This is a genomic window from Acetobacter senegalensis (assembly GCF_001499615.1).
Classification (GTDB): Bacteria; Pseudomonadota; Alphaproteobacteria; order Acetobacterales; family Acetobacteraceae; genus Acetobacter; species Acetobacter senegalensis.
In genome coordinates this window covers 1,147,835-1,203,990 of record NZ_LN606600.1, presented here as the reverse complement: position 1 = coordinate 1,203,990, position 56,156 = coordinate 1,147,835, and the positions used below count along the sequence as shown (strand labels likewise).

General features: G+C 56.8%; 52 protein-coding genes, 1 tRNA gene, 1 other RNA gene and 1 pseudogene (2 of these 55 running past the window's edge). 25 read left to right on the top strand and 30 right to left on the bottom strand.

Translation table 11 applies throughout. The annotated features are described in order from the left end of the window. Positions 1 to 187, top strand: partial view of a DNA-3-methyladenine glycosylase I gene (locus ASN_RS05335; protein ID WP_330937320.1) — the 3' end only. It extends 536 nt beyond the left edge of the window; the window shows 187 of its 723 coding nt (coding positions 537-723); the start codon falls outside the window, past its left edge; it ends in the stop codon at positions 185 to 187. Positions 188 to 259: 72 nt separating this feature from the next. On the opposite strand, the pseudogene ASN_RS05330 reads toward ASN_RS05335, so the two are convergent. From ASN_RS05330 to ASN_RS05275, 11 genes and pseudogenes are all read right to left on the bottom strand, one after another. Further along, positions 260 to 667, bottom strand: a pseudogene (locus ASN_RS05330) (cupin domain-containing protein); the annotation flags it as partial. Between the two features lie 27 nt (positions 668 to 694). Further along, positions 695 to 2,305 carry an IS66 family transposase gene (gene tnpC, locus ASN_RS05325; protein WP_058986868.1) on the bottom strand — a complete coding sequence of 537 codons (1,611 nt, stop codon included), beginning with the start codon at positions 2,303 to 2,305 and terminating at the stop codon, positions 695 to 697. A 63-nt stretch (positions 2,306 to 2,368) separates the two neighbouring features. Continuing rightward, positions 2,369 to 2,716 carry an IS66 family insertion sequence element accessory protein TnpB gene (gene tnpB, locus ASN_RS05320; protein ID WP_010510701.1) on the bottom strand — a complete coding sequence of 116 codons (348 nt, stop codon included), beginning with the start codon at positions 2,714 to 2,716 and terminating at the stop codon, positions 2,369 to 2,371. Beyond that, on the bottom strand, positions 2,713 to 3,072 hold the full coding sequence (gene tnpA / locus ASN_RS19185; RefSeq protein ID WP_058986867.1) for an IS66-like element accessory protein TnpA: 360 nt from the start codon (positions 3,070 to 3,072) through the stop codon (positions 2,713 to 2,715). Before tnpA ends, tnpB begins: the two co-directional genes overlap by 4 nt. A gap of 93 nt (positions 3,073 to 3,165) precedes the next feature. Continuing rightward, a complete protein-coding gene (locus ASN_RS05310) occupies positions 3,166 to 3,435 on the bottom strand; it encodes a hypothetical protein (protein ID WP_058987424.1) in 270 nt (89 codons plus the stop codon). A 426-nt stretch (positions 3,436 to 3,861) separates the two neighbouring features. Then, complete coding sequence (locus ASN_RS05300; RefSeq protein WP_058987422.1) at positions 3,862 to 5,034, bottom strand: hypothetical protein; 1,173 nt, start codon at positions 5,032 to 5,034, stop codon at positions 3,862 to 3,864. Positions 5,035 to 5,108: 74 nt separating this feature from the next. Continuing rightward, positions 5,109 to 5,849, bottom strand: a complete 741-nt coding sequence (locus tag ASN_RS05295) for a pyridoxine 5'-phosphate synthase (RefSeq protein WP_058987421.1) — start codon at positions 5,847 to 5,849, stop codon at positions 5,109 to 5,111. Continuing rightward, positions 5,846 to 6,817 (bottom strand): 4-hydroxythreonine-4-phosphate dehydrogenase PdxA, encoded by a 972-nt coding sequence (gene pdxA, locus ASN_RS05290; protein WP_058987420.1) that lies wholly within the window; start codon positions 6,815 to 6,817, stop codon positions 5,846 to 5,848. Before pdxA ends, ASN_RS05295 begins: the two co-directional genes overlap by 4 nt. A 12-nt stretch (positions 6,818 to 6,829) precedes the next feature. After that, entirely contained in the window at positions 6,830 to 8,227 is a 1,398-nt protein-coding gene (locus tag ASN_RS05285) for a dipeptidase (RefSeq protein WP_058987419.1), read from the bottom strand. A 106-nt stretch (positions 8,228 to 8,333) separates the two neighbouring features. Continuing rightward, on the bottom strand, positions 8,334 to 8,996 hold the full coding sequence (locus ASN_RS05280; protein WP_058987418.1) for a hypothetical protein: 663 nt from the start codon (positions 8,994 to 8,996) through the stop codon (positions 8,334 to 8,336). Positions 8,997 to 9,053: 57 nt separating this feature from the next. After that, the gene (locus tag ASN_RS05275) at positions 9,054 to 9,560 is read right to left on the bottom strand and encodes a protein-export chaperone SecB (protein WP_058987417.1); all 507 of its coding nucleotides are present in this window, start codon (positions 9,558 to 9,560) and stop codon (positions 9,054 to 9,056) included. A gap of 206 nt (positions 9,561 to 9,766) precedes the next feature. Between ASN_RS05275 and ASN_RS05270 the strand changes: the two genes are divergently transcribed. The 6 genes from ASN_RS05270 (at position 9,767) to ASN_RS05245 (ending at position 15,890) form a co-directional block, all read left to right on the top strand. Next, a complete protein-coding gene (locus tag ASN_RS05270; RefSeq protein WP_058987416.1) occupies positions 9,767 to 10,114 on the top strand; it encodes a lipopolysaccharide assembly protein LapA domain-containing protein in 348 nt (115 codons plus the stop codon). Next, a complete protein-coding gene (gene pyrF, locus ASN_RS05265; protein WP_058987415.1) occupies positions 10,114 to 10,818 on the top strand; it encodes an orotidine-5'-phosphate decarboxylase in 705 nt (234 codons plus the stop codon). Before ASN_RS05270 ends, pyrF begins: the two co-directional genes overlap by 1 nt. Then, the gene (locus ASN_RS05260) at positions 10,818 to 11,480 is read left to right on the top strand and encodes a phosphoribosylanthranilate isomerase (RefSeq protein ID WP_058987414.1); all 663 of its coding nucleotides are present in this window, start codon (positions 10,818 to 10,820) and stop codon (positions 11,478 to 11,480) included. The genes pyrF and ASN_RS05260 overlap by 1 nt, the downstream gene beginning before the upstream one ends. Before the next feature lie 65 nt (positions 11,481 to 11,545). Further along, positions 11,546 to 11,636: transfer RNA gene (locus tag ASN_RS05255), tRNA-Ser, on the top strand. Between the two features lie 373 nt (positions 11,637 to 12,009). Beyond that, complete coding sequence (locus ASN_RS05250; protein WP_058987413.1) at positions 12,010 to 13,938, top strand: hypothetical protein; 1,929 nt, start codon at positions 12,010 to 12,012, stop codon at positions 13,936 to 13,938. Positions 13,939 to 13,964: 26 nt separating this feature from the next. Further along, entirely contained in the window at positions 13,965 to 15,890 is a 1,926-nt protein-coding gene (locus ASN_RS05245; RefSeq protein WP_082666587.1) for a toll/interleukin-1 receptor domain-containing protein, read from the top strand. Between the two features lie 106 nt (positions 15,891 to 15,996). Here the strand turns inward: ASN_RS05245 and thiC are convergent, their stop codons facing one another. Next, complete coding sequence (gene thiC, locus ASN_RS05240; protein WP_050942330.1) at positions 15,997 to 17,862, bottom strand: phosphomethylpyrimidine synthase ThiC; 1,866 nt, start codon at positions 17,860 to 17,862, stop codon at positions 15,997 to 15,999. 403 nt (positions 17,863 to 18,265) lie between these two features. Here thiC and ASN_RS05235 point away from each other — a divergent pair, with 403 nt between their 5' ends. Continuing rightward, the gene (locus tag ASN_RS05235) at positions 18,266 to 19,753 is read left to right on the top strand and encodes a sugar porter family MFS transporter (RefSeq protein ID WP_058989140.1); all 1,488 of its coding nucleotides are present in this window, start codon (positions 18,266 to 18,268) and stop codon (positions 19,751 to 19,753) included. Positions 19,754 to 19,849: 96 nt separating this feature from the next. Here the strand turns inward: ASN_RS05235 and ASN_RS05230 are convergent, their stop codons facing one another. The 4 genes from ASN_RS05230 to aroQ all read right to left on the bottom strand — a co-directional run bounded on the left by ASN_RS05230 (position 19,850) and on the right by aroQ (position 23,042). Then, complete coding sequence (locus tag ASN_RS05230; RefSeq protein WP_058987411.1) at positions 19,850 to 20,629, bottom strand: acetoin reductase; 780 nt, start codon at positions 20,627 to 20,629, stop codon at positions 19,850 to 19,852. 156 nt (positions 20,630 to 20,785) lie between these two features. Continuing rightward, on the bottom strand, positions 20,786 to 22,129 hold the full coding sequence (gene accC / locus ASN_RS05225) for an acetyl-CoA carboxylase biotin carboxylase subunit (protein WP_006558886.1): 1,344 nt from the start codon (positions 22,127 to 22,129) through the stop codon (positions 20,786 to 20,788). Further along, entirely contained in the window at positions 22,129 to 22,590 is a 462-nt protein-coding gene (gene accB, locus ASN_RS05220; RefSeq protein WP_039904583.1) for an acetyl-CoA carboxylase biotin carboxyl carrier protein, read from the bottom strand. The genes accC and accB overlap by 1 nt, the downstream gene beginning before the upstream one ends. Beyond that, positions 22,587 to 23,042, bottom strand: coding sequence for a type II 3-dehydroquinate dehydratase (gene aroQ / locus ASN_RS05215; protein WP_006558884.1), 456 nt, complete (start codon positions 23,040 to 23,042; stop codon positions 22,587 to 22,589). The genes accB and aroQ overlap by 4 nt, the downstream gene beginning before the upstream one ends. 301 nt (positions 23,043 to 23,343) lie before the next feature. Here aroQ and ASN_RS05210 point away from each other — a divergent pair, with 301 nt between their 5' ends. Then, the gene (locus ASN_RS05210; RefSeq protein WP_006558882.1) at positions 23,344 to 23,943 is read left to right on the top strand and encodes a septal ring lytic transglycosylase RlpA family protein; all 600 of its coding nucleotides are present in this window, start codon (positions 23,344 to 23,346) and stop codon (positions 23,941 to 23,943) included. Here the strand turns inward: ASN_RS05210 and ASN_RS05205 are convergent. Further along, entirely contained in the window at positions 23,938 to 24,117 is a 180-nt protein-coding gene (locus ASN_RS05205; protein ID WP_058987410.1) for a hypothetical protein, read from the bottom strand. The two genes, ASN_RS05210 and ASN_RS05205, sit on opposite strands and share 6 nt — an antisense overlap. A gap of 272 nt (positions 24,118 to 24,389) precedes the next feature. Further along, positions 24,390 to 25,376, bottom strand: coding sequence for a YihY/virulence factor BrkB family protein (locus ASN_RS05200; protein ID WP_058987409.1), 987 nt, complete (start codon positions 25,374 to 25,376; stop codon positions 24,390 to 24,392). Positions 25,377 to 25,825: 449 nt separating this feature from the next. Here ASN_RS05200 and ASN_RS05195 point away from each other — a divergent pair, with 449 nt between their 5' ends. Further along, positions 25,826 to 26,956, top strand: a complete 1,131-nt coding sequence (locus ASN_RS05195) for a type III PLP-dependent enzyme (RefSeq protein ID WP_058989139.1) — start codon at positions 25,826 to 25,828, stop codon at positions 26,954 to 26,956. 59 nt (positions 26,957 to 27,015) lie between these two features. On the opposite strand, the gene ASN_RS20410 is transcribed toward ASN_RS05195, so the two are convergent. Then, complete coding sequence (locus tag ASN_RS20410; protein WP_269148869.1) at positions 27,016 to 27,147, bottom strand: hypothetical protein; 132 nt, start codon at positions 27,145 to 27,147, stop codon at positions 27,016 to 27,018. Between ASN_RS20410 and ASN_RS05190 the strand changes: the two genes are divergently transcribed. After that, positions 27,138 to 27,893, top strand: a complete 756-nt coding sequence (locus ASN_RS05190; RefSeq protein ID WP_231873585.1) for a YfdX family protein — start codon at positions 27,138 to 27,140, stop codon at positions 27,891 to 27,893. The two genes, ASN_RS20410 and ASN_RS05190, sit on opposite strands and share 10 nt — an antisense overlap. Positions 27,894 to 28,374: 481 nt before the next feature. Further along, positions 28,375 to 29,421: an aldo/keto reductase gene (locus ASN_RS05185; RefSeq protein ID WP_058987407.1), complete on the top strand. Its 1,047-nt coding sequence runs from the start codon at positions 28,375 to 28,377 to the stop codon at positions 29,419 to 29,421. 324 nt (positions 29,422 to 29,745) lie between these two features. Here ASN_RS05185 and ccmB read toward each other — a convergent pair whose 3' ends face one another. Together ccmB and ccmA are read right to left on the bottom strand one after the other, a co-directional pair. Further along, positions 29,746 to 30,414 carry a heme exporter protein CcmB gene (gene ccmB, locus ASN_RS05180; protein WP_006558873.1) on the bottom strand — a complete coding sequence of 223 codons (669 nt, stop codon included), beginning with the start codon at positions 30,412 to 30,414 and terminating at the stop codon, positions 29,746 to 29,748. Next, complete coding sequence (gene ccmA / locus ASN_RS05175) at positions 30,411 to 31,043, bottom strand: heme ABC exporter ATP-binding protein CcmA (RefSeq protein ID WP_407922300.1); 633 nt, start codon at positions 31,041 to 31,043, stop codon at positions 30,411 to 30,413. Before ccmA ends, ccmB begins: the two co-directional genes overlap by 4 nt. A gap of 340 nt (positions 31,044 to 31,383) precedes the next feature. Between ccmA and acnA the strand changes: the two genes are divergently transcribed. From acnA to ASN_RS05150, 5 genes are all read left to right on the top strand, one after another. Further along, on the top strand, positions 31,384 to 34,077 hold the full coding sequence (gene acnA / locus ASN_RS05170) for an aconitate hydratase AcnA (RefSeq protein ID WP_006560152.1): 2,694 nt from the start codon (positions 31,384 to 31,386) through the stop codon (positions 34,075 to 34,077). A gap of 100 nt (positions 34,078 to 34,177) precedes the next feature. Then, positions 34,178 to 34,906 (top strand): amino acid ABC transporter ATP-binding protein, encoded by a 729-nt coding sequence (locus ASN_RS05165; protein ID WP_006560151.1) that lies wholly within the window; start codon positions 34,178 to 34,180, stop codon positions 34,904 to 34,906. Positions 34,907 to 34,941: 35 nt separating this feature from the next. Continuing rightward, positions 34,942 to 36,459, top strand: coding sequence for an ABC transporter substrate-binding protein/permease (locus ASN_RS05160; protein ID WP_058989138.1), 1,518 nt, complete (start codon positions 34,942 to 34,944; stop codon positions 36,457 to 36,459). Positions 36,460 to 36,500: 41 nt separating this feature from the next. Further along, positions 36,501 to 36,698 carry a hypothetical protein gene (locus ASN_RS05155; protein WP_058987404.1) on the top strand — a complete coding sequence of 66 codons (198 nt, stop codon included), beginning with the start codon at positions 36,501 to 36,503 and terminating at the stop codon, positions 36,696 to 36,698. A gap of 204 nt (positions 36,699 to 36,902) precedes the next feature. Next, positions 36,903 to 37,808, top strand: coding sequence for a LysR family transcriptional regulator (locus tag ASN_RS05150; RefSeq protein ID WP_045542610.1), 906 nt, complete (start codon positions 36,903 to 36,905; stop codon positions 37,806 to 37,808). A 509-nt stretch (positions 37,809 to 38,317) separates the two neighbouring features. Here ASN_RS05150 and ASN_RS05145 read toward each other — a convergent pair. The 3 genes from ASN_RS05145 to ASN_RS05135 all read right to left on the bottom strand — a co-directional run bounded on the left by ASN_RS05145 (position 38,318) and on the right by ASN_RS05135 (position 41,223). Further along, positions 38,318 to 39,274, bottom strand: coding sequence for a hypothetical protein (locus ASN_RS05145; RefSeq protein ID WP_006558896.1), 957 nt, complete (start codon positions 39,272 to 39,274; stop codon positions 38,318 to 38,320). A 72-nt stretch (positions 39,275 to 39,346) separates the two neighbouring features. Next, positions 39,347 to 40,630, bottom strand: coding sequence for an AAA family ATPase (locus tag ASN_RS05140; RefSeq protein WP_035380153.1), 1,284 nt, complete (start codon positions 40,628 to 40,630; stop codon positions 39,347 to 39,349). Further along, positions 40,627 to 41,223 carry a hypothetical protein gene (locus tag ASN_RS05135; protein WP_058987403.1) on the bottom strand — a complete coding sequence of 199 codons (597 nt, stop codon included), beginning with the start codon at positions 41,221 to 41,223 and terminating at the stop codon, positions 40,627 to 40,629. Before ASN_RS05135 ends, ASN_RS05140 begins: the two co-directional genes overlap by 4 nt. Positions 41,224 to 41,449: 226 nt before the next feature. Here ASN_RS05135 and rimP point away from each other — a divergent pair, with 226 nt between their 5' ends. The 5 genes from rimP to rbfA are packed head-to-tail and all read left to right on the top strand — an operon-like array spanning position 41,450 to position 47,445. Next, complete coding sequence (rimP, locus tag ASN_RS05130; protein ID WP_006558900.1) at positions 41,450 to 42,037, top strand: ribosome maturation factor RimP; 588 nt, start codon at positions 41,450 to 41,452, stop codon at positions 42,035 to 42,037. A 30-nt stretch (positions 42,038 to 42,067) separates the two neighbouring features. Then, positions 42,068 to 43,594: a transcription termination factor NusA gene (gene nusA, locus ASN_RS05125; RefSeq protein ID WP_006558901.1), complete on the top strand. Its 1,527-nt coding sequence runs from the start codon at positions 42,068 to 42,070 to the stop codon at positions 43,592 to 43,594. 34 nt (positions 43,595 to 43,628) lie between these two features. Beyond that, positions 43,629 to 44,285, top strand: coding sequence for an RNA-binding protein (locus tag ASN_RS05120; protein WP_006558902.1), 657 nt, complete (start codon positions 43,629 to 43,631; stop codon positions 44,283 to 44,285). Next, entirely contained in the window at positions 44,282 to 46,966 is a 2,685-nt protein-coding gene (gene infB, locus ASN_RS05115) for a translation initiation factor IF-2 (protein ID WP_006558903.1), read from the top strand. Before ASN_RS05120 ends, infB begins: the two co-directional genes overlap by 4 nt. Beyond that, complete coding sequence (rbfA, locus tag ASN_RS05110; RefSeq protein WP_035380149.1) at positions 46,963 to 47,445, top strand: 30S ribosome-binding factor RbfA; 483 nt, start codon at positions 46,963 to 46,965, stop codon at positions 47,443 to 47,445. The genes infB and rbfA overlap by 4 nt, the downstream gene beginning before the upstream one ends. A gap of 24 nt (positions 47,446 to 47,469) precedes the next feature. Here rbfA and ASN_RS05105 read toward each other — a convergent pair whose 3' ends face one another. Then, positions 47,470 to 47,922 carry an Lrp/AsnC family transcriptional regulator gene (locus ASN_RS05105; protein WP_006558905.1) on the bottom strand — a complete coding sequence of 151 codons (453 nt, stop codon included), beginning with the start codon at positions 47,920 to 47,922 and terminating at the stop codon, positions 47,470 to 47,472. Positions 47,923 to 48,060: 138 nt separating this feature from the next. On the opposite strand from ASN_RS05105, the gene alr reads away from it, so the two are divergent. From alr to ASN_RS05090, 3 genes are all read left to right on the top strand, one after another. Beyond that, positions 48,061 to 49,194: an alanine racemase gene (gene alr / locus ASN_RS05100; RefSeq protein WP_058987402.1), complete on the top strand. Its 1,134-nt coding sequence runs from the start codon at positions 48,061 to 48,063 to the stop codon at positions 49,192 to 49,194. A gap of 41 nt (positions 49,195 to 49,235) precedes the next feature. Beyond that, on the top strand, positions 49,236 to 50,492 hold the full coding sequence (locus ASN_RS05095) for a D-amino acid dehydrogenase (protein ID WP_035380144.1): 1,257 nt from the start codon (positions 49,236 to 49,238) through the stop codon (positions 50,490 to 50,492). Between the two features lie 113 nt (positions 50,493 to 50,605). Further along, a complete protein-coding gene (locus ASN_RS05090; RefSeq protein ID WP_231948386.1) occupies positions 50,606 to 52,306 on the top strand; it encodes a glucoamylase family protein in 1,701 nt (566 codons plus the stop codon). 132 nt (positions 52,307 to 52,438) lie between these two features. Here the strand turns inward: ASN_RS05090 and ASN_RS05085 are convergent, their stop codons facing one another. The 5 genes from ASN_RS05085 to ASN_RS05070 form a co-directional block, all read right to left on the bottom strand. Beyond that, entirely contained in the window at positions 52,439 to 52,831 is a 393-nt protein-coding gene (locus tag ASN_RS05085) for a VOC family protein (RefSeq protein ID WP_045542614.1), read from the bottom strand. A 58-nt stretch (positions 52,832 to 52,889) separates the two neighbouring features. Then, entirely contained in the window at positions 52,890 to 54,548 is a 1,659-nt protein-coding gene (locus ASN_RS05080; RefSeq protein WP_058989136.1) for a fumarate hydratase, read from the bottom strand. Positions 54,549 to 54,591: 43 nt separating this feature from the next. Further along, positions 54,592 to 55,143: an SspB family protein gene (locus ASN_RS05075; RefSeq protein WP_035380140.1), complete on the bottom strand. Its 552-nt coding sequence runs from the start codon at positions 55,141 to 55,143 to the stop codon at positions 54,592 to 54,594. Positions 55,144 to 55,328: 185 nt separating this feature from the next. Continuing rightward, positions 55,329 to 55,662, bottom strand: a transfer-messenger RNA (tmRNA) gene (gene ssrA, locus ASN_RS18550). Between the two features lie 106 nt (positions 55,663 to 55,768). Further along, positions 55,769 to 56,156, bottom strand: partial view of an HPP family protein gene (locus tag ASN_RS05070; RefSeq protein WP_197603335.1) — the 3' portion only. 317 nt of this gene lie beyond the right edge of the window; 388 of the gene's 705 nt are visible here — the last part of the coding sequence; its start codon lies off the right edge, out of view; its stop codon occupies positions 55,769 to 55,771.

Below are 56,156 nucleotides of genomic sequence, written 5' to 3'. Positions count from 1 at the left end.
TGGCACGTCCACACGGTCCACGTTGGGGGACACGCTTTCCGCCGCCTTGAAAGAAAGAGGCTTTCGTTTTGCGGGGCCGGTTATTGTGCATGCGTGGGCGCAGGCGACAGGATTGATCAATGATCATCACGCATCCTGTTTCTGTCGGCCAGTTTGCGAGAAACAGGCGGCACTCCTCAACGTCTAGAGGGAGGCTGCACAGGATATTCCCTCTGTCCTCCACTCTTGGTATGTGAAAAATACTGTCTGGGTCGGGTGTTTACTGAAAGCGGCAGGGCTGGCCCGCGGTGGGGGCTTCATTTTCAAGCTGCACGACCAGCAACGTCACGGGGCCATCTCCTACATTTCCGGCCAGATGCCCTTTATGGCCTGCACCGTCCGGGCGGGAGAGTTGGTCTTCGCCCAGAGAAATGTCTCCCGGCCCCATTTCTACACGTGTGCCGTCCATGGCTTCTACAAACCATGTGCCTTTTAGCGGGATGATCCATTGCACCTTGGGGTCTGGATGCCACACGCCATTCCAGTGGGGCGGCTGAATGGTGGAGATCACTTTGGCCTTGCCGGTGGAAAGCAGATCCTGCCATTGCGGCCCGGCCGGAGGAGACATGGATTTGAGTGCATAGGTGTGGAAGGTGCATTTTGTCATGTGGCTGACACCACGCGCATCGTAACCGGCCGTTCTGTGCCGCCTTGATTATGCGGCCTTTTTGTGAAGCGTATTCGCGGGTTGCCAGTTCCATGGCAACAATTCGTGGAGGCGGTTGATCTTGTGTTCGTTGATGCGGGCGAGAACATCGGCGAGGTAATCGTGCGGGTTGAGGCCTGAAAGTTTTGCGCTTTCGATAAGCGTCATGGCATCAGCGATGTTGTCGCCCCCGGCGTCTGAACCGGCAAACAGATAGTTTTTCCGCCCGACGCATACCGGTCGTATGGCCCGTTCGGCAGGATTGTTGTCGATGGCAACACGACCATCTTCGAGGAAGAGGGTAAAGGCTGCCCACCGGTTGAGCGCATAACGGATTGCTTTTGCCAGTTCCCCCTTGCCAGGGATACGGGCGAGCTGTGTTTCGCACCATGCGTGGAATGCTGTGACACGAGGGCGGCTTTTTTCCTGTCGGACAGCCAGACGATACGGAGCAGGAGACCCGGTGAGCTGCCGCTCGATATCGTAGAGTTCCCCGATCTGCTCGAGTGCTTCCCTTGCGATTGTCGAATCACTGCCCTTCCAGACATCATGGAAGGCCCTGCGGAGATGAGCCCAGCAGGCCGCTTCGCGCACATGCACGGTTCCCGTTGCATCGGGTTTATACAGATCCCTGAACCCCGCGTAGGCGTCAGCCTGCAGAATGCCCCGGAACTGTGCCAGATGGGTCTGGGGATTGATCCCCTTGCGATCGGGAGAGAACCAGTAGGCCACGGCGGGCGGATCACTCCCGCCCCAGGGGCGGGGATCGCGCAGATAGGTCCAGATCCGCCCTTCCTTCACACCACGTGGTTTCCCAGCCTGGCGCAGACGGGAATCAAGAACCTGGATGGGTGTATCATCGGCATGCAGCAGGTCTGCCTTTACGACATCCTGACGGATCAGATCTGTGAGAGGACGCAGAACGGCAACGGCCTGACCACACCAGTCGATCAGGGTTGAACGGGGAATGTCCACACCCTGACGGGCAAAGATCTCGTTCTGACGATAAAGCGGGATATGGTCATCGAATTTCGAGACCAGGATATGGGCCAGAAGCCCGGGGCCAGCCATCCCCCGTGGAACAGGGCGCGACGGTGCTTCAGGCTGCACCATCGTTTCGCAATGGCGGCAGGATTTCTTCAGCCGTGCCGTTTCGACAACTTTCAGTTTTGCCGCAATAAAGTCCAGTATTTCGGTGACATCTTCGCCTACAAGACGCAGAGGACCGCCACAGGCAGGACAGGCCTCACCCGGGTCGAGAACAATACGCTCCCGTGGTGTCGTGTCAGAAACCTGTGGTTTGCCACGCTGCCGTGGGGGAGAGACTGCATCATCGCTGACATCATGCTCCCTGATATCAGGAGAAGGATCGGCTGCCGCGATGGCGATTTTTACATCTTCAAGGAGCAGTTCGAGCTGTTCAATCTCACGGTCTATCTTTTCTGAACTGGCCCCGAATTTCTGTTTCTGAAGGCGTGCGATCCGGATTTTGAGAGACTGGACAAGAGCCTCATACGCACGGGCCGACGCAGAAAGCCGGGCCACTTCGGTCTGCAGGGAAACAATCATTTCCCTCAGGATATCCGGATCATCAGGCAGGACCACGGGTGCAGGCGTCATTATGAAAAAATAGCAGAAAATCTAAGAAAATTCAAAAGGTTCTACACGATCACGCCATAAAAATCAGGCTACGCGAGACGGTGGTGCAGACCAGGAAGGGCGTCTCCACTCCATGCCTTCCCACAGCATGGCCATCTGTGCTGTCGTCAGGCGTGCAACGCCCTCTGCCGGAGACGGCCATGGAAAACGTCCCTTCTCAAGCACCTTGTAATAAAGACAGAACCCCTGACCGTCCCACATCAGAAGCTTGATCCTGTCGCCACGGCGACCACGAAAAGCAAAGAGCGCCCCTGATGTCGGGTTCTGACGCAGCACGTCCTGTGCCAGTGCTGCCAGACCCGATATGCCCTTGCGCATATCGGTCACCCCGCAGGCCAGATAGACACGCACGCCGTTGCCCACGCCAATCATGCCGTCTCCGCAATCTGGATGACCCGGGCCAGAAGATCTTCGGCAGGATGTCCCGTCACCCTGATACTACGGCCATTGCGCAGCACTATGGCCAGTTCGTCAGGTCCACCGCCAGATGTCACAGCAGGTGTCGTCACTGAAGCAACAGGAATAAACGCCACAGACTGATCTGGCGAAGATAGTCTTTGACGGAATGAACTCCGCCATTGGTAAAGGTGTTGGCGGGTCAGGTCATGCCGACGTGCCACATCCGATACACTCGCTCCATCCACACCAACTTCAGACAGTATCGCCAGTTTGCGTTCATCCGACCAGCGGCGACGGCGTTCAACACCAATCAGGATTTCCTGGGCCATTCTTACCTCTCAAATGACGTCAATAACGACGTCGTTAACGACGGTAAGTTACCAGTCACAATCTTTAATCATAAGGCGGCCTCAAACGGCCGGTTACCGCGCATCCGTCCAATTGTGCCAGTAGGATGCCTCCGGCGTGTTTCGGCTGTAGGACGTGGCCGCAGCGGGTTCTGCTGCCCGTGTGGCCGGAGAGTTACCCCATAACAGGACGCCAGACAGAAAGGCGAGGGCAAGAGTCTGTTCAAGGCGGAAGGCCATCTCTGTTGTTCCCGTTCTGTGTGGCGTGTTTGTCTTTTGTAACGGAAAAAGCAGGAGGCAGTTGCCCGGCAGGCCATAAGGCAGCCATGCGGGGACGTCAGTCATGGAAACGCGTTATGCGCGACATTCAGCTTGCATGGCACCGTTTACCGTCCAATCTCGTGCCTCGTGCCTCGTGCCTCGTGCCTCGTGCCTCGTGCCTCGTGCCTCGTGCCTCGTGCTACAATTGGTGTATAGGATAGTGTAGTATTAATTATTGATCTAAAGTATAATTGTTGGTCGTTATAAATAACATATTTTTCAAAACGAAAATTATTATTCAATGCCTATCCGTTTTTTCTAAATTATTTCTTGTTAATAAAACAAATTTTTTTATTACGGTAATCAATATTAATGTTGGCAAGTTTCAACATATCCCTATTTATAAAAATATAATCTTTTCCGCCATTTTTATTCACGTATATAGATCCGATCTTTCCAAAGAAATTTTTCTGCAATATGAGGTCATTTTTAGAACGATATTCTATCACATCAATATTTTTTTTCTAGGAATGTATCGTATTTTACATTCTTTCCTTGTTTTGTGAATTCTTTCTTGCCAAAAATAAAGACGATCGGTGTTATATTGTTATCTAGCAATGATGTATGTTTATCAAATGCCATTCCTAAATCAAAAATAATATCATTGTAAAAAACGTGATCAATATAAGATGATATTCTTGGAGAAGAATATATTCCATTTAATGTAGACCCTTCTAATAAATTATATTGGCATGAAATATTTCTTCTATTTAAATATATGTTTTTACTATCTATTTTGATGGTTTTGAACAATCTCAATAAGTTTTCTCCAACAATTATGTTATTAATCCCTTTGGAAATTTGTACGAGAAGATTTTTTACGCGCACATTCCCAATTATTATACTATCCACCTGCGCTAAATATGATTCTTTTATGTTACCAAATACATCAGAAATTTTTGATTTTCCTATAATATGAACATCAGATCTGTTCAAAAATCGTTCTGGAAAAAAACTTATATAAAGTCCCGTATCTAAAATGGATGTCTCTTTATCGTTATTTACATATATATCAAAAAAAATATGATCATCACCTTTAATGTTTTTTATATCTAAAACAGTTCCTTTTATGCCTTCTAAGTAAGTATTGTATACGTTTCCATACGATACGAAAAAATTCGCTGGCAATAACTGTCCAAAATTAATAGATTTCCCGCCGATAATTTTGTTTATGACGTTAGTTTCTTCATATATTTCTTGTGACAACGATACCCACATCTTAATTTTATTTTGCTGCATGTAATTCCCAGCCAACATAGCTTGAGATAATAATACTGATAATGTTAAATTTTTATTTTTATCGTAATCATTTATTATATTTTGAAGATATCGGTTGGATTCATCTATATCACCAACAACTCTAGCTTTAGCTGCGTAAGCTAAGTTTCGACTAAATGTAAATTTCGAACTTTCAACAACCTTTCCAAGCGAGCGATCATCTCCGTTTTGTAAAAATTCAATAATGTGATCTGGGAGTAAGAAAGAAAAATTTTCTTTCGCATTTTCAGGCACATGCTTAAAAAAATCTAGGAGAGATTGATCTATATCTTGTGAGTATCCGGTTTCAATATTTAATAGTGAAATTATAAAAATAGTTACTATTTTTATAGGCAAAAATCTCATTTTGCCCTCCCAATTTTTATTGTAATCAAGATAGATTGAACTTTTGTTGAACTGCTGCCCTCAGGCGTGAGCGGCTATGATGCTGCGCGAGACGCCTGGTGGATACGGCGTTTCATTTCCTCGATAACGGATGGCAGGCCGTCAAAAATGGCCTGCCCGATCAGGAAGTGTCCGATATTCAGTTCACGGATTTCAGGAAGAGCTGCAACCGGGCCAACGTTTTCAAATGTCAGCCCGTGCCCGGCATGTACTTCCAGTCCGGCGGCATGGGCCTGCGTGGCGGCAGCGCGCAGGCGGTCCAGTTCACCCACGCGGCCTTCCGCATACGCGCCGGTGTGCAGTTCCACCACCTGAGCGCCAGCCGTGACGGAGGCTTCTACCTGCGCTGGGTCTGGGTCAATGAACAGGGAAACCCGAATTCCCTTGCTGGCCAAAGCGCGTACGCGGGGTGTCAGGCTTTCCAATTGGCCTGCAACATCCAGCCCGCCTTCGGTTGTCACTTCCTCACGCCGTTCAGGCACAATGCAGCAGGCGTGGGGCACAAGCGCGCAGGCCAGTGCAACCATTTCATCCGTTGCGGCCATTTCCATGTTCAGCGGGGCAGAAAGCTCCGTGCGCAGGCGTTTGAGGTCCGCATCCCGGATATGGCGGCGGTCTTCGCGCAGATGGGCGGTAATGCCATCGGCCCCGGCCTGCACGGCCAGCAGGGCGGCGGCTACCGGGTCAGGGTGGGTGCCGCCGCGGGCGTTGCGCACAGTGGCAACGTGGTCAATGTTCACACCAAGCCGGATAGGGGGGCGGGTTGCTGTGGTCATGCGGTCTTCTTTCTGTTTTCGCTCAACTGCGCCGCCAGCCGCAGGGCGGCCAACAGGCTGGAGGGATCAGCCAGCCCCTGCCCGGCAATATCAAAAGCCGTGCCATGGTCAGGGGATGTGCGGATAATGGGCAGGCCAAGCGTTACATTCACGCCTTCTGCCATATCCAGTGTTTTTAACGGAATCAGCCCCTGATCATGATACATGCACAGGGCAACATCATATTTTGCCCGCGCCCGTGGGGTGAAAAGTGTATCCGGCGGGTAGGGGCCGGTAATGTCCATACCTTCAGCCCGCAGGGCGGTGATGGCGGGCAGGATGATGTCCTGTTCCTCAGACCCCATCAGTCCGTTTTCTCCGGCATGGGGGTTCAGCCCTGCAATGGCCAGACGTGGGGCCGAAAGTGCAAAATCACGTTGCAACCCTTTTGCCACCGTGCGGGCTGTCTGCATGATCAGGTTTGTCGAGAGCTGATCAATGGCTTTGCGGAGCGCTACATGCACCGTAACCGGCACTACCCGCAGGGATGGGCCAGCCAGCATCATTACATCCTGCCCCGGCACTCCGCACAGTTCCGCCAGATAAGATGTATGGCCGGGATGCGCAAAGCCGGTTTTCTGCACCACTTCCTTGCTGATGGGGTTGGTGACGACCGCACTTGCCGCACCATCCAGAACAAGGGCTACGGCTTTGGCAATGCTGTCTATCACGCTGGGCGCATTGCGGCTGTCCGGTGTGCCGGGTATGGCTGGCGCGGCCAGACCCAGCGGCAGAACCGGAATGGCGGAGGGAAAAACCGCTTCCGCCTCCGCAATGGAGGAGACCACCTGCACGGGGGCGGTACCTTCCAGCAATTCTGGTGCGCCCAGAAACACAAACGCAGGCCCACTGTGGCGTACTGTCTGCCAGGCTTTGACGGTAATTTCCGGCCCGATGCCTGCCGGGTCTCCCTGTGTCAGAACCAGCATGGCGTTTTTTCCTTACTGTGGGGCGTTGCCGGTCAGCGCATAAAGAACGCGGATCCAGGAGCGGATACCTTTGTGAAAACAGGTGAGATCATATTTCTCGTTGGGAGAATGGACCCGATCGTCTTCCAGACCAAAACCGATCAGCAGAGAGTCCATGCCCAGAGCCTGCTGCACTTCGGTCACCACGGGAATGGAGCCACCGCAGCCAATAACGGCGGCAGGGTGTTGCCATTCTGCTTCCAGTGCGGTCAGGGCCGGGGGCAGGAAGGGCATATTGGCGGAAACAATGCTGGCGCGTGAGCCACCATGCGGCACAAACTCGGCTGAGCAGTCAGCTGGCAGGCGGGCCTGCACATGGGCGCGGAAGGCTGCGCGAATTTTCTCAGGGTCCTGATCACCGACAAGGCGGAAGGAAACCTTGGCCATGGCCTTGGAGGGGAGAACGGTCTTGAACCCCTTTTCCTCATACCCACCGCTGATCCCGTTGATCTCGCAGCTCGGGCGGCACCATGTCTGTTCCAGTGCGGTGTAGCCAATTTCGCCAGCAGGCAGGCTCAGGCCAACCGGGGCCAGACCTTCCTGATCCGTGGGGCCAATCTTGCGCCACAGGGCGCGGGTTTCTTCCGGAATAACCGGAACGCCCTCATAAAAGCCCGGCAGTGTCACGCGGCCGGTGGCGCCGTCACGCAGATCGGACAGGATATCGCACAGGAGTTGGATCGGGTTGCGCGCGGCGTTGCCATACATGCCGGAGTGCAGATCCCGGTTGGCGCAGGTTATGGTCACTTCTTCCCCCACCATGCCACGCAGCATGGTGGTAATGGCGGGCATGCCACGTGCGAGCATCCCGGTGTCACAGATCAACGCGACATCGGCTTTCAGTTCGTCACGGTTGGCTTCCAGAAACGGCAGCAGGTTCACGCCGCCAGATTCTTCCTCGCCCTCAATCAGCACAGTCACGGAAAGTGGCAACGTGCCATCAGCAGCCTTCAGGGCGCGGCAGGCTTCAAGGAAGGTCATCACCTGTCCCTTGTCATCCGCAGCACCTCGGGCCGTGATTTCCATGTCGCCCGTGGGGCCTTTGACCATCACGGGCTCAAACGGTGCGGAATGCCACAGATCCAGCGGGTCTACCGGCTGAACGTCATAATGCCCGTAAAACAGAACATGGGGTGCGCCCTCGGGGCCTTTGACGTGGCCCACAACCATCGGGTGGCCGGGGGTTTCACGCACGCTGGCCTCAAACCCGATTTCCTTCAGAGTGTCCACCAGCCATTCTGCGGCTTTGCGGCAGTCTGGCGCGTGTTCGGGTTGGGTGGAGATGCTGGGGATGCGCAGCAGATCAAAAAGACGGCTCAGGCTGGCGTCCAACCCTGTGTCTGCCTGCGTCAGTGCGGCCTGTACGGTCATGTGCGTAACCCTCTGTTTCTCAATCCTGGTGCGTGGAGAAAAGCATCTCCGCCACTTTACATCCTGTTACAGAGTGCAATCCCACGAATAGGGCGGAGAGAAAAGGTCAGAACCCGTTTGGCGTGAAGTCTGCCAGAAACTGATAAAGCACGTTGGGCATGTAGCCATACTCAACCATCATCACCGCGTTGGGGTTCATCCGTGCATACCATTCGGGGTTGAAATGCTCGGAAAGAACAACATGGTTCGGCAGGGTTCTGTCTGTGTGCAGGAACTGCCGGAAAGGAGGCAGAGGCTCATCTGAAGCCTCCGCAGGGCAGTTTTGAAGATAGACATCAGGGTTGAAGAATAAATGACCTGATCGTTTTTCCTGATCCCCTACGCGCAGATAATGATCATACCCGTTGGCAAAGCCCTGGCTGGCCAGAGCCTGCGCGTTCGCGTCTGCAAAGCGGGTGGTATAGTAGCGTTCAGAGAACAGATAGTGTGGAGACTGTGTTTTGAACCCGATCTGACAGTAATGTTCAAAACCGGAGCGATACTGGCCAGAGGCAAGGGCTTCCTGTGCTTCCCGGCAGTTCCGCCGGTACCATTCCTCATCAAAATAGCGGTTGGGGGAATGGCCGGAAAACGCGCCCTGGCTTTGATACCATATGGCCAGATCCTCATCCGGGAGTGTGGCGGCATCGCCCAGCACATCCTTGTATTCCTGCCGATACCAGACAGGGTCAAACGCCTGCCACAGAGGGGGGAACTGGGCTACTGTCATCACACTGCTTTCCGGATACTGAACAAAAACCGCCGGGGCATTAAGGAAGGAAAAGGCTCAGACTTCTGCGCGGCGATTACGCCACAGTTGCGCAAAATCAATCTGCTGAATCACAACGGGCAGGAAGCCAGCTTCACGGCTGAGGGTCGCCAGCACATGGCGCGCACCCGGAAACAGCAGGCGCGGCGCTTCTATTAGAAGAAGCGGCTCAAAGGTTTCTGCGGTGGAATTCTGCAGCGTAAAGAGACCAGCGTAGGTCAGGCTGGCTTCAAACAAGGGTGTGGGTTGTTCACCGTTATTACCGACCGCAGTCTGGCCACGGCATTGCAGAACAAGCTCCACCTCAAAGTTCGGCTGGTTTTCCCCCAACTGGTGGGCGCGGACATCAACCGCGATGGCAATGTGCGGGCGTTCCTGCGCGCGCATGTAAACAGCCGGCGCGTTGACCGTCTGGAAGGTGACGGTCTTGCTGTATTGTATGCCCATCAGAATGGTGGGATTGCCCCGGCCCGTATTCATGCCGCCATCAACGGAGTCTATCGTGTGTTCGTTATGATCGGACATGTGGGGCAGGAACTCCTTATGATTGTTTGGCTTAAAGCTGAATGCGAAAGAAAATTTCAGTGACTGATATGTCTGGCAGCAGTAACAGATTAGCTCTGGATGTGCGAGACCCCACCTTGGTGTTTTGTCCTGTGCGCAGGCGGGCGGGTCATGGCGGAGCCTTGATAGTCCTTGCTCTTCCAGCAACGTGAGGGTACCACAAAACCATGATCAGACTGACTGTTGTTATCCCGTTTTTGCTGGCGCTTGTTGTCTTCAGCGCCAGTAATCAGGACCCGCTGGATATGTGGTTGCTCACATATAGCTGGAAATGTTCTGCAGGTGTTCTGGCGCTGATTGTCGCTGCCGTCGCCTTTATCATGGGGGCTTTCTGCCTCTGGGCGGCTGAACTTGTGCAGCGCCGCCGGGCGCGCAAGGCTGAACAACGGGTGCGTGAGCTTGAAGCCCAGCTTGCCCAGGTGCAGGCGGCCTCTGCCGCAACCCACGTGGTGGAGCATCCGCAGGGCGCTCCGACTGCTGCCGTTATTCCTCCTCCTTCTGAAGATTCCATTTAATGGCACGTCAAACCGGGCTTATTGCCGCATTGGACACACAGGACCCCGTCACAGCTAAAGCATGGGCGCAGGCGGTGGGTCCTTCTGCCGGGGCTGTCAAACTGGGGCTGGAGTTTGCCTATGCGGCGGGCTTTCAGGCTGTCGCGGATGTTGCAGGCAGCACGCCTTTGTTCCTGGACCTGAAACTGCATGACATCCCCAATACGGTGGGTGCTGCTGTTCGGGCACTGTCTTACCTGCGACCCAGAATGCTGACCCTGCATGCGTCAGGCGGCAGGGCCATGATGGAAGCGGCGCGTCAGGCGTGTGATGAAGCATTCCCGGCTGATGCCCGGCCAGTTCTTCTGGCCGTAACAGTGCTGACCAGCCTTGATGACCACGCTCTGGCAGAAACGGGTGTGACGGATGGCGCGCGGGCGCAGGTTCTGCGCCTTGGTAAACTGGCCCTGCAGGCCGGTATAGACGGGCTTGTCTGCTCAGCCCATGAGATTGCACCCCTCCGCGATGCGTTGGGAGATGCTCCCTTGCTGGTAACGCCGGGTATCCGCCCAGCGGGGAGTCAGGCAGGGGACCAGAAACGCGTCATGACGCCCGGTGAAGCGCGTCAGGCCGGGGCCGACTGGATTGTGGTCGGGCGTCCCATCACGCAGGCGGCGGACCCGGCCGCAGCGGCGGCGGCAATCGCGGCAGAACTGGCTGGGTAATGGCGCAACCGCCGGGAGACACGATGCCGCATCGGGGCGTGAAAATCTGTGGTCTGACAGAGGAAGCGGGTTTTGATGCCTGCGTGGAGCACGGAGCCGACTGGATCGGCTTTGTCTTCTTTGAGCGCTCCCCCCGCAATATCACGCCCCAGCAGGCGGACCGCCTTTCCCGTCGGCATGCAGGTGGCCCAAAAAGGGTGGGGTTGTTTGTGCATCCAGACGATGACACGCTGGCCCGTGTGCTGGATGGTGTGAAGCTGGATATCCTGCAACTTTATGCCTCACCGGAGCGGGCGTTGGCACTCAGCCAACGGTTGGGCGTGCCGGTCTGGCTTTCCCAGCCTGTATCCAGCCGTGGGGAACTCCCGACAGGTTGCCTGGTTGACCGGCTGTTGATCGAGCCAAAGCCGCCTGCACAGGCCACCCGACCGGGTGGCAACGCCCAGAAGCTGGACTGGTCCATGCTGCACGGCTGGCATCCGCCTTTTCCGTGGATGCTGGCGGGAGGGCTGAACCCGGAAAACGTGGAAGAGGCCGTGACTCTCAAGGGTGCGCCAGCCGTGGATGTTTCGTCCGGTGTGGAAAGCGCACCGGGCGTTAAAAGCCCCGAGGCCATAAAACGCTTCATCCAGAATGCCCGGAAACCACATTTTTCCGTTTAAAACGTGTGAGGGGGAGAATTTCCTCTTGCCAGTTTCGCTGATCTTGCTATTACCACACCCGCGCCGGAGAGATGGCCGAGCGGCTTAAGGCGCACGCTTGGAAAGCGTGTGTACGTTAATAGCGTACCGAGGGTTCGAATCCCTCTCTCTCCGCCACGATACGATTTCCCAAAAAGTAACTATTTTAAGCAAGCGCAAATGCGCTCGAAGCTTCTATACGGATGTCTCGCTGGACCTTGTTCCGTTACAGCTGCAGTCACCTGTGGGGGCGGGGCAACAGTAATCAGAATAGTTTGCGTTATTCATTCTGTTATTTTCAGACAAAATTTCATTTTTCTTAGCTTTTATGTGCAGGTTTTGTTTCTGTTCTGGGGCAGCCTTTGTCTGTACAGGCCGGATGTTCCTCGAAAAAGCGCGAGAACCACTAACATCCGATGCTGTGTTTTGATAAGGATGCAAAGCGCATTATTCTCTATTACGGCGCGTGTCATTTGCATGTTCGGATATATTTAAGGAAAGAATAGAACACATGCCTGCTCTCCCTATTCTTGTTGGTGTTTCAGGCCATCGGAACATTCATCCTCAGGCGCTTGTACCGTTGCGGGAGCATATTTCTTGCGTGCTGAGAGCCTTGCAGGCACTTTATCCTACTCATTTACAAGTGATGACTGCACTCGCTGAAGGTGCGGATCAGGAAGTGGCAGATATTGCTGCCCAGCTTGGTATTCCGGTGGTTTGTATTCTGCCCATGCCCATAGAGGCTTACCGTTGTACCATGGCACCTGAGGCTCGTGAGTGTTTTGACCGTTTATATGCCGGTGATAACGTGAGTTTGCGGTTTACTCTGCCGCCCGTTCAGGCCGCTAATGGTGATCCGGCGGCAGAAGATGTTCTGCAATATGAGCAACTTGCCATTCTCCTGAGTCGGCAAAGCCATATCCTGCTGGCGCTATGGAATGGAGAGGATAATGATTCTGCTGAGCAACGACCCGGCCGCCCTCGGCGGGCAGGACGTGGTGGAACCGCTCATACCGTAGCTATCCGGACGCATGGTGAATATGTTGAAGTTGCTGCTGCCAGTGTAACAGGTAGCCGTCTGTTCGCGGAGCGTCTTCCACGTCTGGAACTGGCGCGCTGCGGTCCGGTTCTCCACCTGCATACGCCCCGGGCGACAGATTCCAACCCGGAGCCCGAAACAGCGGGAATGGCGCGGTGGTGGAGTGATATGCCCGCGGACGATCTGACCCGTAAATACAAAAAACATGATGTGAGGTATTGCTGGCAATCCCTTCCGTCCGGACTAACACCCGCCGAGTGGGAAAAGACTTTAAAGCTTCTGGCCCCCAAGGATTTTGATGCGGTTGTGCTGGCCAGCAATGCCTTGCAGCACACTGGCCAGACGCACGCCAGATTATGCATGACCAGTGGGGTTTATCTTGGGCTTGAAGAGGAAACCCAACCTGACCTTGAGCGAGTAAGGACACTCTTTGGTCAAGCAGATACGCTGTCTTTTATTTCACAGCAAAAGCTGTTGGGGGACTGGGTGCCAGGCATGCGGCCGCGCGCCCGTACGGAAGGCAGGAGGCAATTGGGCGCATTGTTCTGGTTTGCACTTGCTATTCCGACAGGTGTTTCACTTTTTGAAACCTATTGTGAATACGGAAAACCCGTAGGCCTGCTGCTTGCTTATGCTGCTGTGCTTGGCTTGGCGTTTCTGTATTACAATATTCGCGTAAAACCTGGAAAATGGCAGGAGCTTTATCAGGATCATCGTGCTCTTGCCGAAGCCTTGCGTGTGCAGTTTTACTGGTCTGCTTCACAGCTTCCTCTATCTGTATCAGATAATTATCTGCGGCAGCATGAAGGCGAACTGGGTTGGATTCGTCTGGCCTTGCGAGGACCGTCCCTATGGGCGATGGCTGCTGCATTGATGCACAAACAAACACCACGCAAGGCCATTACGCACATATGGATGGATGGCCAGAGGAACTATTTCCAGAATCGTCTCAAATCGTATGAGAAAATGGCCAGTCGTCTGAAGATGATGATTCACACGACCATAGGGGTACTGTGTATCTGTATCGCTGCGCTGGCGCTTGCTCAGCTTTTATGTGGTGGGGCATTGCCGGAAAGCGTGCCGGAATCCCTGCGTGAACTTCCTTCCGTATTGATTGGTGTTCTGCCTGCTATCCTCGTTTTTTTTCTGACCTTTCAGGAAATGCGTCTGCTGGAGGAACATATTCACGCTTATGATCAGGCGGCAGGCGTGTTTGAGCACGCGGAGCATCAGGCGCGTGGAATCAGGCACGCGCTGGCGCAGGCGCATGAAGAGGACCGAAAGGTTTTGGATGATGAGTGGAATGCACTCATGATCACACTGGGAAAAGAATCTCTGGCAGAGAATGCAACGTGGGTTCAGGCGCATCGCAGCCGTCCCATCACGGCCAAGATGGGCTGAACTCCCTTTTGAACGTATCATTACAGATGACAGATAGGCAGAAGATTATGAATGGTCTTGTTTTTCTCAGCTATTCTTCAAAAGATGAAGATTTTGCAAAAAAGCTTGTAAATGACATTGAAAAACGTGGTTTGAAATGTTGGATGAGCTGCCGGGATATTTTGCCGGGAGAAGATTACCAAAGTGCCATTGTCAATGCGATGGAGCGTTCTGTGGCAATGCTGCTTCTGTTTAGTGGAAACGCCAATCGTTCAAAGGAAATAGCCAAGGAGCTGGCTCTTGCCAGTTTACGGAATAAACCCGTTATCCCGGCACGTATTGAAGATATTTTACCGACTGGGGCATTTGAGTATCAGATGACCAATGCCCAGTTTATTGATCTGTTCCGTAATTATGGGGATGCCCTGGATCGGCTGTGTGATGCGTTACGCCGACAGGCAGGCCTGCCGGTAGTAGAGGCAGAAGGTTCTCCTTCTAAACGGAATACGCGGACTCTCCTTCTGGGAGGCGGGGCCGCTGTTGTTATTGCCGCAGGGATTGGCGCCTCGGTCTTTTTGCATAAACCGTCCGGCGCACCTGCTGCAATGTCATCTTCAGCTGTGCCGGTGGTGTCTGAGGCCCCTAAAATAGCGTCTCTCTCCTCGCATCAGGAAGAAACGAAGTCTACTTCAGGCTCTGAAAAAGCCACGCCAGCTCCACAGCTTCCTGCTGTGAAGAAAGAAGAGGTAGCATCACCGCCTGTTCAGGCTGCGGCACCTGCGCCATTTCCTGCGCCTGCACAGCCAGTTGAAGCACCTTCCTCAGTGAGCCAGAAGGATAACGCAGATCTTGCACCATTGGTGAAGCAGTTGGCGAGTATTGATCCGAATATGCGAGTTTCTGCTATTGAACGGGGGCTGACGGATAGTGACGGCAAGCTTTCTTATGATCAGGTCACGCAGCTTCTGCATGGCACGCGTGAAGGAAGTCGCTCACAGATTATCCGCATGCTTGTGCCGTCCGTGCAGGCCCCTATACCGGTACCAGTTGCTTTGTCTTTTCTGCAATCCACTGATAATTTCCGCGAAAACAGCATTGAGGTGCTGGATCAGTATCTGCCCGATTCCATTGGTGGAGATGAGGTGATCGCTTTGTTGGGAGGGCTGGAACAGGGAAACCGTTATCAGGCTATCAGCAAGCTGAATGACCATATCCAGACACCGCTGACTACAGAACAGGCTTTACGGATTCTGCGTGGTACTGAAGGCTTCTGGACCCAGGGTCTTGAGAAGATATCGTCCAAGCTCGCAAAACCTGTAGCTCCGGCGGATCTTGCGCGTCTGCTTGGAGAAACCCAGCAGGGAAACCGTTTTCAGGGGTTGAAGGCTCTGTCTGTAGCAATGCCTGAAACAATGACCGTAACGGATGTTAATAAACTTCTTGATGGCATGGAGGGTTTTAGAAGCTCTGCGATCGAGTTTATGGCCCGGCGGCTGGAGCGTGATGTATCCCCCACGGATATGGCCAGTCTGCTTGACGGCACGGAGCAGGGAAATAGAATTAACGCCTTGAAAGCTGTTGCTTCCCATATGAAAAAGGGACTGCAAGGCACGGAGATGGTGCCTGTTCTGGAAGGTATGGAAGGGTTCTGGGAAAATGCAGTTTCCACCATACGGCCCAATCTGGGGAAGCCACAATCTCAGGCATCTTTGTTGGCGCTATTGGGCAATACGTCACAAGGGCAGCGATTTGAAACCCTAAGGGATCTACGTGCTTTTCTGCCGAACCAGATGTCCGCTGTCGATGTGCAGGCCCTTCTGCAGCAGACAGACGGTTTTTATGAGCAGGCCCTGGAATTGCTGCTTCCAAATATGCGACCGCCGAGTTCGGAAGAAATCGCGCAACTGGTTGCGCCCATTAGTGCATCATTCCAGAGTGGACAGATGATGAAGAGGCTACGCGATATTCGTTGATCTAACCACTATGCCTCGGGCGATATGGTAGAGCATTGAAAGCTTTATCATATCGCACTGAAGCGCAAAAATTCCTCACCCGGCGGACCGGGTGAGAAAGAGCTGGTTATTCGGCTGGAACGTAAACTTTTCCGCCAGCTTCACGGAATTCCTTGGTTTTTTCTTCCATGCCGGCCAGCCTGATTGCATCTTCTTTCAGGTCCTGGCTGATCCGCATGGAACAGAATTTCGGCCCGCACATGGAGCAGAAATGCGCTGTTTTATGCGCTTCACGCGGCATGGTTTCATCGTGATAGGCGCAGGCGGTATCCGGATCGAGCGAGAGGTTGAACTGGTCTTCCCACCGGAAGGTAAAGCGTGCGCGGCTCAGGGCGTCATCCCGCAGTTTGGCGGCCGGGTGGCCTTTGGCCAGATCCGCCGCGTGGGCTGCAAGACGGTAGGTGATGACACCAGTTTTCACATCATCCCGGTTTGGCAGGCCCAGATGCTCCTTGGGGGTGACGTAACACAGCATGGCGGTGCCAAACCAGCCGATCATGGCCGCTCCAATGGCGGAGGTAATGTGGTCATACCCCGGTGCGATATCTGTGGTTAACGGGCCAAGCGTGTAGAACGGGGCTTCTCCACATTCCCGCAACTGCTTGTCCATGTTTTCCTTGATCTTGTGCATGGGCACATGGCCCGGCCCTTCGATCATTACCTGACAGCCTTTTGCCCACGCGATCTGTGTCAGTTCGCCCAGTGTTTCCAGTTCGGCAAACTGTGCGGCGTCGTTTGCATCGGCAATGCTGCCGGGGCGCAGCCCATCACCAAGCGAGAACGAAACATCATAGGCCCGCATGATATCGCAGATTTCTTCAAAATGCTCATACAGGAAGCTCTCACGGTGGCCGTTCAGGCACCAGCTTGCCATGATGGACCCACCACGGGAGACAATGCCCGTTACGCGGTTGGCGGTAAGCGGCACGTGTTGCAGGCGTACACCGGCATGGATGGTAAAGTAGTCCACGCCCTGTTCCGCCTGTTCAATCAGCGTGTCACGGAACACGTCCCAGCTCAGTTTCGCAACATCCCCGCCTACTTTCTCAAGTGCCTGATACAGCGGCACGGTGCCAATGGGGGTGGGGGCGTTGCGCAGAATCCAGTCACGGATGTTGTGGATGTTGCGGCCCGTTGAAAGATCCATCACCGTATCCGCACCCCAGCGGATGGACCACACCAGCTTTTCCACTTCGTCCGCTGCAGAGGACGTGACGGCGGAGTTACCGATATTGGCGTTTATTTTCACCAGAAAGTTGCGGCCAATAATAACGGGTTCAAGTTCCGGGTGGTTGATGTTGGCGGGAATAATGGCGCGACCGCGGGCAATTTCTTCCCGCACAAATTCCGGGGTGACAAATTCGGGCAGTGCTGCGCCAAAGGAATTGCCATCCTGAAGGCGTTCGGTTGCACCTTCTGCTGCTTTCAGGCGGCCCAGATTTTCACGGTGCGCCACATAGATCATCTCTTCCGTGATGATCCCGGCCTTTGCGAATTCATATTGCGTGACCATCTGGCCATCAGCCCCCTTCAGCACACGGTGCGGAGCAGGGCAGGGGGCGACGAGATGATCGCCAGAAGCGTTGCCGTTGTCTTCGGGGCGCACTTCACGCGGGGCAATGGGGCTGAAGCCACGACGGGCCAGCCAGGGGGTGCGCACTTTGGGCAGGCCCTGCCGCACGTCAATCTGCTCTTCCGGGTCTGTGTAGGGGCCGGAGGTATCGTACACGCGCAGTGGCGGTTCATTAGCGGAAGGATCAAGTGCTATTTCACGGAATGGCACGCGAATATCCGCGTGGCCTTCCGGGCTGGAATACACTTTGCGAGACCCCCGAATGGGGCCTGTGGTCACATGGCCCGGTGCGGGTGCCGTCGTGTTGGCCGGGCGTGGGTTGCCGGTATGGGTACGCTCTGAAGTTGTGGCCTGGGTCATAACTCTCTCCTCAGCCAGAGGAGGACGGGGGCAGAAGAGGCTTCCACGGATGTAGGGAGCTCGCGCGCTCTTCTTTTGCACCAGTCCCTCCGCCGGTATTAGCCGGATCAGGTTCCCCGCCAGCGGCATCATGCATGCTGGCGGCAGGGTCGCCACGCCGTTGTTCTGTTTCCAGAATACAGTGGCCTCTCAGTTCCTTGCCGGAACCCCCCTTGGTCAGAAGAATGAGATAGCTTTTCGCGTTTTCCTGTCAAGGGAATTCGGGACCTGAGGCGAAAGCGGCCTCATACTTCTGCGTGTGAGGTGGAAGGGGTGGAAGAGATTCAAACACACCACTGTAACATATTTAATAAAAAAATGTAATTTCTATGCAACCGTTGCGAGATTGTGGCATTATGGTGCCATGATAGCAGAAAAGAAACGTGCTCAAGAAGCAATTGCGAATGTTGAGATTTCGCCAAACGCCCATCGTGTCTTGTGGATGGCCGCTATAGTTGCCGCCATATGCGGTGGATTATACGGTTATGACACTGGCATTATTTCCGGTGCTCTTCTTCTTATCACCAAAGACTTTCATTTGACTTCCAGCCAGGAAGAAATGGTGACCTCGGCCATCCTTGTGGGGGCGGTGCTGGGGGCGCTGAGCATTTCCTACCTGTCCGAGCGTTTTGGCCGCCGCGCCACTGTTATGGTGGTGACCGCTATTTTTGTTGTGGGCGCGGTTGCGTGTTCCTACGCGCCAGACATGACAGCACTTGTCATTGCCCGCGTTTTTCTGGGGCTGGCGGTTGGTGGTGCAACGCAGGTGGTGCCAACCTATATTTCCGAGCTGGCGCCAGCCAGCAAGCGCGGCAATCTTGTCACGTTATTTAACGTTGCCATCGGGGTTGGTATTTTTATGGCCAACCTTGTGGGCTTTACCATGCGTGATGCGTGGGGATGGCGGCCCATGATCTCCGTGGCGGCCGTGCCTGCGGCTTTTGTGTTCGTCTGCATGTTCTTTCTGCCCAAAAGCCCGCGCTGGACGGCAGAAAATGAAGGTCTTGTCTCCGCAGTGGAGCAGTTGAGCCGTGTGCGGACTTCCCGCAAGGCCATCCGGCGGGAAATTCGGGAAATTCATGAAAACACCGCCAGCATGGATGAAGATGAACGGGGCTGGAAAGGGCTTCTGCTGCCATTTGCCCGTCCGGCGCTGATTGCGGCCCTGGGTATTGCCTTCTTCACACAAGCAGGGGGGCTGGAGATGATGATCTATTATGCTCCCACCTTCCTGTCTGATGCCGGGTTTGGCAATTCTGCCGCCCTGCTGGCCAGCCTTGGTATTTCCATTGTCTATCTGGTCATGACCCTGCTGGGCTGCCTGTTTGTGGATAAAATTGGCCGTCGTCGTCTGGTGCTGATCATGGGGCCGGGCTCCGTTCTCAGCCTGATCGGGCTGGGCATTATGTTCGCTATCCATCCCGATAAAGGTAGTGTCGGCAGTTGGGTGACCATTGGCTTCATGTTGCTGTTCATGATGTTCAATGCTGGCGGCATTCAGGTGGTTGGCTGGTTGCTGGGGGCCGAACTGTTCCCGCTCCCCATGCGGGCTGCGGCCACCAGTGTGCATGCTGCTGTGCTGTGGGGGGCTGACCTTCTGGTAACTGCCACCGCACTGACCCTGGTGCATCTGGTGACACTGGGGGGCACCATGTGGGTCTATGCGGGGGTCAATCTGGCATCTGTGATCTTTGTGTATTTCTTTGTGCCAGAAACGGCCGGAGCCACGCTGGAAGATATTGAGACTGCCCTGCGGCGTGGAGAATTCACCCCCCGCCGTGGTGAAGACCCGCGTATCCGCTCCTATGATGAGGAAGAAGAGGAAGAGGCGGGTGTGTCTTCCGCAGCCTGACGCAGTCTGGTTCAGGACGTGTTATGTGTAGAAAAGGCTCTCTTCGGAGAGCCTTTTTCATGGGGCGCAGGTGGCTTTCCGGCTTGAGTGGTCGCGTCAGCGGTACACTAGGCCACCATCAATCATGACGGATTGGCCTGTCATGTAATTGGAATCTGCACTGGCCAGGTAAGCCACAAAGGCGGCAACGTCTTCCGGCGTTTCCACGCGGCCCAGTGCAATGCCTTCTACGTATTTTTTGTAGGTCTCGCCCACCGGGGCACCTGTTTCCTCCGCCATGCGGCGGTCAATTTCCGTCCACATATCCGTGCCCACCACACCGGGGCAGTAGGCATTCACGGTAATGCCGGAGGACGCTAGTTCCTTGGCGGCAGCCTGTGTCAGCGCACGTACGGCAAATTTGGTGGCGGAATAAACGCCCAGGAACGCAAAACTTTCGTGCCCCGCAATGGAGCAGGCATTGATAATTTTGCCGGGGGTGCCCTGCGCTTTGAAGGTTTTTGCAGCAGCCTGAATACCCCACAACGTGCACTGCACATTGATGCGGAAGATGGTGTCCACTTCTTCCGGCGTCACCTCCAGCAGGGAGCGCACCTGTGCAATACCGGCATTGTTCACCATGATATCCACGTGCCCTATGGCCTGCGAAGCCTGTTCCAGCACGGAGAAAACCTGCGCGCGGTCACTGACATCCGCAGTCAGAGGGAGCGCCTTGCGGCCTAATGCCTCAATTTCTGCGGCTACTGTGGCCAGCTTGTCTTTTTTGAGGTCGGTCAGAACAATATCCGCGCCATCCTTGGCAAGGCGCAGGGCAATGCCACGCCCGATACCCTGCGCGGCACCTGTCACAATGGCGGTTTTACCTGAAAGAGACATGTGTTTGCTTTCTCTGATGCACTGTGCAGCCAGATGCCGCACGCGGCAGAAGGCAAACCTGCACCAGAGAAAGCGTCAACCGGGCATCACGGAGGAGTGACCACAAAAAACCCGGCTTCCTTCCGAAAGCCGGGTTTTTCTGGTCGCACGTAGAGGTCAGTGCGGGCGGCTGGTGAACTGTTCCAGCCAGTGAATGGTATACTCACCCTTCTGGAATTCAGGGTCCGCCAGAATACGGCGGTGCAGCGGAATGACGGTCTTGATGCCTTCCACCACAAATTCGTCCAGCGCCCGGTGCATGCGGGCAATGGCCTGCGCCCGAGTCGGGGCGTGCACAATCACCTTGGCGATCATGCTGTCATAGTAAGGTGGCACCCGGTAGCCGGTGTACAGGGCACTATCCACGCGCACGCCAAGGCCGCCCGGGGGATGATATACCGCCACCGTGCCGGGGCAGGGGGCAAAGGTATCCGGGTCTTCCGCGTTGATGCGGCATTCAATGGCATGGCCGGAGAAGGAGATGTCAGACTGGGTGTAACCCAGTTCTTCCCCTGCTGCGATGCGGATCTGTTCGCGTACCAGATCAACATCACACACCATTTCCGTAACCGGATGCTCAACCTGCAGGCGGGTGTTCATCTCGATAAAGCAGAACTGGCCGTCCTGATACAGGAACTCCAGCGTGCCTGCGTTCCGGTAGCCCATCTTGGCCAGAGCATCCGTAGCGGTGCGGCCAATGGCGTCACGCTGTTCAGCAGACAAAACGGGTGAGCCAGCTTCTTCCAGCAGTTTCTGGTGGCGGCGTTGCAGGGAGCAGTCACGCTCACCAAAATGCACCACGTTTCCGTGGTTGTCGGCCAGAATCTGGAGTTCGATATGGCGCGGCTTATCCAGATATTTTTCCAGATAAACGGCATCATTGCCAAAAGCCGTGCGGGCTTCCGTGCGGGCCACGCTCCAGGCTTCTTCCAGCTCGCTTGCGCTCTGCGCCACTTTCATGCCGCGTCCGCCACCGCCAGCCGTCGCCTTGATCAGAACGGGGTAGCCAACTTTTTCTGCAACCGCGCGTGCTTCTTCAAGGCTTTTCAGTTCACCGTCAGAACCCGGCACCAGCGGAACGCCAAGGGCTTCCATGGTGGTTTTGGCGGTGATCTTGTCGCCCATCATGCGGATATGGTCAGCCGTTGGCCCGATAAAGGTCAGGCCGTGGGCTTCCACCGTTTCGGCAAAATCCGCGTTTTCGGACAGAAAGCCGTAACCGGGATGAATGGCTTCCGCCCCGGTTATGGTGGCCGCAGCCAGAATGGCCGCCACGTTCAGATAGGAGTCGCGTGACGCAGCAGGCCCGATACACACGGCTTCATCCGCCAGGCGCACGTGCATGGCGTCTTCATCCGCAGTGGAGTGAACCGCTACGGTCTTGATGCCAAGTTCCCGGCAGGCGCGCAGGATACGAAGGGCAATCTCGCCGCGGTTGGCGATGAGGATTTTTGAAAACATCACTCGATGATGGCAAGCGGCTGGCCGAATTCTACCGGATCGCCCGAGGCCACCAGCAGCGTCTTCACCGTGCCAGCCTTGGGAGCCTTGATCTGGTTGAAGGTTTTCATGGCTTCAATCAGCATCAGGGTCTGCCCGGCGCTGACAATCTGGCCTTCGCTCACAAACGGAGGGGAGGACGGATCAGGCGTGAGATACGCCACGCCAACCATGGGGCTGTTAACCGCACCCGGATGGCGGGAGAGGTCTGCCGGAGCAGCAGGAACCGGCGCCACCGCAGGGGCCGCTACCGGAGCCGGAGCAGCAACAGGGGCCGGAGCCACGGCCTGCACGGAAGCAGGGGCACGGGCTACACGAATGCGGCTGTCTTTCTCCGCAATTTCGATTTCCGTCAGGCCGGTGTCGGTCAGAATTTCAGCCAATGCCCGAATGGCATCTGCATCCACGAGCAATCCGCTCATTGGTCATCCTCATGTAGAATAAGATCGGTCATTGCCTGCAATGCCAGAGAATACCCTGTCACGCCTAGCCCGCAGATAACGCCAACGGCGGCGCGGGAGACATAGGACATGTGGCGGAATGGCTCGCGGCGGTGAATATTGGAGATATGGACCTCAATTACCGGCAGGTCCGTAGCCAGAAGCGCATCCAGCAGGGCAACCGACGTATGGCTGTAACCTGCGGGGTTGATGATGATGCCACGCGCCCGTTTACGGCAATCCTGTACCCAGGAGATCAGCTCACCTTCTATGTTGGTCTGGCGGAAATCAATGGCCAGATCCAGCTTGTCGGCGGCCTGGATACAGATCTGCTCCACATCATCAAGGGTGGCGCTGCCGTAAATTTCGGGCTGACGCTGGCCGAGCATGTTGAGATTGGGGCCGTTCAGCACAGCAATAAGAGGTCTTTCCATAGTGCATCGGGCCGTAGCACGATGCCACGCTGCATCCAAGAGAAGAGATTGGTATGCGGCGGAAAATTCAGGAAAAACCTGTTCCGGGCTGCCTGTTCCAGCCATTTGCCGCGGGGTGTGAGGCCAGCAGCCGGAATGCGAGGTCAACACAAAAACGCGCTGTATCTGCCTCTTTTTCGCCATGAGCCTCCGCCATGAAAGGGGAGCCTGTAAAAGGGGCCGGGGCAGAAACTGGTTGCTTTTTCAGGCATGCAACGGCTTTATTCAACCAGTTTTAATGGGTGATGGAGTGAACAAGCGGATGTCAGCCCTACGCCGGGCACTTCTTGGAAGTGTGTTTGTTATGGCCTCCATGGGGTCCGCTTCTTCTGCACGAGCAGAGGATAGCGGGCAAAGTGGCACAGCGTGGGCCGATTCTGTGCAGCGTGCTCTTGCGGCGCGCGAGCAGAAAGACCCCACGTTTTCCAACCCCGCCATGGGCAAGGGTCATCACGCTTTGCAGAAGGGCATGGCGAGCTGGTACGGTGGTCGTTTCAGCCATCGGCGTACATCCTCTGGCAGTCTTTTCAATAAAGCGAGCCTGACTGCGGCCCATCCTACCGCGCCACTGGGCAGCAAGCTGCTGGTGACGTCAGAAGACACAGGCCGTTCGGTTGTGGTCACGGTCAATGATCGTGGGCCGTATAGTCGGGGCCGTATCATTGACCTCTCGCAGGCTGCGGCAGCCAAAATTGGCATGCTTGGGTCTGGCGTCGCGCACGTGAAGATCGAGCCTGCGCCGATTGAAGTTGCGTCTGCGCCACAGGATGGGTCCGAATCCATCGAATCCTCTTCCGTCATGCAGTTTGAGGCCGCGCAGGGTCATACCGTGCGTCCGATCCGGCGCGCTAAACGCTCATAGAATTTCCGTCTTAATAAAGTCTGTCAGCATGTTCTGGCAGACTTGGAGACTTTTTAACGGCGGCGCATGAAGTCGTCCGTTAAAGGCTTCTGTGGGGTCTTTTTGAGCCTGCAAAGGTAAGCTGAAAGTCTGCGGCGAGGCCATATAGACCGAAAATCCGAGAAGGTTGGCCATGTAGAGATTGGCCCCGACCTGCTTGTTGGACGTGCGTCTGTCATGGCTTCAATCAGATTTTTCGGCTGGTTTTTTCAGCCTCGCTAGATGCTCAGCATACGGAAGTGCGGCGTTATTGGGTGTCGCCTCTATCAAGTCACGCAAGAGGGCTGCTGTTTGCCCTTGAGGCGCTCAGTGCGGTTGGCCTCCTGCTGCGCGCTCTTCTTTCCATCTTTTCCCGCCGTGTGCCGGTAATGTCCGGCTGATGTTCGTTCAGCCCCTGATTGTGTGTATCAGAGGTGAACGGGTTTGCGGCGTTCGCCGCGTGCGTAGCTTTCCATTTCCGCGTTCAGTTCCGCACCCATCAGAATCACCCAGGCGCTGACAAAGAACCACATCATGATGGCGATCACTGCGCCCAGAGGTCCGTAGGTGGCGTTGTAGCTGGCAATGTGGGCTACATAATAGGAAAAGCCTGAGGCGCTGATGATCCATGTGAGCGTGGCGAACAGTGCTCCCGGCAGAACCCACCGCCACAAAGCAGGGTGGTGACGGTCCGGGCCAAAGCGGTAGAGCACCGATGTTGCCAGAATCTGGAAGGTGAACATGATAAGCGGCCCGCTCCATCTGGCCGCAAACTCAAGGGAGCCGGGCGGAGTGGGGATGTGCAGCCATGCCGGCAGGTTCAGGAACAGAGGCAGCGCCACCATAAGAGCCAGAGTAAGAGCCGCGCCCAGCACTGCGGAGAGCGTCATGCTCAGTGCCGTGATCTGGAACACGATGAAGCTGCGGCTTTCCTTGGTGTTATAAGCAATGTTCAGCGCCGCCAGAATGGACCGTGTGGCCGCAGAAGCGGACCAGAGAGCCACGCTCAGCGAGATGACAAGATTGAAGGTAAGAGAGCTGTGCGGCTCGGCCACCAGAGTCTGGATACGGTCATAGATCAGGCTGTAGGCGCTGGGCGGCAGCAGGCTGCGCAGCACTTCAAGCTGTGGCGTGACGGTCTGCACATCAAACGCCAGCCCGTAGATGGAAATCAGGGAACTGATGGCCGGAAACAGGGAGAGGGTGGTATAGAAGGCGCAGCCTGCGGCCACCAACGTTGTGGGGCCGGAAATGAGGCTCTTGGCAGTCTGGATGAAAATGGTCTTCCAGTCCGTACGGCCGAGGTCTGAGGGGCTGCGGAATGTCCGGCCAGTTTTCTCCACACCCGGATTCTGGTTTTCCAGAGGCTGGTGCTCAGCAGGCGACGGTGCGGCGGAATCACAGAGAACCTGCATCGTGCGTCAAACATCCTTCTTTGTCGTGTGGCTTGGGGCCAGAGTTTGAACCGCGAGTGACCAGGAGCGCGAACTAACAAGGCCAAAAGTTACGGGCGGTTCCCTTCACGGCAGCGGCGGTGTTCCCGAACAAGCAGGAAAAACAACGTGAAGAAACCGAAGTGAGTGGTGGTTTTACCGAGGGTATTTCTGTCATGCCATGTTTTTTTGAAAACCTTCCATTTTTGTCTTGCACTTGTGGCGGTTTGGCCTCATATGCACGCCCCTACGCAGCAACGCACGTGCCACTGGCCCTCTGAGGTTACGCAACGACGTCAAGCGTTCTGGCAATCGGGACCGCCTCATTTCTGGACGGTTCGCCTTTGGTCGCTGGTCCGTTAGACCGTTTCGCAACTCCTCTTCCTGCATGGAACACGCAGCAAGAGCCTTATATTGGGGGAATGGGTGGGATGACTCCCAAAATTGCCCGTTTTATCGCCGAACAAAAGCCGGCAACGCCTTGCCTCGTGGTCGATGTCGATCAGGTTGAAGCGCGTTACCATGCCCTGAATACCGCCCTGCCACAGGCGCGCATTTATTATGCGGTCAAGGCGAATCCTGCCATGCCCATCCTTAACCGGTTGGTTGGCCTGGGCTCCTGCTTTGACGCCGCATCCTGGGAAGAAGTTTCTCTGTGCCTGGAAGCCGGAGCGGAACCGGACGCCATTTCTTTTGGCAACACGGTGAAGAAAGTCTCCGCCATTCGCGCCGCTTATGCAGCCGGTGTGCGGATGTTCGTGTTCGACTGCCAGGAAGAGCTTGAAAAGCTGGCCGAACATGCACCGGGTGCCCGCGTCTATTGCCGCCTGCTGGTGGATAATGATGGCGCGGAATGGCCGCTTTCCCGCAAGTTCGGCACCACGCTGGACTCCGCGCGTGATCTGATGCTCAAAGCGCGGGATATGGGGTTGGACCCGTATGGTCTTTCCTTCCATGTGGGCAGCCAGCAGCTTTCTGCTGACGCCTACGAGGTTGCCATTTCTCGTGTGGCCGCTCTGTTCACTGATCTGAGTGCCGCCGGGCTTGACCTGCGCATGGTCAATCTGGGTGGGGGGTTCCCCGTCCGGTATCGGGATGATGTGCCGAGCATTGATCACTTTGCCATGGCCATCAGCCATGCCATGACCGAGCACTTCGGCAACGCGCTGCCGGAAATGCTGGTAGAACCGGGTCGCTTTATTGTGGGTGAAGCCGGGGTTGTCCGGTCCGAAGTTGTGCTGGTCAGCCGTCGCGGGCGGGAAGATGGGCCGCGCTGGGTGTATCTGGACATCGGCCGCTTTGGTGGACTGGCTGAAACGGAAGGCGAATCCATTCGCTACGCTATTCGCACGGAACGCGATGGCACCCCGACTGGCCCCGTAGCAATTGCAGGCCCAACCTGTGATGGTGCGGATATCATGTATGAAAAGACAGCTTACGAACTGCCTTTGGGGCTGACGGCTGGTGAGCAGGTGGACCTGCTTGCTACCGGTGCCTATGTGTCCACTTATTGCTCCACCCGGTTCAATGGCTTCAAGCCGCTGACCGAGCATTATATCTGATCTGGTATGTTTAGCAGGCACAGGAGGACTTAACCTCCTGTGCCTGTTTGATTTTTTCTTTATCTGGCACGGGCCTGCCCGATGGTCAGCCCTGCCTTGTGCGCGCCTGTCTTTGCGCTGAGCGCCTCCTGCACAACATTACCCGCATTTGATGCGTGGGAATGTTCAAGGGAGACGGATCGTGAAATCATCCAGCATAGTGTTGGCCACCCTGTTGGCATCAGGTGTGGCTATGCCCGCCATGGCGCAGACAGCCGCACAGGCCACAACCGTTGCAGCGGCGGCAGCCTCTTCTGGTGCGCCGGCAGCACCTTCACCAGCCAACGCCCAGCTTGCCAATCTGGCAGCGCAGGATTTTGGCCGGTTGTCCGTGGACGGCAACACCGCGTTTGAAGAACTGAGTCTGGCACGGCAGGCCATTTATGATGGTGATCTGGACACAGCCAAGAAACTGATCGCCAGTGCTCAGACCGCTCTGGAAACTGCCAAGGCGGATAATACGGCGTTCCAGAAAGCGGAAGACGAACTGATGCCCACCAAAACGCGTCAGCAACCGCCCCGGCCTTTGGCTTCTACCGGCAAGCAGGTGGCATGGTTGCCGATTGATGGCGAACTGGTGCTGGATGAAACGGTTGAACCTACGCCGGAAAAATCTGCTGCGCTGGCAGCGGCTAACCGGCATCTGAAGGCGGGCAACACGGCTCGGGCTTCTGAAGTGTTGCGTGTCTCCAGCGTGGATGCGGATTATATCATTGCCGCTGTTCCGCTGGAGCAGACCCGGAAAGATGTGGCGCAGGCTGCAAAGTTTATCAAAAGCAACCCGTACAAGGCCAGTGAAGCTCTGCGCGATGCCGAGAACGCCGTACGCTATGCGTCGGTTGATATTCAGGGCGCAGGCCAGCAGTCCGCAGGCGCGCCGACCGCTCCTTCCAAATAAGGGACGGGACTCCAACGTGGTGCTTGAGCCTCTGAAGGCATGAGCGCCGTTTGGTAGGCCACTGGTTGAAAGTCCGTGATTGCGGGCTGTGAAGGGTTTTTGAGGCAGACAAGACGGATTGGGCGGTTTGACGTCAGACCGCCGAGACAGAAATCTAACGCTTTCAGTCTCGAAAGGCCTCATGAGACCCATCTGACAGGCTTGTCAAACAGCCATCCGCGTCATCTGGCATGACAGTGCCGGGCGAGATTATCTGGAAAGTAAGGGGGTGCCTCTTTAACAGGTATCCCCTTTTTTCTGGATCGGACTTCCCATGCTTACGCCCTGTTGCAGAGCGTTTTTGAGGGTGCTCAATAACTGTATAAAAACGTAAAATAGGTCAAAGCCTTGCTCTTTGCGTGATTAATCGCAACAACAGGGAAGTGGCGGGGCTGATGGTGGTTCCCGTCCTTAGTCTGTTTTTCTCTCAGGTGATGTCCGCATGAAGCAACGAGAACTGGGCCGTACTGGCATTATGGTGAGTGAACTGTGCCTTGGCACCATGACCTTCGGCCAGCAGAACACCGAAGCCGAAGGGCATGCCCAGCTTGATATGGCGCTGGCGCATGGCATCAATTTTATTGATACGGCAGAATTTTATTCCATTCCGCCCCGCGCTGAAACGCAGGGCTCTACGGAAACCATTATCGGCAGCTGGCTGAAAGCACGCGGTAATCGGGACAAGATTATCCTTGCCAGCAAGGCGGTGGGACGGGGCACCCAACCGTGGTTTCGGCCCGGTGGGGAAGAAACGCGCCTGACACCACGGCAGATCCGGTACGCGCTGGAAGGATCTTTGCGGCGTTTGAACACGGACTATCTGGATCTGTATCAACTGCACTGGCCAGATCGGAAGATCGGGTTGTTTGGAGAAGGGGGTACCACGTTTACATCTCTGGCGGATGCGGATGAGGTGCCGATTGAAGAAACATTGGGCGTTCTGGGCGATCTGGTGACGGAAGGAAAAATCCGCCACGTAGGGGTCTCGAACGAGACAGCATGGGGCGTGTCTGAATATCTCGCATGTTCCAGAACGGGTGCGCCGCGTATTGCCTCAATCCAGAACGCTTACAACCTGATTAATCGCACCTTTGAAATCGGGCTGGCAGAAATGGCTTTGAGGGAACGGGTCAGCCTGCTGGCCTATTCTCCGCTGGCGCAAGGCTATCTGACCGGAAAATATCTGAATGGCGCGCGGCCTGCGGGTGCACGCACGACCTTGTTTGACCGTGGGCAACGCTACCAGAAACCCGGTGTGGATGTGGCGATTGAAGCTTATCTGGCCCTTGCGCGGGAAGAAGGGGTGGACCCTGTGCAGCTTGCCGTTGCGTTTGTTACGTCCCGCCCATTTGTGACATCCAACATTATCGGGGCCACCAGCACGCAGCAGCTTGCAACGATCCTTGGCTCTGTGGAGGTGACCATCACTCCAGAACTGGAATCCAAGATCAACGCAATCCATCAGGTGCACTCCAACCCCGCGCCGTAACGCGGGGTGGGCGGTTGTTTCCGTTGGGGGAGCAGGGTTGCGCTTCTGCTCCATTTGGTGAAGCGGGGAAAGAAGGAACAATGCTCCCTCTCTCAACGGAGGGAGCATGGAAACAATGGCTGTACGCGTGTCAGATCAGGAAGCGAATGCCGAACGGTCTGCCTCTGAGCCAGTAGTTTTTCACTTCGTTGGCCTCGGAAACGGGCGTTCAGATCTGCGGCGGTATTTTCAAAAAATGTTTTGCCGGTCCGCCATGGTCGGTTTTCTAAATAGTCTTTGAGAAGAGCCTGCCAGCGTGATGCGGCAGGCTCTGTTTTTTGTCAGTTATTCCACCGCAGCACGTAATCCGGCTCCGGCTGCCAGCGGGCAGAGAGGCAGAGCGCCAGCCAGAAAAGCGCCGAGCAGTTCCAGATCAGGCCCCCAAGGCAGGCCAGTGCGCGCAGCGTCAATAGCGGCGGCCCCAAAAATCAGGGCCGGGGTTATGAGGGGCAGCACCAGAAGCGGCAGCAGAACGCCCCCGCGGCGCGCGCCCAGCACAATGGATGCGCCCATGCCGCCGACCAGAGACAAGACCATGGAGCCCAGCAGCAAGCCTGCCAGCAGAATAGGCAGCGTGGCTGTGGGGAGACCCAGCATGATGGCCAGTGGAACAGCGGCAATCAGCAGGGGGAGGCCGGTTGTCAGCCAGTGGGCGGTTATCTTGGCCAGCGCCACCAGCGCGGGCGGCAGCCCCAGCAGCAGAAGTTGGTCAAGCGAGCCATCTTCCAGTTCCGCGCCGAATAGACGGTCCAGCGGCAGAAGGGCGGCCAGCAGTGCGCAGACCCAGATAATGCCGGGGGCCATATGGCGCAGCAGATCAGGCGATGGTCCAAGCGCAAGCGGAAAGAGGGTGCCTGTCAGAATAAAGAACAGCACTGCCCCCAACGTATCGGCCCCATGACGCAGCGCCAGCCGGAGGTCCCGGAAGACCACGGCCCAGAACAGGCTCATCATGCGCTGGCTCCTTCGTGATCAGAGGGAGAGAGGGCGGACGACTCCTCATCCCACCATCTGTCCGCTGGGTCCGGCGCGCCGGGCAGGGCAAGATGGCGCACGTCTTCAAGGGGCAGCGGCACATGGGTTGTGGCTATTACCACGCCGCCACCAGCGCGGTGCCGGGCAATGGCCTCACCCAGCAGCACAATAGCGTTGGCATCCAGCCCCAGGCTGGGTTCATCCAGTAGCCACAGGGGAGCCTGAGCCAGCAGCACGCGGGCAAGGGCCGCACGCCGCTTCTGCCCGGCGGAAAGCAGGCGGGCCGGTAAATCCGCCAGCGGCAGAAGGTCAACAGCTTTCAGCGCTGCCGTCATGTCGCCGCCGCCTGCACGGGCAAACAGATGCAGATTCTCCACAACACTCAGGCTGGGTTTCAGGGCGTCCTGATGGCCAAGATAGGCAACACGGGTGGCGTGGGCGGTGCGGTCTTCCGCAATGGGCACGCCGTCCCACAGCAGGGCGCCACCATCCGGGCGGCGCAGGCCCGCCAGCACACGCAGCAGGGTGGATTTGCCAGCCCCGTTGGGGCCGGTAAGCAGCATGGCCTCGCCAGCATGCAAACTCAGGCTGACATCATCCAGCACCAGCCGATCCCCCCGGAAAACCGAGAGAGACTCTGCTACAAGCCGTGGTATGCCGGAGGGGGGAGAGGCAGCAAAATGTGGCTCCTCTTCTGCAAAAGACGTCTCGGAGATCGGACTTCTCCTTAATGTTACCTGTCAAAACCCGCCAAAGCCTGTGTGCTCGCGCGCTCGTGGTCGCACCCCGGCTTGTGCCATGTAAGTCTGCCGGTATGTTCTACTGCCAACGGGATATCAAGTCGGCCACCCGGAAGAGCGGGTGAGCACCTGCACCGTGTCAGAGGCGGTAAGCCGACTTCCGGAACGTATCACCGGCCATGGGCTGTGATAGGGGAGATAGGGTTATATGAAGACGGTTGGGCACGACTCACTGAAAACAGGCCGTACACTCACTGTAGACGGTAAGGCCTATCATTATTTTTCCATTCCTGAAGCAGCAAAAACAATCGGCGATGTTAGCCGTCTGCCTGTTTCACTGAAAGTTCTGCTGGAAAACATCCTGCGCTTTGAAGACGGTCGTTCCTACAATGTGGACGACGCCAAGGCGATTGCAGGCTGGTTGCCGAAGGGGAGCAGCACCAAGGAAGTGCCGTTCAAGCCTTCTCGCATTCTGATGCAGGACTTCACGGGCGTTCCGGCGGTGGTTGACCTTGCCGCCATGCGCGACGGCATTGTGAAGCTGAAAGGTGACCCCCAGAAGGTGAACCCGCTGGTTCCCGTCAATCTGGTGATCGACCATTCCGTGATGGTGGATGTTTACGGCTCGCAGGATGCGCTGCAGAAAAACATCACGCTGGAATTTGAACGCAATGGCGAACGCTACGCCTTCCTGCGCTGGGGCCAGGAAGCGTTTGAAAACTTCTCCGTTGTGCCGCCAGATACCGGCATCTGCCATCAGGTGAACCTAGAATACATTGCCCAGGTTGCCTGGACAGCCAACGTGGGTGGCAAGGATTACGTTTACCCCGATTCGCTTTACGGCACGGACAGCCACACCACCATGATCAATGGTCTGGGCGTTCTGGGCTGGGGTGTTGGCGGGATTGAGGCTGAAGCCGCAATGCTGGGCCAGCCCATTGCCATGCTGATTCCTGATGTGATCGGCTTCAAACTGACCGGCAAGCTGCCTGAAGGCGCCACGGCGACTGATCTGGTGCTGACCGTGACCCAGATGCTCCGTAAAAAGGGCGTTGTGGGCAAGTTTGTTGAATTCTTTGGTCCTGCTCTTGATCACCTGCCGGTGGCTGACCGCGCAACCATTGCCAACATGGCTCCGGAATATGGCGCAACCTGCGGCTTCTTCCCGGTTGATGCCCTGACGCTGGACTTCCTGCGTGAAACCGGCCGTGACGAACACCGCATCAAACTGACCGAAGAATATCTGCGGGCGCAGGAAATGTTCCGCACCGCTGAAACGCCGGAACCTGTGTTTACGGATGTTCTGGAACTGGATCTGAGCACGGTTGTGCCGTCCATCTCCGGCCCGAAGCGCCCGCAGGACCGCGTTGTTCTGACGGAAGCCAAGACCGCGTTTGAAAAAGAACTGACCTCTTCCCTTGGCGTCCCCGCGAACGATGCCAACAAGAGGGTTCCGGTTGCTGGCACCAACTATGAAATCGGTCAGGGCGATATTGTGATCGCTGCCATTACCTCCTGCACCAACACCTCCAACCCGGCGGTGCTGATTGCGGCTGGTCTGGTGGCCCGCAAGGCGCGTGCTCTGGGCCTGAAACCCAAACCCTGGGTCAAGACCTCACTGGCTCCCGGCTCTCAGGTTGTGACCGATTATCTGGACCGCTCCAAGCTGTCTGAAGATCTGGATGCGCTGGGCTTCAACACGGTCGGGTATGGCTGCACAACCTGTATCGGTAACTCCGGTCCGCTGCCGCCGCACATTGTGGATGCCATTGAAAACAACAACCTGGTTGCTGTTTCCGTGCTGTCCGGCAACCGTAACTTTGAAGGCCGTATCTCTCCGAACGTGCGGGCAAACTATCTTGCCAGCCCGCCGCTGGTGGTTGCCTACTCCATTCTGGGCACCATGCGGAAGGATATCACAACCGAACCGCTGGGCACCTCCAAGGATGGCAAGCCGGTCTATCTGAAAGATGTCTGGCCTTCCAATAAGGAAATTGCTGACCTGATCGGTTCTTCCATCAACCGTGAAGAGTTCATCAAGCGCTACAAGCACGTGTCCAAGGGCACCAAGGAATGGCAGGACCTGAAGGTTGCCACGGGGTCTGAAACCTACGCGTGGGATGCAAAATCCACCTATGTTCAGGATCCGCCGTACTTCAAGGACATCACACCGGAACCCAAGCCGCGTGGTGGCATTGAAAACGCCCGTATCCTGGCCCTGCTGGGTGACAACATCACGACTGACCACATCTCACCTGCCGGTGCAATCAAGAAGGACTCCCCTGCCGGGCGTTATCTGATCGAGCATGGTGTGGAACCGCGTGACTTCAACTCCTACGGGTCTCGCCGCGGGAATGACCGCGTGATGGTGCGTGGCACCTTTGCCAACATCCGCATCAAGAATGAAATGCTGCCGGGCACGGAAGGTGGGCTTTCCAAGCACTATCCTGATGGCAAGGAAGGCTTCATTTACGATGTCGCCATGGAATACAAGAAGGAAGGCGTTCCGCTTGTGGTCTTTGGTGGCAAGGAATACGGCATGGGGTCCTCCCGTGACTGGGCTGCCAAAGGCACCCTGCTGCTGGGGATCAAGGCAGTCATTGCTGAAAGCTTTGAACGTATTCACCGTTCCAACCTTGTGGGCATGGGCGTTCTGCCGCTGCTGTTCAAGGAAGGCACAACCCGCAAGACCCTGGACCTGAAGGGTGATGAAACCATCACCATCACGGGGCTGGAAAAAATCACGCCGCGCATGGATGTGACCATGACCATTACGCGTGCTGATGGTTCCAAGCAGGATGTTCCGCTTCTTTGCCGTGTCGATACACTGGACGAAGTTGAGTATTACCGGCATGGTGGCATCCTCCAGTATGTGTTGCGTGGGATGACCAAAGCTGCCTGATAACCGTTTTGTTCCTAGCGGACACGACATTGCCGACCCGGATCGCTCCGGGTCGGCTTTTTGCGTTGAAGAAGACCCCATCGTTCTAAGTGCGCTGAATGTGCACAAAAGCTTTGGGGAGGGCGCGATTCTGAGCGGTGTCTCCCTTGAAGTGCGCAAGGGGGAACTGATCTCCGTGATCGGCCCATCCGGCTGCGGGAAATCAACCTTCCTGCGGTGTATGAATTTTCTGGAAATACCGGATAGCGGGACCGTAACCGCTATGGGCGTTACGATAGAACGCCAAGGTGGCCCCTGGCGGCGCGCTGACGAGCATATGGCCCATAAGCTGCGAACCCATGTGGGCATGGTGTTTCAGAGCTTTAATCTTTTCCCGCACCTTACGGTTCTGGATAACGTTCTGCTGGCCCCGCGCGTGGTGAAGGGCGAAGGCGGCGTGGAAGAACGGGACGAGGCCATGGCCCTGCTGGAAAAGGTGGGGCTGGGCAAGGTGGCGCAGCGTTATCCTCTTTCTCTCTCCGGCGGACAGCAGCAGCGCGCGGCCATTGCCCGCGCCTTGGCCATGCGGCCGGAGATCATGCTGTATGATGAACCCACATCCGCACTGGACCCGCTGGTGGCGGAGGAAGTGCTGGGCGTGATGCGCACGCTGGACAATGAAGGCATGACCCAGATTGTGGTGACGCATGACATGCGTTTTGCCCAGGTGGCGTCTGACATCATTGTTTACATGGATGGTGGACACATTATAGAGGCCGGACCACCGGAAACCCTGTGCGTGAATCCTGTGGATGAGCGCACCCGACGTTTTTTAAGGACAGTTCTGTGAAGCACGGCCTGCGGCATTTTCTGTCACGGTTTGTCATGGTTCGGTCTGGGCTTCTTGCAGTGTTGGCGTTGGTGGCGGCCTTTGGTCTGTCCGCGCCAAAGGCGGGGTTTGCGGCCGAACCTTTGCGGTGGGCGGCTGATGCCTCGGCAGATGTGCCCTACACTTTTCATGACCTGAAAGATCAGTCACGCCTTACGGGGTATGAATATGAACTGATGCAGGAACTGGGCCGCCATATGGGCCGGGATCTGGCGTTTGTTCAGAATGACTGGGATGGCCTGATTCCCGGCCTGCAACGTGGCCTGTACGCCATGGTGATTTGCGGGATCGAGATCACACCGGAGCATGCGGAAGGCATAGATTTCAGCACCCCCTATTACGTGACATCCGAGCGGATTGTGGTGCGCAGGGATGGCCCGCAATTCTCCCGGCTGGAGGATCTGGATGGGCATGTGGTGGGTACCATCAAGGCTACACAGGCAGAGCGGATTCTGGCCGGGCATCCCAAGGTGCAGGTGCGCACCTATGATGAAGAAACCAATGTGTTCATGGATCTTGTGAATGGCCGCACAGAGGCCATCCTGATTGATGGCCCCATTGCTCAGTATTACGGCGCAACCAATCCCGCTTTGCAGATAACGGGCGAACCCATTGGACGCGTGGCTTACGGCATTGCTTTTGCCAAAGGTCAGAACGCGGCGCTGCGGGAACAGGTCAACACGGCTCTGGCCGCCATGCTCAAGGATGGCAGCCTGCACACCATTCTGGCACGCTGGAATTTGTGGACGCCTGAAATGGCGCAGTTTGCGCAGGATTTTTCCACACCTGATATCGCCCCTACCGAGTGGCAGTCCTATGTTGCGGCGCAACAGGGCGGCGCTGGCTGGACGGAACGGTTGCGGCGTTACGTCGGGTTTCTGCCTTTGCTGGCCAAAGGGGCTGTTCTTACCCTTGCCGTTTCCTTGTGTGCCATGGTGTTGGCAGTGGCTCTTGGGTTGTCACTGGCTCTGCTGCGTTTGTATGGCGCACCGTGGATGGCGTCTCTCGCCGGGCTGTATGTGGAAATAGTCCGTGGCACGCCACTGCTGATCCAGATTCTGTTCATTTTCTATGGCCTGCCGCAGTTTGGTATCAATCTTGGCCCGTTTCTGGCCGGGGTGATGGGGCTGGGGCTTAACTACGCAGCCTATGAGGCCGAGAACTATCGCGCGGGACTGCAATCCGTGGCCCGTGGTCAGATGGAGGCCGCGCTTGCCCTGAACATGACGCATATTCAGGCGTTGCGGTTTGTGGTTGTACCGCAGGCGTTCCGGCTGGTAATGCCCGTCATGACCAATGATTTCATTTCTCTGCTGAAAGACTCATCGCTGGTCAGTGTGATTACGCTCACAGAACTCACCCAGACCTATATTCGCCTGTCTTCCACCTATTTTGACTATTTTGGCACGGGTTTGATGGTGGGCGGGGCTTATCTGCTGCTGGGGCTGCCGTTCGTGCGTTTGGCGCGTATGGCGGAAAAGAAACTGGCGCAGCCTCACACACGCCGCCGCTAAGACGGCGTGAAAGATCAGCGTGTGAGGCTGGCAAGGCAGTTGTGAGACTGACAGCAGGGCTTTCAGCTACCAAGACCAAGACCAAGACCAAGACCAAGGGCTCGGTGCTGGGGCCTGCGGGCGGCAAAAAACGGTGCATGTTGCTGTCAAAAATCCCGCCCGCCCGGCCTACCAGACTTGGCACCGGCCCTCTTGTGGGGCCGGAAGCAGCAAGGCGTTGGCACATCAAATGCGCCTGAGGCATGGCGGAAGAGTGCTCCCGTCAATTGTGTATAAAATAAGTATGAGTCAGATATAAATACGATAGTCGTATGATTACAGCTATACTCTAGCCGGGTCTGACGGTGGTCTGCGCGGTGCGGTGCCCGGAACCGTACCAAGCGGTCTGCTGAAAAGGCAGGGCAGGGCGTTTCAGCGTCTCAGCACATGTGTTCCGGAACCTGATGGACCTTCTTTCTGCTCTTCACAGCTTTGTCCGCGTGGCGGCCACAGGCTCTTTTTCGGCTGTCTCGCGTGAGACAGGTGTCAGTCAGCCCACTATTTCACGGCATATCGCCTTGCTGGAAGCGCATTACGGCACCACGCTGTTTGCCCGCACCACGCGCAGCCTGATGATGACAGAAGACGGCCGCAGCCTTCTGCCCCATGCCTATGAAGTTCTGGAAATTCTGGAAACGGCTGAAACCGTTCTGGGGCGACGGCGTGCATCTGTCTCCGGTTTGGTGCGGTTGGGGGTGACCACGGCGTTTGGCCTCTATCTGACCAGACGACTGGGGGAGTTGCTGGAGCGTCATCCTGATCTTTCAGTCGAGATCGTGATGCGCGACTCGTTTGGAGATCTGGTGGAAGAGGGGCTGGATCTGGCCGTCCGTGTAGGGGAAATTGCCGAAGGCTCCCTGATTGCCCGCAAGCTGGGCGTGGTGCGCAAATGGCTGGTTGTTTCTCCGGACTGCCTGAAACGGTGCGGCACCCCAGAACATCCGCGTGACCTGCCAGAATATCCTGCCATTGTTTACAACTATGGCGGTGGCCGGAATGACTGGCATTTTTACCGGGAAGAAGAAGAAAGCGTCATTGCTCCCTCAACGGTGTTCCGGGCCAACAGCAGTGAGGCCGTTTTCTATGCAGTTTCCGCCAGCATCGGCATTGGCCTGCTGCCAGAGTTCCTGGTGCGGGAAGCCGTAGAAGAGGGAAAACTGGTACGCCTGTTTGCAGATTGGAACATTCCTTCTCTGCCGTTCTACGCAGTGCATACAGGCCCGCGCACCCTGCCACTGCGGACGCGTACGGTGCTCGATTTCCTGATTGAGGTTTCCTCCGATGTCCTGAGGGAAACACCTAAATCCTGAAGAGAGAGTGCTTGAAAAATCTGGTGGGCTAATATGCCACGCCTTTTGTTGGTGCCGAAAAGCGTGGGTTTTTGTCCCACGTTCTTTCATCACTGGGGCGTCTTGTTTGTAGGCTTCAGACTCCAGCTTTCCTGCGTGACTAATCTCTCGCGGCTTAGATTTTCGGACTCTTCAAGCCGCGTCTCGGTCTCACAAAATCCTCGCCAGCTTTTGGCGCGCGAGCGTGAAGGTAGCAAAAGCGTCTTCTGACTGTCTGCTTGCGGAAGAGTGGGGCATTTTGTGTCCAACGACAGTGAGCGCGCTTTTGGTGCAAGGGCGTCGGACGGGCGGGAGATGATCTCTCCCGTTGCGGCATGTCTTCCGTGACGCAGAGGAGAGCAGACGCCAGAAGGCCGCTCCTCCCACCTCAGGGCCTCTCCTCTTCATGACCGAGGCTTTGATTTCGCGGGAAGAAACGTTCTTCCCGGTAACCTGCACTTGCATCAGGTCACACGGTAAGAACGCAGGTCTTAACCGTGGAAACCGGGGTCTGTGGCTGCGGCAGCGGGGAGTGGACCGCCTTCCAGGGTGCTGTTGTACCCTTTGCGCAGGTATGGCAGCCAGTTTTTCAGCCACGTATCGCTGCGTTTCACAAAATCCGCCACCATGGGGGAATTGTTCATGCCCGCGCGGGACCAGTCTTCCGGAGCACCCGGCACGGCACGTTGCCCGGCTTCCGCCGGGCTGAGCAGCGTGTGGATGGTCGCAAAATCGACTCCGGTGCCAGACTTGCTTTTCTCAATATGGGTCCATCCTGCATCCACCAGAATGGGGGGAAGGTCAAAGCCCATCATGCCAAGCCGCTGCAATGCGGGCGGAATGAACAGCGGGCTGCTTAGAAGGCCCTGCAAGGCCTGATTGGAAGTGAGGAACAAGTTGTTCACCACCCGTATGGGGGATGTCAGCCAGCATTCCGTGTGGGTGCCATCTTGCGGCAGGTCTCCAACCGTAAAGTTGAAGCCGCTATGGCACATGTCCTGCAACATCTGGGTATCAGAGGAGGGGAGGGATTGTGTGGTGGCCTGCGCGATGATGAAGCCCGTGACCACACCGCGTTCTGACCGCACGAAAATGGAGGTCAGAATCTCCCCATGCGAAACATCATCCTGATAGTTTAGAACAGGGTGCCATTTGCCAGCCGGGAGCGGAAGTTGACGCCCGGCAAAAGGGATCACGCCTTCAAACTGTGCATCCAGCGGGGGTTGGGAAACCATGCGGCGTCCTTCCCCTTCGGCATTGTTGGTCTGCGCCGCGGAGCTTCGGCCAAGCATGTGGCCAACCTTGTCCGTTACCGTCTGGTAGTAGGGCAGGCGGGCCGTCAGCCAGGGGGCGGGAAACAGCACGGAAAAAATGCCGCATGCACTGGTGGAAATCAGAACCGTGCGCCACAGGGGGGCACGTTGCCAAAGGCGGGTAAAAGCGGACATGCCGTAATGCTCGGTCCAGACGGTATCAGGTGTGAAAAAACTGGGGCCTACCCACCGGCAGGCCCCGTACGCTTATGGGGTCAGGCGAGCGTGCATGCTCTCACTGTTGTCACCGTTATTGTCGGCTATTTTGGCTGTCACGGTGCCGTCCTCATCGCGGGAGATGCGAATCATGGAGGCACCCTGCTGGCGCGCCACAATCAGCGACTCGCTGATCATGTCTTCAATGGAGCGCACAAGATCGCGGGCCGATGCGGCATCGCCCATACGGCTCTGGCGGCGCATCACATCCATCAGCAGGGACGCATCGATACCGCCGGTTTCCACCTTCAGGCCGTAGCTTTCGATCATGGTTTCGATTTCCAGTGCGGAAACGCGGGCAATATCCAGCCCCTTCAGCGCACGGAATACAAAGATACGGTCCAGACGGTTGAGCACTTCCGGGGCAAAACCAGCCTGACGCAGTGCTTCAACCGACTCGGCGCGCATCCGGTCCGGATCATCATGCAGGCGATCCGCAATTTCCGTAAGCGCATCGGTTGCGATGTTGGATGTCAGTACAAAAATGGCGCGAACGGTGGAAATCTGCTGCCCGGTGGAGGCCTCGGTAATATGACCATCATTCCACGCGGTCAGGAATTTCTTGAATACGTCCGGATGGGCTTTTTCAATTTCATCCAGAAGTACCACGGCATCGGGCTTTTCCTTCAGGCCGCCGGTCAACTTGCCGTAGGTATCAGAACCCACATACCCTTTGGGGGAGCCAAAAAGCTGGGTGGCTGCGTGCGGGCTGCTCATCTGCGTCATGTCAAAATGCAGCAGAGGGCGCTCAAGCTGGCGGGCCATCTGTTTGGCAAGATAGGTTTTACCGGTGCCGGGTGGGCCTGCCAGCAGGAAGATACCAACCGGCTTGCCGCGAACCTGCAGGGCCAGCCTGCGGCGCAACTGTACGGCAATATCTTCACATACCTGATCCTGGCCAATCACGCGGGCGCGCAGGTTGGCGGCCAGTTCCTCGGCATCAATTGTTGTTTCCCGCTGTTCCCGCGCCAGCATTTCTTCAAGCGCGTTGCGGTTGGTCAGTCTGGCAAGAACGTCCATCATCCACCCCCGTCGGCGTAATAAGCCTTTGCGTGCAAGCCGCTCGGCGCGTGTTTCGAACAGCAGCCCGCCTATGGTCAACAAGCCGCTGACTGCGGCAATTATGGGCCATGCCGGTGCACACCATTCCATGAAATGGGTGAGCGAGGCCAGTGAAAGGTGCAGACTGATGGCCATCTGGATGCTGGCCAGCACCAGAAAAATCACCATCATCAGCGGCATCAGCCGGTTAAGGGCTGGTAGCAGGCCTTTCATTGGGCAATCACCGTCAGGCCAAGAGAGTCACCCTGATGCATAACAGGCAGAACCTGTGGGCCGAACATGGTTATCACGCCGCTTCCTATTCCTACTATGCCCGGATCAGACACGGGAAGGATATCAACATTTCCGGCAACCGTAATGGGGAGAATCAATACGGTGGGGTTTGTTTGCAGGGCAACGGTACGGTGCATGGTGCCTGATATGACAGACACAGTGCCCCCCGTGCCTGTGGCATCAAAAATGGGCATGGCAACCAGACGCAGATCGCGCCGCTTCACGCCTGCCAGAATGTCAGCCTGTTCTTTTTCAGAATAACCGGAGGAGGCAAGGGCTTCGGCTGCCTTGTCGGGGGCAATCAGGGAAAGCTGAATGCCCGTGCGCTGCTGTGATGCATCCGCACTCTGGTTATCTCCGCTTCCTGCTGCTGCCGGAGTGGTGGAGGTGTTGTTGCCCGAGCCCATGAAATGGACCCCGGCACCGGCCAGCAGGGTGCAGGTTGCCAGAGCGACAAGCACGGTGCGGAAATGGGAGGGTTTCTCCTCTTTCTCCGGCTGCGCTTTATACACGGGGTCAGGCAGATCGTTCATGAAATGTAATCAGACATATCCGGGTGGGAGTGTGCAAGTTCTGAAAACGCAGGAAAGCCCCGAAAAGAGCCCCGCACGACTAATTTCTTTTTTATGGGGGGTGGGAAAAGAAGGGCAACAGGGGTTTCAACTCTTGCAGCATGGTCTGGTATCCCCTACATGAAACATCATCCTTTCATTTTATCAGAATTTTGGGGGGTGGCCTTGACGGGCCGCCTTTTTTGCATTGGACGCTGATCTGCCCATCCATTCCGGCCTGGAAGCCCGCCTTGTCGCCCTTGTGGCGCCAACGCTGGATGATCTTGGCTATGAGATTGTTCGCGTGGCGGTGCTGGGGCGTGAAAGCCCGACAGTGCAGATCATGGCGGACCGCAAGGATGGCTCGCTCATCAATGTGGAAGATTGTGAGCGCATCAGCCATGCCGTGGGCGCTGTGCTGGATGTGGAAGATCCTATTCCCGGTGCCTGGACGCTTGAAGTGTCCTCCGCCGGAATTGATCGTCCGTTGACGCGCGCCAAGGACTGGAACCGCTTCACCGGCCATCAGGCCAAGGTGGAAGTTCTGGTTCCGGTTGATGGTCGGCGCCGGTTTTCCGGTGTTGTCCTGGGGGCGGATGCAGAAACCGGCCGACTCCGGCTGGATGATGGAACTGAGGCCCGTTTGCCGCTGGCGGAAATCCGCCGGGCAAAACTGGTATTGACGGATGCCCTGATTGAGGCGAGTGCGCAGATGGCGCGCCCTGCCGATGATGAGGGCGAGAATGAAAAGAGCAAGGCCGGGGAAGAAAAACCGGCCGGGCGCAAGTTACACTGATCACGTCGCCTGCTTTGGAGAGCTGAGAGTATGGATACCTCTGTTTCCCGTCCTGAACTGCTGCTGGTTGCAGATGCTGTTTCGCGCGAGAAGGGAATCGAACGCGAAGAAGTGCTGGAAGCCATGGAGCAGGCTATCCAGAAGGCCGGACGTGCCAAATACGGGCATGAGAAAGATATCCGCGCGACCATTGATCGCCGGACGGGTGAAGTGCGTCTCTCCCGCTGGACGGAAGTTGTCGAGCAGGTAGAGAACGAGGAAACCCAGATTCCGCTGGCCATTGCCCGCAAGTTCCAGCCGGAAATCAAGGCTGGCGAATATCTGGTTGATCCGCTGCCGCCTATCGATTTTGGCCGCATTGCTGCCCAGACCGCCAAGCAGGTGATTGTCCAGCGCGTGCGGGAATATGAGCGCAAGCGCCAGTATAACGAATTCAAGGACCGCGTAGGCGAGATCGTCAACGGCACTGTCAAACGGACCGAATACGGCAACCTGATGGTGGAAATCGGCTCTGCCGAGGCGCTGCTGCGCCGGGATGAGCTGATTCCGCGTGAAACCTTCCGCAACTCCGACCGCGTGCGCGCCTACATCTATGATGTGCGTGATGAACCCCGTGGCCCGCAGATCTTCCTCTCCCGCACGCATCCGGCCTTCCTGGCCAAGCTGTTCGCGCAGGAAGTGCCTGAAATCTATGATGGTATCATTGAGATCAAGGCTGTGGCGCGTGACCCGGGTTCCCGTGCGAAAATGGCCGTGATCTCCCGTGATGCGTCCATTGATCCGGTTGGCGCCTGCGTGGGTATGCGTGGGTCTCGCGTGCAGGCGGTTGTGGCCGAACTGCAGGGCGAAAAGATTGATATCATTCCGTGGAGCCCGCAGGCCGCGACCTTTGTGGTGAACGCACTGGCCCCGGCTGAAGTCTCCAAAGTGGTGATGGATGAAGAAGCGGGCCGCGTTGAAGTGGTGGTGCCGGACGAGCAGCTTTCGCTGGCCATTGGCCGCCGTGGGCAGAACGTGCGTCTGGCCAGCCAGTTGACACGTTGGGATATTGATATCCTGACCGAAGCAGAAGAATCCGAACGCCGCCAGGAAGAATTCCGTCGCCGCACCAACCTGTTTGTTGAAGCGCTGGATGTTGATGATGTGATTGCCGGTCTTCTGGTGACGGAAGGCTTCCATACCATTGAAGAACTGGCCTATGCCGACCCGGATGAACTGATTGGCATTGAAGGTTTTGACGAATCGGTGGTAAGTGAACTGGTGCAGCGCGCCGAAGCCTATCTGGTGAAACAGGAAGAAAACCTGGATACCAAGCGGCGCGAGCTCGGTGTGTCTGATGACATTGCCGATATGGGCGTGTTTACCAACCAGATGCTTGTGACACTGGGTGAAAAGGGTGTAAAAACTCTGGACGACCTTGCTGATCTGGCTGGTGATGAGCTTGTCGAAATTCTCGGTACTGATGCTATTGAGGAAGATGCTGCCAATGAAATCATCATGGCAGCGCGTGCTCACTGGTTTGACGAGGAAGACGGCAAAAGCGCCGAGCAGGAGTAAGAACGGGTCTGGCTGCTGAAAAGCCTGACAAACAATGAGTGGTGATTTTTTGCCCGAAGCGGATGAAGACGAAAAAGGCCCCCTGCGGCGCTGTGCGGTAACACGGCAGCAGGAAAAACCAGCCTTGATGTTGCGTTTTGTGGTATCACCCTCATCTGTTGTTGTGCCTGACCTGGACGCGCGACTGCCCGGACGGGGAATATGGTTGAGCGCCCAGCGGGATGTGATAGAACAGGCCCGCAAGCGCGGCGTGTTCGCGCGGGCGGCACGGCGGCAGGTAACGGTGCCCGAAGATCTGGCTGTTCAGGTTGAGGCCGGTCTGCGTCGGCGCATGGTGGAACTTCTGGGGCTGGCCCGGCGTGCCGGGCAGTCTACCAGTGGTTTCATGAAGGTGCGGGAGTGGGTGATGCGGCGTGAGGCCGCAGTGATCATTCATGCATCTGATGGAAGCAGGGATGAACTGGATCGGCTCCTGTCGGGTGCCAGGAACTTACCTGTGATTGAGGCGCTTTCGGCTGAAGACCTTGCAAGGGTTTTCGGGCGTGAGCGGGTTGTAAACGCAGCATTGGCGCACGGAGGTCTTGCCTCCCGTCTGTGTTGTGAGAATGAGCGTTTTTCGGGGGTTGCCCAAGGCGGCTCCCGGGTTCGCCGGACCTTTCCGGCGGATGGGTGTGAACAGGCGGGTCAATGAGCGAAGGCAAGGATCAGGATCAGGGTAAGGGACGTTTGTCCCTTCGGCCGGCGGGTCGTTCGGAAGTCGGACGGACGGTTGATGCCGGGTCCGTGCGGCAGAGTTTCAGCCATGGCCGCTCCAAGGTCGTGCAGGTTGAGGTGCGCAAGAAGCGTGGCCCCGGCGCTGCAGGCGGAGCTGGTGGTCGTGGTGCGGGCGGTCGTGCAGGAGGTGGCCGTACCCTGACGGCTGCCGAGCTGGCAATGCGCCAGCGCGTGTTGCAGGAACAGAAGAAAGCGGCTGAAGAAGCCGAACGGCGTGAGGCTGAACGGCGCGAGCAGGAAAAGATCCAGATTCTTTCCGCCGCTGAAGAAGCCCGCCGTCGTGAAGAAGATGAAAAGCGTGCCGCTGAAGAAGAAGCTGTAGCCAAGGCTGAAGCTGAGGAAGCGGAACGCAAGGCACGTATCGACTCCATCAAGCCGATTGAAGCCAAAGGGCCGGTGGTTTCTGCTGTGCCCATTCCGGGTGAAGTCACGTTGGCTCCGCCTGTTGGGCGCCTGAAACCTCTGGCTGAGCGGGCTATCATGCCGGCCAAGCCGCTCAAGCCTGCTGCTCCGCGTCCGCAGGCAGCGCCAGCCGCTGCGGCTGATGGTGCTGCGGCTGCTGCCCAGACCCTGCGTCTGCGTGGTCGTGGTGCGGAAGGGGATGATGATCAGCCCCGCCGTGGCAGCCCTGCACGTCGTCCGGGTGGCAGTGCGCCTCCGCGCAAGAGCCCCGGTGGTGCCCGTAAGGGTGACAGTGGTCGCCGCGCAGGCCGGATTGATATTCAGGCCGCGATTGAAGGGGATGACGACAAGACGCGTTCACTCGCTTCTGTGCGTCGTCAGCGTGAACGTGAACGCCGTCAGGCCGAACTGGAACGTCTTCGTGCCGATCAGGTCCGGGTGGTGCGCGATGTTGTGCTGCCTGAAACCATCACGGTTCAGGAACTGGCCAACCGTATGGCCGCCCGTCAGGGTGAAGTGATCAAGGCGCTGATGAAAAACGGCGTCATGGCAACGGTGACCCAGACCATTGATGCCGATACGGCTGAACTGATCGTTGAAGAATTCGGCCACCGTGTGCGCCGTGTATCTGAAAGCGACGTTGAGCTGGGCATTGAAGGCATTGAGGACGCACCGGAAGATCTGCAGCCGCGTCCGCCAGTTGTGACCATCATGGGCCATGTTGACCATGGTAAGACCTCTCTGCTGGATGCCCTGCGCACCACAGACGTTGCGGCAGGTGAAGCCGGGGGCATTACCCAGCATATCGGTGCCTATCAGGTGACGCTGGCATCCGGTGCCAAGATCACGTTCCTGGATACGCCCGGACATGAGGCGTTTACCGCCATGCGTGCCCGTGGTGCCTCCATTACGGACGTGGTGGTGCTGGTTGTGGCGGCTGACGATGGTGTGATGCCTCAGACCATTGAGGCCATCAAACACGCCAAGGCAGCCAATGCGCCGATCATTGTGGCCATCAACAAGATCGACAAGCCCGGTGCCAACCCTGACCGCGTGCGTCAGGAACTGCTGAGCCACGAGATTGTTGTGGAATCCATGAGCGGTGACGTGCAGGACGTTGAAGTCTCTGCGCTGAAGCGTGAAGGACTGGACAAGCTGGAAGAAGCCATTCTTCTGCAGGCCGAAATTCTGGACCTGAAAGCCAATCCGAACCGGACGGCAGAAGGTGCGGTGATCGAAAGCCGTCTGGACCGTGGCCGTGGTTCCGTGGCGTCCGTGCTGGTGCAGAAGGGCACCCTGCATAAGGGTGACATTGTTGTCGCTGGTGCGGAATGGGGTCGTGTGCGTGCGCTGGTTGATGACCGTGGCCGTCAGGTTGCGGATGCGACGCCGTCCATGCCGGTTGAAATTCTGGGCCTGACAGGCGTTCCTTCTGCAGGTGCTCCGTTTGTTGTGGTCGAGAACGAAAACCGCGCCCGCGAAATTTCTGAATTCCGTCAGCGTAAGCTGAAGGAACATCAGGTTGCAGGTCAGGTTGCGGCTCGCGGCACGTTGGACCAGATGCTGGCCCGTATTCAGGCGGGTGAGCAGAAGGAAGTGGCGGTTCTCATCAAGGCGGACGTTCAGGGATCTGCCGAGGCCATCCAGACCACAGTGCTCAAGCTGGCTCATGAAGAAGTTGCAGTGCGCGTGCTCAACGCAACGGTGGGGCAGATCACGGAAAGTGATGTGCAGTTCGCCAAGGCGTCTGATGCCGTTATCATTGCCTTTAACGTGCGTGCCACAGCGCAGGCCCGTACCCTCGCCCAGCGCGAAGGTGTGGAAATTCGCTACTACTCCATCATCTATCAGGTAGCTGATGATGTGGAGCAGCTGGTGCGTGGCAAGATTGCGCCCAAGCATCGCGAAAAGTTCCTTGGGTATGCCGAAATCCGCAAGGTTTTCGAAATTACCAAAGTGGGCAAAGTGGCTGGCTGTTACGTTACGGAAGGCGTTGTCAAACGCGGCTGTGGCGTGCGTCTGCTGCGTGATGGTGTGGTTATCCATGAAGGTGACCTCAGCCAGCTCAAGCGCTTCAAGGACGATGTCAAGGAAGTGGCCCGTGGTTATGAGTGCGGTCTCTCCTTTGCTGGATACAATGACCTGCGCGAAGGCGATGTGGTCGAATGTTTTGAAAGTGAGTTGGTGCCTGCATGAGCCGTCGGAACGGATCAGACAGGCCTGGAATGAAAGGACCGGCGGGGTATCTCGCCGGTCTTTCTCCTTTAGGGCCGTCTCAGCGCCAGTTACGGGTGGGCGAAGAAGTTCGTCGTGTGCTGGCTGAACTTTTTGCGCGGACCACTTTTCGTGATCCTGATCTGGCAGATGCCACGGTTACGGTAACGGAAGTGCGTCTTTCTCCGGATTTCAAACATGCCACCGTATTTGTGGCGCGTCTGGGCCGGAGCGATATTGATGCGCTGCTGCCTGCGCTCAAGCGGGTAGCCCCATGGTTGCGTACCCAGATGTCGCATAAGCTGCGGCTGCGTGTAGCGCCGGAATTGCATTTCCAGCCAGATACAACGCTGGATTACGCCATGCATATGGATAGTCTGCTGAAATCTCCAGATGTAAAGCGTGATCTGGATGAAGAAGACGAACCGGACGCAGACAAGAAAGACGATTCGGAGAACTGAGAAAGGCCACCTTTTGGGGCTTTCCTAGTTCTTCCATGTCTGCACAACGGGGCGGATAGCAAAATTGCTTTGAATCCGCACAACACCCGGCATGCGGGATAGTTCTTCTTTATGGATGCGTTCGTAATCTGACATATCCTGCGCTTCCACGCGCAGTAGATAGTCCGCATCACCTGTCATCAGGTAACATTCCTTTACATCGGGGCAATCCCGCACACGGCTTTCAAAGCGGCGCAGGCAGTCTTCTGTCTGGCGCTCCAGTGTGATCTGTACAATCACCGTCGCCATGGTGCGTGTGGCATTGCGATCAATAATGGCGCGATAGCCCTGAATAATTCCGTTTTTTTCCAGAAGTTTAACCCGGCGCAGGCACGCTGAAGGCGAAAGACCCACGCGCTGGGCCAGATCCGCATTGCTCAGCCGTCCATCATGTTGCAGGTGGCGCAGAATGGCGTCTGTCATGCGGTCGAAGATCATGTATCTACTTCCTGTCTATTGCCGCATGTTATGCGATAAAAATCATCTTTGTGAGAATTTTATGCGACAAAACGGCAAGATATGCCACACACTCTTTGCTAAAATTGTCATATCGAAACAGTGTGGAGTTCTGGCACCATGTCTTCCTGTTCTCTTCCGCGTGCTGACTGGGCTGCTACCCGGGCAGGTGCCGTGTTGACGGTGGATCTGGGAGCCATAGTGGACAATTATCGCCAGCTTGTTCAGCGCACTGCCGGTGCGGTGTGTGCTGCGGTGGTCAAAGCGGATGCCTATGGGCTTGGTGCGGCGCATGTGGCGCCTGCTTTGCAAAAGGCTGGCGCAAAAGAGTTTTTTGTTGCGCATGTGGATGAAGGGCTGGCTCTGAGACCCTCCCTTTCGTCACACGCGCGGATTACAGTTCTGCACGGGGCCCGGCCGGACGCTTTGGCGGAATGTGTGGAAAGCGGGCTGCGGCCTGTGCTCAACAGCATGGAACAGATTGCGCAGTTACGCGCACTGGCTGAGCGGAAGGGCAAGGCGCTTGATGCTGTCTTGCAGTTGGACACAGGCATGTCCCGTTTCGGGCTTTCTGCAAGCGATGTTCATCAGCTTTTTGAAAACCCTGCTCTGCTGAGAGGGATATCTCTCAGCCTGATCATGAGCCATCTTGCCTGTGCGGATACGCCGGAGAACCCGGCTAATGCCCAGCAGTTGGAGCGGTTGAAACAGTATGCCGCCCTGTTGCCTCCGGCACCGCTCAGCCTCGCGGCGTCATCCGGTATTTTTCTGGGTGCTGCGTATCATCAGGATCTGGTGCGCCCCGGTGCAGCACTTTATGGCGTGGCCCCCAATGCCTCTGGCCCCAACCCTCTGAAGCAGGTGGTGCGTTTGCAGGCGCGTGTGCTGCAAACCCGCACGCTCTCAAAAGGAGACAGGGTGGGATACGGGCTGACATGGCAGGCCGAGGGGCCATGCCGGGTGGCGACCCTTGCCACAGGCTATGCGGATGGTTTTGCCCGTCAGGGCGCCAGCACGGGCTGTGCGTGGTTCAAGGGGGAGAAATTGCCCATTCTGGGCCGGATTTCCATGGATTCCATGACGGTGGATGTCTCTGCCATTCCCGAGGCGGAGCTGGCGGCTGATGCACTGGTGGATCTGCTGAACGCACAATATGGCGTGGATGATGTTGCCGCTGCGGAAGGGACCATCGGCTATGAGGTTCTAACGTCTCTGGGGCGGCGGTATCACCGCGTTTACCAGAATCACGCGTGAAAACATCTGATATTTTCTGAACACATTAAGGGCGACGCATTATGAAAGTTCTTGTTCTGGGCGGTGGCGTGGTTGGGGTGACCTCCGCATGGTATCTGGCGCAGGCTGGGCATGAAGTAACCGTTGTGGACCGTCAGCCTGAAGCCGGGATGGAAACCAGCTTTGCCAATGCAGGCCAGGTGTCGCCCGGTTATTCTGCCCCGTGGGCCGGGCCGGGTGTGCCGTTTAAATCCATACGCTGGCTTATGATGGCGCATCGTCCGTTTGTGTTCTGGCCGCTGCCGGACCCGCATTTGTGGAAATGGCTGTGGCAGATGCTGGAAAACTGCACCACCCCTGCGTATGACCGGAACAAGGGCCGTATGGTGCGGCTGGCAGAATACAGCCGGGATGTGCTGGGAGACCTGCGCAAGGAAACCGGCATTACCTATGATGACCGGCAACAGGGCACCTTGCAGGTGTTCCGCACCCAGAAGCAGCTTGATGGCGCGGCACTGGATATTGCAGTGCTCAAACAATACCAGGTGCCTTATGAGGTGCTGGACCGTGATGCCTGTGTGAAGGCTGAACCCGGCCTTGCCGATGCCGCGCACAAAATTGTGGGTGGTCTGCGTCTGCCGGGTGATGAAACGGGCGATGCGTTCAAGTTCACGCAGACACTGGCCAGCATGGCTGCAAAAGCGGGCGTAACCTTTCTGTACAACACCAAGATCAAGCAGATTCTGGCAGATGGCGGGCGCATTACTGGTGTGGAAACCAGTGGCGGCGTGCTGACGGCCGATTCCTATGTGTTGTCTCTGGGCAGTTTCTCGCCGGGAGTGGTGCGTCCGCTTGGGCTCGATCTACCCATCTATCCGGTGAAGGGGTATTCTCTGACGGCTGCCATTACGGATGCAGCCCGTGCGCCGGTTTCCACCATCATGGATGAAACGTTCAAGATCGGCATTACCCGTCTGGGAGACCGCGTGCGGGTGGGGGGCACGGCAGAACTGGCAGGGTTCAGCCGCCGCCTGCGTGCACCGCGCCGGGAGACACTGGAACATTCCGTGACGGACCTGTTTGCCAACTGCTGTGATGTGCCGGGCGCCACGTTCTGGACCGGCCTGCGGCCCATGACGCCGGACGGCACACCCATTATTGGCCGCACAGGATATGAAAACCTGTTCCTGAACACGGGGCATGGCACGTTAGGCTGGACCATGGCCTGTGGTTCCGGCCGGGTTCTGGCCGATATCATGTCTGGAAAGAAGCCTGATATAGCTTATGAAGATCTGAACGTCTTCCGTTACGGTCAGTAAAATTCGCTCCGCCTTCTTTTGGGAGGGCGGCGTTTCTATCGTTTCTTTAACAAAACTTTAAAGTCTCTTATTCGCATATCGTGGTTTTTTCAAAACTGTGTCCTGTTACTGTCATGGCAGTGACATGGATATGCCTGTTTTGGGTGGTTCCTTACCTGCATCTGCCGGAAAAGCGTGGTGTTCCGGCATTGGGAAATAAGGGGTGGGCTACAGTCGATATGGTGGATAAGCGGTTTTCAGGGCAGGGTTCTCTGCGCCGGAAAAGGCGGCAGGGTGCGCGTCCGGGTGTTGGTTTTCGGGTTGTTCTTTCTCTTGGCGTCGGGCTTTTTGCGGCTGCCGGTGGGGGGCTGGCCCCTACCGTGACGCACGCTGCCGAGGCCAGTATTTCTTCTCCGGCTGTTTCCCAAAAGACTGTTTCAACGGCAGCAGCTCCGTTCAAGCCCAATGCGGCAGATCAGGCGCTGCTGGAAGATCTGGAACACCGCACCTTCCAATGGTTCTGGGAGTCCGGAGACCCGCAGACCGGGCTGGTGCCTGACCGTTATCCGTCTGATCAGACACAGGCCAGCGTGGCGTCCATCGGGTTTGGGCTTACGGCTTACGGCATTGGCGCGGAACGTGGCTATATTACGCGGGCTCAGGCCATTACGCGTACGTTGAATACCCTGCGTTATCTTTCTCGCCTGCCGCAGAACGCCAGTGCGGACGATGCCTCTGGCTACCACGGATTTTTCTATCATTTTCTGGATCATAAAACCGGCCTGCGCTTCAACAAGGATATCGAGCTGTCCAGTATTGATACCGCGTTGCTGATGCAGGGTGTGCTGTTTACAGAAAGCTATTACACGCAGGATACGCCGCAGGAGCGTGAAATCCGCACATTGGCCAACAAGCTTTTCCAGAACGTGGATTGGCCGTGGATGCGCAGGCCCGATCAGCGCCTGAGCATGGGGTGGTCGCCGGAGCATCAGTTCCTGCCCAATTATTGGGAAGGCTACAGTGAAGGCATGATGGCCTATGTGCTGGCGCTGGGGTCTGTCACGCACCCGTTGCAGCCGGCATCATGGCAGGCGTGGCTGGCCACCAATGACAAACGCTGGGGGGAATATAGCGGGCAGACGCTGCTGAATTTCGCACCGCTTTTCGGGCACCAGTACACCCATTCCTGGATTGATTTCCGGGGCATTCAGGATGACTGGAACCGTGAAAAAGGCATCGATTATTTTGAAAACAGCCGTCGTGCAGCCTATGCGCAGCGGTCCTACGCCATGGCCAACCCCGGCAAGTGGCAGGATTACGGGCCGGATGTATGGGGGCTGACAGCAAGTGACGGCCCCGGTGAAGTGACGGAAACCGTCAACGGGCAGACGCGCCACTTCTTCTCCTATTCCGCACGAGGGGCCGGGCTGGATTACACGCAGGATGATGGCACCATTGCCCCCACGGCGGCGGGTGGGTCCGTTGCCTTTGCGCCGGAAATTGCGGTGCCTGCCCTGCGGGAAATGAAGAAGCGATATGGCAGCCACATTTATGGCCGCTACGGCTTTGTGGATGCGTTCAACCCCAGCTACCACAAGGGCAATACGCCTTTCTGGTCTGACACCGCTTATCTGGGCATTGATCAGGGGCCCATTCTGCTGATGCTGGAAAACCGCCGCAGTGGGTTTGTGTGGAACGTGATGAAAAGCAATCCGGTTATTCGGCAGGGATTGCTGCGTGCCGGATTCCGGGGCGGCTGGCTTGGCACGTCTTCTGCGTCTGACACCTCACCGGCCGAGCAGAAAAGTGCCGTGCGGACCAATCAGGCCGGGTAAGACATTTGGCCTAATGCGAGGCAGAGGACGAGACAGGGCAGGGGGCTACCCCTGCGTTGCTTCCTCAGAAGCGTTTACTGTCTCTCATATAAAAAGCGCCGTTCAGATCAGACTGAACGGCGCTTTTTTTGATCAGCCCTGATAGGAGGCAATTTCAATCAGGTTCTGGTCCGGATCATGACAATAAACGGATGTGATCGGCCCAAGCGCCCCCAGGCGCGCCACGGGGCCTTCCACAATGCTCACGCCACATTTTTCCAGATGTTCGACCACATCGTCACTGGTGACGGCGGTGACAAAGCACAGGTCATTCCCTCCCGGCAGCGCGTGGACGGCGGTTTCCCATCCGTCGGTGCCCTGTGGGCGCAGGTTGAGCTTCTGGCCACCAAAACGCAGGGCCGTGCGGTTGTTGCGCCCGTATTCCTCCCGCTCCATCCCTAATACCCGCTGGTACCAGGATGCTGAAATTTCGAGGTCTCTTACAGTCAGGACAGCATGGTCCATCCGGTCAACGGTAAAGCGCATGAAACGGCACGGCTCCTCTGGCTGGCCCGCCTTCCCGTAAGGCGGGCGGCTGAATGGCTCAGCTTAACTCAGCGTAGAAGTCATTGCCCTTATCGTCGATAACAATAAACGCCGGGAAGTCCTCGACCTCAATTTTCCACACAGCTTCCATGCCCAGTTCGGGATACTCAAGCACTTCCACCTTGCGGATGCAGTCCTGCGCCAGCCGGGCTGCGGGGCCACCAACGGAGCCCAGATAGAAGCCGCCATATTTCTGGCAGGCGTCCTTCACGGCTTTGGAGCGGTTGCCCTTGGCCAGCATGACAAAGGAGCCGCCATTGGCCTGAAGCTCCGCCACATACGAATCCATGCGCCCGGCCGTTGTCGGGCCAAAGGAGCCAGTAGCCATGCCAGTGGGTGTTTTGGCAGGGCCTGCGTAATAAACGGGGTGGTCTTTCAGGTATTGCGGCAGACCTTCACCCCGGTCCAGCCGTTCCTTGAACTTGGCGTGGGCAATATCGCGCGCCACAACCACGGTGCCGGTCAGTGCCAGACGGGTTTTGACAGGATATTGCGAGAGTTCCTTGCGGATCTCATCCATGGGGCGGTTGAGGTTGATCTTGATGGCATCTCCACCCAGATGCTCGTCCGTTGTTTCGGGCAGGAAGCGGGCAGGGTCATGCTCAAGCTGTTCCAGAAAAAAGCCATCAGCCGTAATGCGGGCCTTGATCTGGCGGTCAGCAGAGCAGGAAACGCCCATGCCAACCGGCAGGGAGGCCCCATGGCGCGGTAGGCGGATCACCCGCACATCGTGGCAGAAATACTTGCCGCCAAACTGCGCGCCAATGCCCAGCTTGCGGGTAAGGCCCAGAATTTTCTGTTCCATCTCCACATCACGGAAGGCGTGGCCGGTGGGGCTGCCGCTGGTGGGCAGGCTGTCATACCAGTGGGTGGAAGCCAGTTTGACGGTTTTCAGCGTCTGCTCGGCAGACATGCCGCCAATCACGATAGCCAGATGGTAAGGCGGGCAGGCGGAGGTGCCCAGCGTTTTGATCTTGGTGTCCAGCCAGTCCAGCAGCTTCTGTTCAGACCCCAGCAGGGCGCGGGTTTCCTGAAACAGGAAGGTCTTGTTGGCGGAGCCGCCGCCCTTGGCCACAAACATCAGATCAAACTGTTCATCATGATGCGTGGCGGGGCTGGCGAAGATATCGCACTGCACGGGCAGGTTGGTGCCAGTGTTCTTTTCTTCGAACATGGACAGAGGCGCCATCTGTGAATAGCGCAGATTGGTGCGGGTGTAAGTTTCATACACCCCCTTGGAGAACGCGACTTCCTCATCGCCCTCAACCCACACACGCTGGCCTTTCTTGCCGAAGACAATGGCGGTGCCGGTATCCTGACACATGGGCAGCACACCCCCTGCGGCAATGCAGGCGTTCTTCAGCAGATCAAGCGCCACAAAGCGGTCATTGTCCGAGGCTTCGGGGTCTTTGAGGATGCTGGAGAGCTGTTCCAGATGTTTGGGCCGCAGGTAGTGGGCCACTTCATGGAACGCCTGCGCCGTGAATTCTGTCAGCGCTTCGGGTGTGATGTGCAGAACGGTCTTGCCACCACAGTGAGAGGTGCTGACACCCCCCTTGATATCCACCTTGCGATAGGTGGTGGTGTCTTCCCCCAACGGAAAGATGGGGGAGTAAGCAAAGGTAGGCACAGGCGGGCGGGGGGGCTGGCTATTCATGGTGTGCGTGATCTCCGTGGCCTTGGCCCCTCTGCCGGGGCCATCAGGCGGGTGATGGCCCTTTCTTGCGAAAAGCGTCAAGGCTCACCACCTGCGGAGATGAATCACTTTCTGCTGTTCCGCTGGCTTCCTGCTGGTCCGCGGCGTTTGCATCCACCACGGGCGTGTCCGTGGTTTCGGCTTCATCCGGTTCTTCTGCCATGAAATGCAGGCTGAGATGGATGGAAGGATCAGCAAAGCCGGTAAAGGCGCGCACGGGAATGACCAGCGTGCTGCCAATGCCGCCAAAGGACAGACCGACAGACACAATGCCTGCCGGGCGATCTACCTTCAGGTCCCAGAACTGGTGTTGCAGCACTATGGTCATCTCATGCGGATACTGGGCGCGGAGACGGGCCGGAATGTCCACGCCGGGGAAGTCAGTCCGGAAAGTCAGATAGAAATGGTGCTCGCCTGCAAGCCCTTCACGGCTCACATATTCGAGCGCACTCAACATCACACCCCGGTAGGCGTCTTCCAGCCAGCGTTCATAAGGCAGCAGGCTTTCAGGGGGAAAAGCGCCGTTTTCCGGTGTGTTATCGTGGTCATCAGTCATGGCGGCTCTCCTGTTCTGCGCCGGTATGGGGGCTCCGGCGTCCTTTTGATCACTCTGCCGTCAGCCATGCGGGAAAGGTGTGGCGAGCGCAAGGCAGTGGCGCATGATTCTCTGCCACGGCAGGCAGCCATGCAAAATGCAAAACGCCTGAGAGCGTAAAAATAAACAGCGATGAGGAGAAAAAAAGTGGGAGGGCTTCTGTTGCCCGGTGCCCTCCCGAACCGCGCTTATCGCTTATGCAGCAACAGCGAGCACCTCTGAGTTATCGTTGGCACTTGTAAGTTTAGCCCGATAACGGTGGTACAATGCCGGGCAAAAGGAAGGTCTTTACCACGCGTGTCGAGCCTGTTTCGTCCCCATCTGTCCATGCCCGTAAAGGCCGGATTTTTATGGTGGAGACGCCGGGTACTGCCCCCGGGTCCACTACGCTTATTCCACGTTCCGTTTATCGCCATAGCCAAGGGGCAAGCCCCTCCTGCACTGCTGAACATAAGGAGCACATGGGCTTTTTGCAAGAGGCACGCTGCGGGCGGTGTGATGCCAGCGGTGTGCCTGGGTCTGGTGGAGGACTCGGGCCGCGCCTGCGGGTGGCCGTGTGGCCCCTGCGGTATGACGGTGGAGCGGGTTATTGCGCGGCGGCAGCAGGCCGGGGCGGCGGTGCCTGCCGTTGGTGTGCGTGGCTTTCGGCCAGAACCAGCAGGCGTTCCAGATCGTCCACCTCAATATCAAATGCTTCGTCTGTTTTGCTCAGGGCCGCCAGAATATCCTCCCGCTGCACGCCTGTTTTCTGGGGCGGGGCAGGAAGAGCCTGATGAGGATAGGTGTGTCCTGTCAGGTGGTGAAAGGCGACCCCCACCCCCACGAGCAAAACTGAGTTCAGGCCAACCGGAACAATGGGAAACAGGAAGGCGGCCCCAAGCCCGGCAGAAGAGGGATGCATGAGCACGGAGGTAAGCGCCGCCGCGCCGCCGGGTGGGTGGAGGGTGCGGGTCAGACTCATGACCAGAATAGCA

Excerpts from the sequence above, each read along its gene's own strand:
- tnpC (WP_058986868.1), bottom strand. The coding sequence starts at position 2,305 with ATGACGCCTGCACCCGTGGTCCTGCCTGATGATCCGGATATCCTGAGG.
- tnpB (WP_010510701.1), bottom strand. The coding sequence starts at position 2,716 with ATGATTGGCGTGGGCAACGGCGTGCGTGTCTATCTGGCCTGCGGGGTG.
- tnpA (WP_058986867.1), bottom strand. The coding sequence starts at position 3,072 with ATGGCCCAGGAAATCCTGATTGGTGTTGAACGCCGTCGCCGCTGGTCG.
- ASN_RS05310 (WP_058987424.1), bottom strand. The coding sequence starts at position 3,435 with ATGACTGACGTCCCCGCATGGCTGCCTTATGGCCTGCCGGGCAACTGC.
- ASN_RS05300 (WP_058987422.1), bottom strand. The coding sequence starts at position 5,034 with ATGAGATTTTTGCCTATAAAAATAGTAACTATTTTTATAATTTCACTA.
- ASN_RS05295 (WP_058987421.1), bottom strand. The coding sequence starts at position 5,849 with ATGACCACAGCAACCCGCCCCCCTATCCGGCTTGGTGTGAACATTGAC.
- pdxA (WP_058987420.1), bottom strand. The coding sequence starts at position 6,817 with ATGCTGGTTCTGACACAGGGAGACCCGGCAGGCATCGGGCCGGAAATT.
- ASN_RS05285 (WP_058987419.1), bottom strand. The coding sequence starts at position 8,227 with ATGACCGTACAGGCCGCACTGACGCAGGCAGACACAGGGTTGGACGCC.
- ASN_RS05280 (WP_058987418.1), bottom strand. The coding sequence starts at position 8,996 with ATGACAGTAGCCCAGTTCCCCCCTCTGTGGCAGGCGTTTGACCCTGTC.
- ASN_RS05275 (WP_058987417.1), bottom strand. The coding sequence starts at position 9,560 with ATGTCCGATCATAACGAACACACGATAGACTCCGTTGATGGCGGCATG.
- ASN_RS05270 (WP_058987416.1), top strand. The coding sequence starts at position 9,767 with ATGATCAGACTGACTGTTGTTATCCCGTTTTTGCTGGCGCTTGTTGTC.
- pyrF (WP_058987415.1), top strand. The coding sequence starts at position 10,114 with ATGGCACGTCAAACCGGGCTTATTGCCGCATTGGACACACAGGACCCC.
- ASN_RS05260 (WP_058987414.1), top strand. The coding sequence starts at position 10,818 with ATGGCGCAACCGCCGGGAGACACGATGCCGCATCGGGGCGTGAAAATC.
- ASN_RS05250 (WP_058987413.1), top strand. The coding sequence starts at position 12,010 with ATGCCTGCTCTCCCTATTCTTGTTGGTGTTTCAGGCCATCGGAACATT.
- ASN_RS05245 (WP_082666587.1), top strand. The coding sequence starts at position 13,965 with ATGACAGATAGGCAGAAGATTATGAATGGTCTTGTTTTTCTCAGCTAT.
- thiC (WP_050942330.1), bottom strand. The coding sequence starts at position 17,862 with ATGACCCAGGCCACAACTTCAGAGCGTACCCATACCGGCAACCCACGC.
- ASN_RS05235 (WP_058989140.1), top strand. The coding sequence starts at position 18,266 with ATGATAGCAGAAAAGAAACGTGCTCAAGAAGCAATTGCGAATGTTGAG.
- ASN_RS05230 (WP_058987411.1), bottom strand. The coding sequence starts at position 20,629 with ATGTCTCTTTCAGGTAAAACCGCCATTGTGACAGGTGCCGCGCAGGGT.
- accC (WP_006558886.1), bottom strand. The coding sequence starts at position 22,129 with ATGTTTTCAAAAATCCTCATCGCCAACCGCGGCGAGATTGCCCTTCGT.
- accB (WP_039904583.1), bottom strand. The coding sequence starts at position 22,590 with ATGAGCGGATTGCTCGTGGATGCAGATGCCATTCGGGCATTGGCTGAA.
- aroQ (WP_006558884.1), bottom strand. The coding sequence starts at position 23,042 with ATGGAAAGACCTCTTATTGCTGTGCTGAACGGCCCCAATCTCAACATG.
- ASN_RS05210 (WP_006558882.1), top strand. The coding sequence starts at position 23,344 with ATGTCAGCCCTACGCCGGGCACTTCTTGGAAGTGTGTTTGTTATGGCC.
- ASN_RS05205 (WP_058987410.1), bottom strand. The coding sequence starts at position 24,117 with ATGGCCAACCTTCTCGGATTTTCGGTCTATATGGCCTCGCCGCAGACT.
- ASN_RS05200 (WP_058987409.1), bottom strand. The coding sequence starts at position 25,376 with ATGCAGGTTCTCTGTGATTCCGCCGCACCGTCGCCTGCTGAGCACCAG.
- ASN_RS05195 (WP_058989139.1), top strand. The coding sequence starts at position 25,826 with ATGACTCCCAAAATTGCCCGTTTTATCGCCGAACAAAAGCCGGCAACG.
- ASN_RS20410 (WP_269148869.1), bottom strand. The coding sequence starts at position 27,147 with ATGATTTCACGATCCGTCTCCCTTGAACATTCCCACGCATCAAATGCG.
- ASN_RS05185 (WP_058987407.1), top strand. The coding sequence starts at position 28,375 with ATGAAGCAACGAGAACTGGGCCGTACTGGCATTATGGTGAGTGAACTG.
- ccmB (WP_006558873.1), bottom strand. The coding sequence starts at position 30,414 with ATGATGAGCCTGTTCTGGGCCGTGGTCTTCCGGGACCTCCGGCTGGCG.
- acnA (WP_006560152.1), top strand. The coding sequence starts at position 31,384 with ATGAAGACGGTTGGGCACGACTCACTGAAAACAGGCCGTACACTCACT.
- ASN_RS05160 (WP_058989138.1), top strand. The coding sequence starts at position 34,942 with ATGGTTCGGTCTGGGCTTCTTGCAGTGTTGGCGTTGGTGGCGGCCTTT.
- ASN_RS05150 (WP_045542610.1), top strand. The coding sequence starts at position 36,903 with ATGGACCTTCTTTCTGCTCTTCACAGCTTTGTCCGCGTGGCGGCCACA.
- ASN_RS05145 (WP_006558896.1), bottom strand. The coding sequence starts at position 39,274 with ATGTCCGCTTTTACCCGCCTTTGGCAACGTGCCCCCCTGTGGCGCACG.
- ASN_RS05140 (WP_035380153.1), bottom strand. The coding sequence starts at position 40,630 with ATGAAAGGCCTGCTACCAGCCCTTAACCGGCTGATGCCGCTGATGATG.
- ASN_RS05135 (WP_058987403.1), bottom strand. The coding sequence starts at position 41,223 with ATGAACGATCTGCCTGACCCCGTGTATAAAGCGCAGCCGGAGAAAGAG.
- nusA (WP_006558901.1), top strand. The coding sequence starts at position 42,068 with ATGGATACCTCTGTTTCCCGTCCTGAACTGCTGCTGGTTGCAGATGCT.
- ASN_RS05120 (WP_006558902.1), top strand. The coding sequence starts at position 43,629 with ATGAGTGGTGATTTTTTGCCCGAAGCGGATGAAGACGAAAAAGGCCCC.
- infB (WP_006558903.1), top strand. The coding sequence starts at position 44,282 with ATGAGCGAAGGCAAGGATCAGGATCAGGGTAAGGGACGTTTGTCCCTT.
- rbfA (WP_035380149.1), top strand. The coding sequence starts at position 46,963 with ATGAGCCGTCGGAACGGATCAGACAGGCCTGGAATGAAAGGACCGGCG.
- ASN_RS05105 (WP_006558905.1), bottom strand. The coding sequence starts at position 47,922 with ATGATCTTCGACCGCATGACAGACGCCATTCTGCGCCACCTGCAACAT.
- alr (WP_058987402.1), top strand. The coding sequence starts at position 48,061 with ATGTCTTCCTGTTCTCTTCCGCGTGCTGACTGGGCTGCTACCCGGGCA.
- ASN_RS05095 (WP_035380144.1), top strand. The coding sequence starts at position 49,236 with ATGAAAGTTCTTGTTCTGGGCGGTGGCGTGGTTGGGGTGACCTCCGCA.
- ASN_RS05090 (WP_231948386.1), top strand. The coding sequence starts at position 50,606 with ATGGCAGTGACATGGATATGCCTGTTTTGGGTGGTTCCTTACCTGCAT.
- ASN_RS05085 (WP_045542614.1), bottom strand. The coding sequence starts at position 52,831 with ATGCGCTTTACCGTTGACCGGATGGACCATGCTGTCCTGACTGTAAGA.
- ASN_RS05080 (WP_058989136.1), bottom strand. The coding sequence starts at position 54,548 with ATGAATAGCCAGCCCCCCCGCCCGCCTGTGCCTACCTTTGCTTACTCC.
- ASN_RS05075 (WP_035380140.1), bottom strand. The coding sequence starts at position 55,143 with ATGACTGATGACCACGATAACACACCGGAAAACGGCGCTTTTCCCCCT.